Genomic DNA, 57,671 nt, shown 5'->3' on the forward strand with positions numbered 1-57,671 from the left:
GGTGAAATTCTGATATGGAGTTAATGGCATTCATAAACAAAATTAATCAATTAAGCCCATACTAAACTCGTCATAAGGTGCGCCCGTGTCCGTACCCAAAGGCACGATGCTTTCCAGTTGCGAAAGATCCGCTTCCGTCAGCTTAATGGTAGTTGCCGCAAGGTTTTGCTCGAGGTATTTTCTGCGTTTCGTTCCCGGGATCGGTAAAATCCCCTTGCTCATGATCCAGGCCAAAGCCAGCTGCGAAGGAGTAACGTTCTTTGCTTCAGCCATAGCTTCAATCGCCTTAACCAATTCGATATTCTTATTGAACATTTCGCCTTGGAAACGCGGGATCGCTCTGCGGAAATCGTTCTCCGGCAAGTCATTGATGCTTCTGATCTGTCCCGATAAAAACCCACGACCCAATGGTGAGTAAGCTACAAACCCGATACCCAGTTCATTTAACGTTGTTAACACCCCGCGTTCTTCCACCGTTCGTTCAAATAAAGAATACTCGCTTTGTACTGCGGTGATCGGATGTACGGCATGCGCCCGCTTAACTGTTTCAGACGATACTTCCGACAGACCGATATAGCCCACTTTCCCTTCTTTAACCAGCTCGGCCATGGCATTAACCGTTTCCTCGATCGGGGTATTTTTATCAAGTCGATGCAGGTAATACAGATCGATGTAGTCGGTATTGAGGTTCTTTAACGAACGCTCTAAAGATTTCTTTACATAGTCCTTTTTACCATTAATGGCCCAGGTCACTTTATTGTTGTCGTCGATCTCCCAGCCAAACTTGGTGGCCAAAATATACTGATCACGTTTACCGCTGATTGCTTTCGCAATGAGCTGCTCATTTTTCAGCGGCCCATACAAATCCGCAGTGTCCAGAAAATTACCGCCCAACTCGAGTGAGCGGTGAATCGTCGCGATAGCTTCCTGCTCATCCGCAGGGCCGTACATATGTGCTTCTTCAAAGCCTGTCATACCCATACAGCCCAACCCGATCATCGGCACAACCAATCCCTGGCTGCCCAATGCTATTTGTTTTATTTCCATGATCCAAAGATCGGTAAGCCAAGTCACGCGCATGTATGCAAACCCCTGAAGCTTGTAAGCAAATCAAGGAATGATTTTTAAAACGCTATAAACGTTTCGACTTATGCAAGAATCTCACTTACTATGAAATAGAGTTATTTCGATGTTTTGGTAATTGTCCGGCACGCTAAATGTTTGATCGATATTTAATCAGTTCTAATTATAATGAAGATGAAAAAGATATAGCTTAATATCACATGTGTGCCCAACATAGTGTCCAAACACGAATACAGGACCAATATAGCCTACCGTTAGAAACTGAACCTCCTCCATATACCGTTTATCGTACTACTAAAAAAATCGAGCCGCTTTGTAATACTTTCCCATTCCAAAGCTTGATCTTATATAATTACGTATTCTGCTTGCGCTTAACCGCGTTTCTTACATGAACGGCAATAGTAATTTTTACTCATTTTCTAAAAAGGAATAAGCCCAAAATGAGAAAATTGTCGGTTCTTTTCCTGGCAATTGACAAGCCATACTAAAGAATCGCCTTCGTGTTACTTTCATTAAAGTAACTTTGGGATATGTTTTCGCATAAACCCCTTAGTAAGATTTCGTATAGCATGATAAGCTTCGCAGGCTTAATGGTGTTGTTACTTTGTATCTCTTTTGCGATAGCGGTTTATAAACCTCTTAAAAGAAAAACAGTTATTGAAAGGGCAGCAGAAAAAGCAAAAGACTCAATACAAAAATTACCTGTTTTTAGATACGGAGGTAAAAAATAAGTATTGAATTAAGAATCGAACGTCAAAATCATTTATTCGTTGGTAGTTCCGTTACATAGCGTATGTTCCCCTTATGATCAACAACTTGCACCAGTAGTTTCTGAGGTGTAACAGAAAAGAGCATAAAGCCATAATCAGAAAGAGCAAACTTGCTAATGGGTAGCATCTTTACTGGAGTTCTTTCTGAGGCTGCACCGGAAATAAAATGATGAACTTTGTTTTCAGCGATCATGTGTTGCAAACTATGTTCGTGCCCGGCCACATACGCATCGACGTTATACTTTTCGAGTAGTGGTTGCAATACGCTTCTTATGGATCTTGTATCGTGCGATTCCGTTCTTCCTCCTCCTGTAAACATGGGATGATGCCCCACTACAATTTTCCATTTTATGTTTGGTGAAGTTGTAGAAAGTACTTTTTCAAGCCACAGCTTTTGTGCGGTACTGTCTTGGTCATGCACATGATGCCCGTTCCCATTATAGTATCCCTTAATCAAAGGTACTGTATCAATAAATGCAAAGAGTATTTGCTGCGTTGTGTCTCCGTTTATACTTATCTGCTTGCTGTAATAACGTGAAGGCATCCTCCATCTTCGGCTTATTTTCGAGTAGTTGACTTGCGCTTCAGGGTTAGCACCATAGTCATGGTTCCCTAGCACTGGATACCAATCCCATTGAAGAGAGAAGGCGGTATAAATGTCTTCAAACGAATACTTCCATAGTGGATCATATTCGCTTGCTACTCCTAGGGGATAGAAGTTGTCACCAGTGGCAATAATAAAGTCGACACTAGCCTCCGATGCTGTCTTCCCCATCTGTGCCGCTACTTGCTTTTGATGATCTTCACCATTCCGTCCCCAGTCTCCCATCACAATGAAGTTAACTGCCTGTGGATTTGTTTTAAGAGCTGTTCCTTTTCTTTCGGTCGTTTGTGCAGTTAGAATAATACTAATAAGACTTAGAGTTATAGCTACTGTAATTTTTAAAAGTGTCTTAGACATGTTTTTTTATTGATTAAACAGAAAACTAAAAAGCTATAGTAAACGATTTGGTTTACTATAGCTTAAACTATTTTAAAATATTAATAACCTTGATTTTGAACTAAATAGCCTGGGAATTGTGTAGCTGCGTCAATTACTTCCTGTGGAATAGGGAAAATTCTTTTCGTTTTGTCATTGTTAGATTTCTCCGTCCACGTGCCTTCGTATTTTCCAAAACGGATCATATCTGTCCTTCTATGCATCTCCCAGTAGAATTCAAATCCGCGCTCCCGATATAGAAAATCTAAATTCATCTCGCTTAACGCTGGAGGTGGCGTTGTAGCTGTACGTGAAGCCCTTACAAAATTAACATCGGTAAGAGCGGCAGCCACATCGTTATTCTTCCGAAGCATCGCTTCTGCGCGCATCAAATAGATATCTGCAAGTCGAATAATACTAATGTCAGCATCACCTTTATTTCTTCCGTTATCTGATTTTTTACCAAATTCATATTTCAACACTCGATACCCGGTATTATGTTCACTTCCGGTAGGGGTGTAATCCACTTGTTTAGTAAAGTCAACAGGGAGATTGGGTTTATTTCTGGTAACATTGAACAGTTTACCTATTTTAAATGATCCATCCGGACAGGTAACAAACGCTCCCTTTTCTCGGATTAGTCCATATTGCTGACCTCGTAAAATGCCACGGTTCATCTTGTACTGAGCCGCAGTTGCGCATGTCAAATTAGGATCCATATTTTGCTGAAAGAATCTGGGATCCATAGTGGCCGGATCTGCAGGAGCATAGGCTTGTTCCCAGGTGTTATAATAATCCGGAGTTATAGCAGGACCATCCGTGCCATTTGCATTAGGAAAATTAGTGAGAGGGAATTGGTCACCGGAGAGAGAGAAGTAGGCTAAACGATTATGCCCATTTAAATCAGACCGCTGGTCAACAGCAAAAATCAACTCCTTGTTGGTATGATTATCATCATTAAAGATGGAGAAATAATCCGTTGACAATTGATAACTTCCCGAATTGATAATTTTGTTGCAGTACATAATTACCTTATCCATATCTTCGGATGTGAAATTGAAATTATCTGCGTAAGGATTACGGTAGACTGCAGCATTTAAATGGAGACGGGCCAACAAACCCCAAATAGCACCTTGCGTAATTCTTCCTGGTCCAACAGCATTATTTACTTCATTTTCAACTGCTAATAGTTCGCTTTCTATGTAAGTTACAGCCTCGTCGCCTCGTATAATTGTGGCACGCGGACCAGTTGGATTCTCTACATAAACAAGGCCAAACAGATCAAGCGTAAGCATAGAATAGAATGCTCTCATTGCTCTCGTTTCAGCTACATACGTTTTTACGTTAGGGTCATCGAGTAGGGGAAAAGCTTCAAGGGCAGTAAAAGATCTCGATATACTTTGCAGAATATGACTCCAAGTGCTTTTCAGGTTAGGGTCATATGTTGAAAAATTATGCTGGTGCAAGGCAATATAAATTCCGTTATCGCCCCAGTCCGTACCGCCCCGATAAGGAAGAATAGCTTCGTCAGTTGAAATTTCTTGCAGTGCAAAATAATTAGTGTGCCAGTAAATGTCAGGAAGTCTCCCATACACCGCCGCCATATATCCATCTGCAGCTTGCTTATTTGTTAGACTTTTTGGGGAGGTCTCATCTAATACTTCTTCTTCCAGGTCACTACATCCTATCGTGAGGATAAAGAAGACAACGAGTAATAAATATATCTTATTAAATTTCATACGAGCAGTAATTAAAAAGTAACATTTAAACCAAACACAAATGATCTTGCTTTAGGATAACTCAAGTAATCAATGCCATAAGAGTTTACTCCCTTTTCAGCTTTGTCAGTATTAACCTCGGGGTCATAGCCATCATACTTAGTGGTAACAAACAAGTTTTGTCCTGTAGCATAAACTCTTAATGCAGTTACCCATTCGCCAACTCCTAATGATGAAGGGTTAAAGTTGTAACCTAGAGTAAGATTGTTTAATCGCAAATAGGCACCATCTTTAAGGTAACGCGTGGAAAGGTCAGCCTTGTTATTGATGGACTCACTAGCGTATTCTACAGCTTCGGCAGTAGTGTTTAACCCTTTAGAAAGCCTTCCTTTATAAAAAGAGACAAGCGCAGTGTTATCAAAGATCTTATTTCCTGCAACGCCATTAAAGTTAGCTGAAAGGTCAAATCCTTTAAAGCCAACGCGCGCAAAGAAGTTGTACATAGTAGTTGGTAATGCAGTGCCTGCTGTAATCCGATCGTAGTCTGAGATGAATCCGTTTTTATCCTGATCAATAAAAATATTAAGACCATTTTCGTTAATACCGCCGAACTCTCTAAGAAAAAACGTACCTATTGGTTCTCCATTAATGTAACCATTCACTGTAGCAGAAGTAAGTCCTGAACCCGTTGCTGTACCTGAGGTTATAACAGAATAGGGTGAGTCTTCTACTTTGTTTCTTATAAAGGTTGTATTTCCTCCTATACCTAAAGTCAAACCATTGGTTGCTCTGTATTCGTAATTAAGGGATATTTCGAGACCACTATTGGATATGGTCATATCGTCAACGTTAGTCCAGTAATAGAACTCAGGCTGAGGATCTACAGAAGGTACTGACAACAGGATATTATTTGAGACTTTATTGAAAGCATCAATTGATCCTGATAGTGCACCATTAAGTAATCCAAAATCAATTCCAATGTTAGTTTGTGTTGATACTTCCCATTGAATATTAGGGTTTGCAAATCTACTATAGGCCAGCAATGAAGTATAAGCTCCTCCCAGAGGATAACTTGCTCCTGTGGTACCTGAAGACAACGTAGCTGTAAATAACTCCTGTGTAATCTTATTCGGTATCTCCTGATTTCCCGTTTGTCCCCAACCTGCTCTTAATTTTAAGTTGCTCAATGGAGTTGATTGCATAAATGCTTCTTCAGATATTCTCCATCCTAACGAGAACGATGGAAAAACACCATATTTATTATTTGCTCCAAACTTAGTTGATCCATCAGCACGTACCGTTGCAGTTAAAAGGTATTTGTCCCGGAAGGAGTAGTTCATTCTTCCAAAGAAAGATTGTAATTCATTACGTGTAGTTTCTCCGGTAGGTTTGTTGTTAACAAGAGTAAGATCTGTTCCTAGGCTAGGATTATTACGGGGCTCAACATCTGAAATCGGGAACTTGTTAATACTGAATGTTCTCTTTTGAATAAAGAATTTCTGGAATGAATGACCGGCTAATACACTAAAGTTATTATCGTCATTTAACTTGAAATCATAAGTAAGATAATTTTCTATCAGGCTATTGGTATTTTGCCCGAACGTACTTTTAAGGTTTCCATCTTTTAATGGTACCAGGCTCGGTAAGCTTTGTTCATCGCGAACAGAGTTAGCGTTGTCGATACCAAAGTTAAGCTTGTATACTAAACCTTTAATAATTTCAAGTGAGGGGGATATATTACCAATGATGCGATTGGTGGTAGTAATGTCTTTGTTTAAGGCATAAGTAATCAGCGGGTTGTCAGTTCCGGAAGGAAACAGAAACGGCTTGCCATCAGCACCATAAACAGGATACGTAGGATTGGCAGAGATTGCAGTCCCAATAACATTTTCAGCTGATGGTCTGTCATTAATAGTTTGTGTAGCGCTTAGATTAAGGTCGATTTTCAATTTGTCGTTCTGTAATGCCTTTTGAGTAAGGTTGATGCGTCCGCTATATCTCTTCAGGCTGCTATTATGCAAAATACCCTCCTGGTCTTGGAGCCCAAGTGATGCATAATACACTAGCTTGTCAGTGCCCCCACTTAAATTAACATTATGGTTCTGCGTATGCGCTGTTCTGGTAATTTCTTTTTGCCAGTTTGTTGATCCGCCTTGATCATCCAATATGCCACCTACCTCAACTACTTTTGCTCTGTATTCATCAGCATCAAACACAGGTAATTCTCGCGCAAGCGTCGAAATCCCATAGTCCACTGAATATGAAATTGATGACTTTCCCGCCTTTCCTTTTTTAGTTGTAATAAGGATAACACCGTTCGCTCCACGTGTTCCATAGATCGCAGTTGCAGATGCATCCTTCAATACATCAATCGATTCTATATCCTGAGGATTAAGAAAATTTAGTGGATTGGTTGCACCACCGGTGCTTGAGTTATCCAATGCTAAACCATCAACCACAAATAGGGGCGTGCTCCCTGTTCTTATACCTCCTGGCCCTCTTACATTAATGGATTGGTTACTGCCTGGTTCTCCGCTTGCAGACGTAATACTTACACCAGCTACTTTGCCTTGTAGTAGTTGTTCAGGTGAGTTGATGATGCCGCGGTTGAACTCTTCACTTTTTACGGTACCTACAGATCCGGTAACATCTTTTCTCTCTTGTGTGCCGTATCCTACAACTACAACTTCGCTTAAAGATTGTGCGTCTTCTTGTAATTGAATATTAATATTTGATTGATTTCCAACAACCACTTGTTGCGTCACAGTTCCTACGAAACTGAATATCAGTACTGATTGGGTCGATCTTGTTGATATGGTGTAATTTCCATCACTATCACTTACAGTTCCATTGTTCGTTCCTTTTTCAAGTACATTAACACCAGGAAGAGGACTCCCTGTTTGATCTGTCACGCGCCCATTCACAACAACACCTTGTATGGTATTTGCAATTGGATGTGCCGCGTAACTAACGGAAGATGTCACACCTTGAACTGTCAAGGTTAACAGTACAGCGCATTGAATAAAGAAATGCCTCGTACGCTTTTTAAGAAACGGTTCGTAAAATTTTTGCATGATGTCTAATATTTTAAGTGGTTAGGTCTGTTGATTTCGCGCAAAACAAAGATTTTTTTATAGTAAGAAATGAAACAGTCTGTTATCCTTTTATTAAGATATTTGAGAGAGGGTTAGTCAGATCAGGAACTAATGTATTTGATTACTAGGACCACGTTCTGATGAAGAAAGTAGTCATGATAGCCTGATTACATCGATTGTTTTTCGATGCGACTCGAATAGGAACAACAGCCAGACACCGCCGGATTAGAAATAGGAGTGTTAATTAAAGTTAAAAGTTTTGTGAAGTATTTATAATAGCAAAACCATATCTGCTAAGTCTAGGCACGCCTTGCAATAATACTGTTGCCCAGGCGCTAAATGTCGCTAATCATCATTACCCTGCTTCAATTTTAATGATCTCTCATTAATCACTGTTTGAACTTCAAATCAGGGCATTAAGTAAAAGCAATTCACCTACTGTAGCTTACAGCAAAATTCAACGACCTTAGATTAAGGATAGACAGTATAAAGGAGGTTAAAATGATCATTGAACGAAACAAATTACCATTTATAAATATCTTCGTTAAAAAGCGGTAAGAATGTCCTAACTTTCGCGAAAATTCCCACTTGTTGATGAGTAAGCTGTTGTTCGTTAGCCTGGTCTTTTTCACTACTCTTTGTTACGGCCAGGAATGCAGTGATGTTATCAATGCCATTAAGTCAAGAGAGGTTGAACAACTTCTCGAGCGGTTAAGTAAAAAAACACCGCAGGTCGGCGAGCGACTCTTTAATTCCTGCTTATCAGATGATGACCTGCCACTGTGCGAGCGCGTTACCATTACACGGATATACAGTAACCTGCAATTAATTCATAAGCTTCCTATTTCTTCAATCGAAAAAGCAAAGCAAGCCCTTGATCTTAATAAACTTTGTAAATCTGCCGAAGAGGAGGTTGAAATAAACTTGTTATTAGGCGAGATTTATAAATCACAAGGAGAACTTGAAACCTCACTGCAATATTATCTTACAGCTCGGTGGCTTTCAGAAAACTTGGAAACTTCGTACACTACTTTTCTCATTCATAACAATGCGGCACTGCTTCAATTCCAGGCTGGTAACTATACAGAGGCTATCGGATTACTGAGAACAGCACATCACATCTTTGAAATGCATCCGCAACTATTTGATACCAAAAAGAAGAAGTTTACCGTGATGGACAGCTATAACACACTTGCACTTAGTTATAGAAATATTTCTGAATACGATTTTTCAATTAAATACTTTAAGAAAGCCCATGCAATAGCTGTCGCGATTGGAGATGAATTTTGGCAAGCACTGACACACGGAAATATAGGAACTGTGTACTTTAAACAATCCCGGTATGATTCTGCCAAATACTATATACAGATAGATGCAAAGATAAGCCGAAAACATAAGGAATGGGCAAGTCTTATTAATTCTTACGATATCCTTGGAACAATTGCTGAATACGAGAATGATAACGCAAAAGCTGAACGTTACTATGATAGCATAGGTAATTTGCTTCTCGCTTTTCCTACCACCAATTATCCCAGATATTATAGGAAATTGTCAGAAATAAATTATAGAAGGAAAGACTATAAAAGAGCCAATGACTACTTTAAAATATATCACAACCAAACAGACTCAATAGGTAAACTCGAAGCTTCTAAGAATCTTTCTTTAATACAGCAGAAATATGATTTTGATAAGAAGCTGGCAGAGCTTGAGTTGATTAAGAAAGATAATCAGCTAAAAGAAAAAGAAATATCGGTTCAGCGTGGTCTTCTCTTTGGTACTATTTCAACCGTACTTCTGTTATTTGTTCTCATCTACCTTGTTGTTAGAAGATATAATCAGAAGAGAAGAATAGAAAAGCTCCTGCAGCAACAAATTGAAGAGAGAACAAGGGAACTTACAGAGCTTAACCTCGAACTCGATACTTTTCTTTACCGTGCTTCTCACGATTTTCGTGGACCGCTATCAACAATAATGGGCCTTAATCACCTTGGCCTTATGACAATTAAAGACCCTGATGGACATGAGATCATTAAAAGGGTGGGAGAGGTAGCACGTATCATGGACAAGATGTTAGGTAAGATTGCATCAATACACATCATTAATAGGGAGGTGGGCAGTATTTCAGAGATTCCTTTGTTTTTTCATTTTCAAGATATCATTGAGAATTTAAATTTAAGCGATGAATTGAATTCTATTCAAAACGCTGTCGCACATGATCTGGTAATAAGAACGGATTACAGGCTTTTAAAGATAGCGTTAGAGAATATATTGGAAAACGCAGTTAAGTTCAGAAATTATGGTTCAGATCTTCATGTAAATATCACCGCAAGCTTAGTCGCTACTAATAAAGTGCTGATACAAATATCAGATAATGGTAAGGGTATCGATGCCACATTCCTCCAAAATATATTTCAACCCTTTTACAAAGGGGAACATGCACAAGGAAATGGTTTGGGGCTGTTTCTCGTTAAGAAGTGTATTGAAAAAATAAAAGGAGACATTACAATTGAATCTAAAGTAAGAGTAGGTACCACAGTTAAAATTTGGGTTCCTCATCTTCATTCTCCGGTGGAGAAAGCCCAGGCATTTCAAAAAGAATCGTATCTGCCGTTACTTAAACGAATTTATCAAAATAAATAACCAGTCCTCCTTTTTTGTTTACAAGCTCAAATCCAGTATTCTTACTGATCTTATTAGATTGACAAATTTTCTATATTCAGTTTTTGTTTACCTATGAACGGATCCACTGCGGTTACCGCAATCAATAATCCTAAGACAATCAGAGCCTGGTATATGTATGATTGGGCTAATTCAGTTTACTCCCTTGTTATTACTTCGGCTATTTTTCCTGTTTACTATAAGGCAGTAGCAAAAACAAACGGATCTGATGATGTAAGTTTCTTTGGTATCATTATTAAGAACTCTTCTCTATACTCCTATGCCTTATCCTTTTCTTTCCTCATCGTAGCATTGATACTGCCATTATTATCAGGAATGGCCGACTACACCGGAAATAAAAAGGCATATATGAAAATGTTTATGTGGCTTGGCTCACTTTCTTGTATGGGCCTTTATTTCTTTAACGATGTTTCCATGTTAGAATGGGGAATCCTTTGTTCCGTTCTTGCAAGTATAGGTTACTCCGGTAGCCTGGTGTTTTACGATGCTTTTCTACCAGAAATTGTTACGGAAGACAGATATGATACCACCAGTGCCAGAGGTTTTTCAATGGGATATTACGGCAGTATTGTCCTTATGGTCGTATGTCTGATCCTTATTCTTAACCATGGATCCTTTGGTTTTGAGGACGAAGGAGCTGCTACCCGGTTTTCATTTCTGCTTGTTGGCACATGGTGGATTGGCTTTTCATTCATCCCCTTTAGCCTGCTACCCAATAATCCTTATAATCGAAGGCCAGCTGGAAGAGTGTTTACAAAAGGGTATGAAGAGATAAGAAAGGTCTGGATCAGTTTGCGTGAACAACAGGACTTAAAGCGATATCTCATTGCTTTCTTCTTCTATAACATGGGCGTACAAACTGTCATGTATTTGGCTGCCCTTTTTGGTACTGACGTACTCTTCCTTGAAAGCAGTAAGCTCATACAGACAGTATTGCTGATTCAGCTTGTAGGATCGATAGGTGCATGGCTTTTCGCAAGTGTATCAAAATCAAAAGGAAATATGTTTGCGCTTTATATAATGATTTCTATCTGGATTATCATTTGTGTGGCAGCGTATTTTGTTACTAATGAATATCACTTCTATGCCCTAGCATTTGTTGTGGGAATGGTAATGGGAGGCATTCAGGCATTATCACGAGCCACTTATGCTAAGCTTATTCCGTCGAATACAATTGATCATGCTTCGTATTTCAGCTTTTACGATGTAACGTTTAACCTATCTATCGTGTTCGGAACATTTTCTTATGGTTTTATAGATCAGATTACCCACAGTATGCGATACAGTGCCTTAGCACTTGGAGTTTACTTTATCGTAGGTGGGATTATACTATCAACAGTAAAAGCCAGACAAATCAGAGAAGCTAACAGTATAAGATAACGAAAGCACTCAGGGAATAATTAATACCTGAGATGCTTTACAGTTAGTCCCTGATTGATAAGTTGTTTTAGAGAATCAATGCCAATTCTAAGATGCCGCTCAACATACGTCTGTGTTACAGTAAGGTCACTGGCTTCGGTTTTAACACCTTCTGGCACCATTGGCTGATCAGAAACAAGTAATAATGCACCTGTAGGAATTTTGTTGTGAAACGCTGTCGAGAATATCGTAGCAGTTTCCATGTCAATAGCTTGCGCGCGAATCTTTTTCAGATATTCTTTGAAGTCTTCATCCCATTCCCAAACCCGACGATTCGTTGTGTAGACAGTGCCTGTCCAATAGTCCTGGTTATAATCACGAATAGTTGTAGAAATGGCTTTCTGAAGTGCAAAGGCTGGAAGTGCTGGTACTTCCGGAGGAAAGTAATCGTTAGAAGTTCCCTCGCCACGAATAGCAGCAATAGGAAGAATAAGATCGCCTAAATGATTTTTCTTTAGACCCCCGCATTTGCCAAGAAACAGTGCAGCCTTAGGGGCAATAGCACTGAGGCAATCCATAATTGTAGCTGCATTGGGGCTGCCCATACCAAAATTAATGATGGTAATGCCTTCTGCCGTAGCACTTCGCATAGCTCTGTCTAATCCATTAACAGGAACGTTATGCCATTCAGCAAATGCCTTTACGTAGTTATCGAAGTTTGTTAATAAAATATATTGTCCAAAGTTCTTTAAAGGTTGGCCTGTGTATCGTGGGAGCCAATTTTCAACAATTTCCTGTTTCGTTTTCATAGTTTCGGTAATTTGTAACCGTAATGTATAAGCTCAATCTTCCTCAATACGAGTATAATGTTAAAAAAGCTGATGGCAAAGTATGGATTTTTGATGTGATCAGAAAAAAATACATTGTTCTTACCCCGGAGGAGTGGGTTAGGCAACACTTTGTTCATTATCTTATTCAACACCTCCACTACCCAAAATCTTTGATAAAGGTAGAAGGTGGCCTCAGTTATAATCAGCTTAAGAAGCGCTCAGATATCGTTGTCTTTGATCGTGAAGGGCAACCATGGATGGTTGTAGAATGTAAATCACCGGAAATCAAAATCACGGCAGCTAGTTCACATCAGGCATCTGTCTATAATGCTTCCTTAAAAGCAAAGTACATAACAGTCAGCAATGGATTGGTCCACTTCTGTTCCCTTGTAGACTGGCAACAAGGTAAAACCGAGTTACTAACTACCATACCTTCTTATGGTAGTTAGTAATTTAAGTAAGATTATAAATACTTTTTAACGTCTGTATATGGAAGATTAAAAGCATCTGCTACTGCTTTATAAACAATATCTCCATTAACAACATTCAAACCATTTCTTAGTTCAGCACTTTCACTACATGCTTTTTTCCATCCCTTATTAGCTAGTCGTACAGCATAAGGTAGGGTTGCGTTAGTAAGGGCTAACGTAGAAGTGTAAGGAACGGCTCCTGGCATGTTAGCAACGCAATAATGAACTACATCATCAATAATAAATGTAGGATCTTCATGTGTAGTAGGTTTGCATGTTTCAATACATCCTCCCTGGTCAACAGCAACATCAACCAGCACCGTTCCTGGTCTCATTGTTTTAAGCATGTCGCGCGTAATTAACTTAGGTGCTTTCGCTCCAGGAATTAGAACACCGCCAATAATCAAATCATGATCTTTAACAAGCTCACGCACATTATAATCATTGGAGATCATGGTGTGCACGTTCTTTGGCATCACATCATCCAAATACCGCAACCTGTCAAGGTTAATATCCATTATGGTTACATCTGCTCCCATACCGGCGGCAATTTTTGCAGCGTTGGTTCCAACTACTCCACCACCAAGAACAAGTACTTTTGCGGGCTTAACTCCAGGAACACCTCCAAGGAGAATACCTCTTCCTTTTAAAGGCTTCTCAAGATATTTTGCTCCTTCCTGTATTGACATTCTTCCTGCTACCTCAGACATAGGAATAAGCAATGGCAAACTTCTGTCACTTCTTTCTACGGTTTCATAAGCAAGGCAAGTAGCACCGCTTTCAACCATAGCGTTCGTTAAAGGTTCATAAGAAGCAAAATGGAAATAAGTGAAGATAAGTTGATCTTTTCTGATTAGTTTATATTCTTGCTCAATTGGCTCTTTTACCTTAATGATCATTTCTGCTTTCGCAAAAACTTCTGCTGCATTATTAATGATTTGTGCTCCGGCAAGCGTATACTGTTCATCGGAAAAACCACTGCCTGCACCTGCCATTGATTGAACAAAAACTGTATGTCCGTTTTTCACGAGCTCTTGCGTACCTGCAGGTGTAAGTGCTACGCGGTTTTCATTATTCTTTATTTCTTTAGGAACACCAATGATCATAATAACAAGCGTTTTAGTGGCCGCAAATATAGGATTTTGCATCTACGTTTGTTAGCGGCTTTTAAGAACTTATTATATTCAAAATAATAAAGTGTGTTTGTGTTTTACAGTTCAAAAAAATTCCGGAAGCCAGCGGTATGGTATATTAATATTTGGATGGTAAATTGGTTTTTGAAAGCAGACACGTAATGTCTATTTTTGAAGTGGTGTAAACGTTTTAAATCTTAAATAGCTCATAGTGATAAAAGAAGCCAAAACGAAGTTTTCTCAAGCGAAAGTTAAAGAAATACTTAACGATTACCGACTAGCTGTCGAAAGTCGTGAAGCAAGTCTTTTAGGTAGGAAAGAAGTATTTATGGGAAAAGCCAAGTTTGGCATTTTTGGTGACGGTAAGGAACTAGCTCAGATAGCCATGGCCAAAGTGTTTCGTCCGGGAGATTTTAGATCAGGTTATTACAGAGATCAAACTTTTATGTTTGCTATTGGCGAACTTACTGTTCAGCAATACTTCGCACAACTATATGCACATACCAATGTTGAAGCAGATCCTGCTTCAGCAGGTCGTCTTATGACAGGCCACTATGCAACGCGCATGCTTGATGAGAATGGAAAGTTTAAAAGACTTTCTGAGTTGAAGAATAGTAGTGCCGATATCTCGCCTACTGCAGGACAAATGCCTCGGCTTCTTGGATTAGCTTATGCTTCAAAATTATTTCGTGAAAATCCTTCTCTTCATAGTTATAGCGATCTCTCTGTAAAGGGTAGTGAGGTTGCCTTCGGTACCATTGGTAATGCATCTACTTCAGAAGGCATGTTCTTCGAAGCTTTAAATGCGGCAGGAGTTCTTCAGGTACCTATGCTCATGTCAGTTTGGGATGATGGCTATGGCATTTCAGTGCCGCAGGAATATCACACTACCAAGTCAAGTATATCAAAAGCCTTGGCTGGCATGCAACGTACTGCTACAGAAAAGGGCATTGAAATAATTATCGCGAAGGGATGGGATTATCCTGAGCTGATAGATGCGTATCAACGTGCAGAAAAAATATGTCGCGAGGAACATGTGCCTGTACTTTTGCATGTTGTTGAAATGACACAGCCTCAAGGGCATTCGACCTCTGGTTCTCATGAAAGGTATAAATCAAAAGAACGCCTTGAATGGGAAGCTGAATTTGATCCTATTCGTAAAATGAGAGAATGGATCGTTAATGAAGTGATGATTTTGCCAGAGGAAGTTGATAGCATAGAGAAGGAAGCAAAGCTTGCTGCAAAGCAGGCGAAAGATCGGGCGTGGAAGGCATTTACTGAAGATATTAAGAAGGATCAGAACTATGTGATTAAGCTGCTTACACAGGCAGAAAAAGAATCTCAACACGGTGCCTCCATTGAAGAGGTACTCGTAGATCTTATAAAGGCAATTAATCCAACCCGTTTAGAAACTATGCGGGCTGCAAAAAGGGCCTTGCGTATACTTCGTGAAGAAAATCTTGATGCAAAAGCTAAACTTATTGAGTGGGTTAAGAATGCCGAATCAGATAATCATAATCGTTACAGCTCACATCTATATAGCGAAAGTGATGAGTCCGCATTAAAGGTAGAACGTATCGACCCGGTATATTCTGATGACTCTTCTATTGTTGATGGGAGAGAAGTATTACAACAATGTTTTGATGCTGCTTTATCAAGAGATCCACGGGTGCTTGCCTTTGGTGAGGATGTGGGAAAGATCGGAGACGTTAATCAAGGCTTTGCAGGATTGCAGCAGAAACATGGCGAATACAGGGTCACTGATACAAGTATCCGTGAATGTACAATTGCAGGACAGGGCATAGGGCTCGCTCTGCGCGGCTTAAGACCTATTGCAGAAATTCAGTATTTGGATTACTTCATCTATGCACTGCAAACTTTATCTGATGACCTCGCTACGCTTCATTATCGTACTAAAGGAGGACAAAAGGCTCCCTTGATTATCAGAACACGCGGACATCGGTTAGAAGGTGTTTGGCATGCTGGTTCTCCAATTGGAATGATACTCCATAGTCTTCGGGGTATTTATCTCCTGGTGCCCCGTAATATGACTCAGGCTGCTGGGTTTTATAATACTATGCTTAAGTCTGATGATCCGGCCATTATTATAGAATGCTTGAATGGATACCGATTAAAAGAAAGACTTCCTGATAACATTGGTGAATTTACTGTTCCTCTTGGTGTTCCTGAAATATTGCGGGAGGGAACCGATGTTACGATAGTTACTTACGGCTCTATGTGTAGGGTTGTAATGGAAGCTGCTGAGGTACTGGAACAGGCTGGCATCTTGGCGGAGGTAATTGATGTACAAACACTCTTGCCTTTTGATATTCATCATATTATTCTTGACTCTTTAAAGAAGACAAACCGTATTGTGTTTGCTGATGAAGATGTGCCAGGAGGAGCAACGTCATACATGATGCAGCAGGTTTTGGAAAATCAAAATGGTTATCAGTATTTGGACTCAAAACCTGTTACTATAACCGCAAAGGAACATCGCCCAGCCTATGCTTCCGATGGTGATTATTTCTCTAAACCAAACGTTGAAGAAGTATTTGAAAAGGTGTATGACCTTTTGAGAGAAGCTTATCCTGATAAATTTCCTTCAATATATTAAGAAAAAATAGAGGAATTCGATCCCATTCCTCTATCTATTTCTATTATTAGCCAATAGTAATTTATCTATTCTAACAGCCCCGTCCTCGAATACTCTCGAGGGTAAACTCAGGTGTTTCTATAACATTACTTCGGTTCAAATCCCGGTCTTTAACTTGAATTCTCAGTTTAAGTACTCTTATACTAAACTTTACCTGAAACCCTTGAGAATACATGCCATAACGTAAAGTGCCTTCAAGCGCTGAGGTTTTATCAGATAGAACAGGAAAACGTCCGTCGAATGTTGTACAGTTCTCTTTCCACCAATCATATTCAACAAAACCCTGTGTATCGGCATTCGGGTTACCCGGATCTTTATAAAGGAAATCTACTTCAATATTGTAGTGATCCGGATTTCTTTCAAAATAGACCTCATCAGAGATTACATACACAGGTGGAAAGTTAGGATTACGCATAGTATCGACAACTCTGTAACTTTCATCTATTATACCTTTATGTTCCTCGCTTAAATAAAGTTGGCTTTGTGTGTAGTAAGTACAAGAGGAGGCTGGTAGATTTCCAAAACCTGGTTTTTCTCTTGTTCTAGAAGTTACGAGCTTTCCGGTTCCTGTTGGCTCAAGAAACGCGGGCAGATCCGTATATCGTTTTCTGGTACCTATTTTTACCAGCTGCCCGTTGGCTCCTTCCTGGAAATAAAATGCTTCATTAAAAGGGGCTTCGACACCTTCAGCTGTTTCAGCTAATCCTAAATTTCCATCACCATCCTTAAAATTAAGATAGATTATTAATGAATCAGTGTCTTGACCCGTATAAAACCCTATACATTCATATTCAATGCTCGGTATTACAGGATATTCGGGTGGGTCAAAACATGATCCAAACAGAATGGAGAAAAAAGATAATAAGATTAAGCTCTTAACTAGCTTCATGTTGCTATTTTAACGTCAAATTAAGTAACGCTTGGATACTTTCGAAAGTTTTAGGGCAGAATTATACGATCATAACGATCTCGCTTTTGAAAATATTGCGCTAACGCTGTTTAGGTTTCAGGCTTCGTCCAATACAATTTACAAAGCTTATATTGATAACCTAGGTGTATCAGTTAATCAGATAACTTCTGTTAACGAAATACCCTTTATGCCTATTTCTTTCTTTAAGAATCATACTATAAAAACCGGTACCTGGAATGATGCAGCAATATTTACAAGCAGTGGTACTACCGGTAGTACAACAAGTATCCACCATATTCAAGATCTTGACTTTTACCTTAATCATGCTGAACAATGTTTTATCAAGGCTTTTGGAGAGCTCTCTGATTATCATTTTTTAGCCTTGCTGCCTTCATATCTGGAGCGTTCTAACTCCTCCCTGGTAGCGATGTTGCAGCATTTTATCAAAAAGAGTGCTTCTCCTTATTCCGGATTTTATCTCCATGATAAAGAAAAACTGCTGCGTGATATTAATACGTTGAAGACTGACTCCAGAAAAACTATTCTTTGGGGAGTAACTTTTGCGTTACTCGATCTAGCGGAACATGAGCAACCTGACTTAAGTAATTGCTTGATATTTGAAACAGGAGGTATGAAGGGTAGAAGGAAAGAGATTACGCGGCAGGAACTTCATAAAACGCTTAGAAATGGTCTTAATGCTAATAAAATATACTCTGAATATGGAATGACTGAATTGCTCTCTCAGGCATATTCTGACGGCTCAGAACGATTCTATTGTAATCCATGGATAAGAATTATTGGTCGTGAAATAACAGATCCTTTTCATAAAGGAATATTAGATCAGACTTCCGCCATTAACGTCGTAGATTTGGCTAATGTGCATTCTATCGCCTTTATTGAAACAGAAGATTTAGGTAAGGTTTATGAAGATGGATCTTTTGAAATTTTAGGAAGAATGGATAATAGTGACGTACGAGGGTGCAATTTAATGGTAGGATGACCAAAAACCGCCATTTAACCGGGCATAGAGATTGCTGCTTAACTTGTTTAGTAAAATAAAGAATTATATTTTTGTTATAATCAAAGCCAACTCCATGAAAAAGGTTCTATTATTTATCGCCATTGCGGGCTTTTTATCAGCTTGTAGCCAGTATACTTGCCCTACTTATAGTAAGAAAGAAGCCCCTAAAAGAGAGGCTTCTGAAAGAAGGATCTAATATCACAGGTACTTTTCAACATCTTGTGGCGTAATTTCCTCGCCACTCATAATCACAAGACGTTCTACTACGTTTCGCAACTCGCGGATGTTACCCGTCCAGTTGTGATCTTTTAGAGCGTTCAGCGCTTTTTCATTTATCGACTTCTTCTTCGAACCATGTTCCTCTGCGATATCATCCAGAAATTTGTCTACAAGAAGGGGAATGTCTTCTTTGCGATCATTTAAAGACGGCACTTTTACAACGATTACCCCGAGTCGGTGATATAAATCTTCCCTGAATCGGTTTTCTTCAATCTCCTTCTTTAAGTTCTTATTAGTAGCAGCAAGTACCCTCACATTAACGGGTATCTCCTTATCACCACCCACCCGGGTAATCTTATTCTCCTGAAGAGCCCTCAGTACTTTTGCTTGTGCTGAAAGACTCATATCTCCAATTTCGTCGAGAAACAAAGTTCCACCTTCTGCCAGTTCAAATTTGCCAAGGCGTTGTTTGATTGCTGAAGTAAATGAGCCTTTCTCATGACCGAAGAGTTCACTTTCAATTAATTCAGAAGGAATGGCAGCACAATTTACTTCCACCAGAGGTCCATTAAAGCGTTTACTTTTTTCATGAATTGCCTTCGCAACGAGCTCCTTTCCTGATCCGTTAGGACCGATTATCAGAACACGCGCATCAGTAGGTCCTACCTTCCCTATCATTTCTTTCATCTGAAGCATAGGCTCGGATTCTCCAACCATTTCAAATTTTCTCGAAACCTTTTTTCGAAGGCTCTTCGTTTCCTTGATCAAGGTTGTTTTATCTAAAGCATTCCTTAGCGTTATTTCTAATCTTCCCAGATCAAAAGGTTTTTGTAAAAAGTCAAACGCTCCTTTTTTAACCGCTTCTACAGCTATATCAATATTGCCGTGAGCAGATATAATAATAAAATTGGTTGAGATCCCCTCTTCTTTTGCTTTGTCTAGAACCTCAAGACCATCCATTTTTGGCATCTTAATATCACAAATGCATAAATCATAGATTCCTTGTTCCAGTTTTTTATATCCCTCTACACCATCTGCGGCTTCGTCAACATCGTGATTTTTATCCTGCAAAATCTCTTTTAGAATCGCACGGATTTTATTGTCATCTTCAATTACAAGTATCTTTGACATCTTATGATAATTAATAAAGCGTAAAATAGAAAAACCTTTCACGTTTTCAGAGCATGAAAGGTTTGATTAATAAATAAAAGTAAGTTTATAAGCCGGGTTCTGTTTCTCTTCTAATGAAGAGCTCTTATCATTTATCTGGTCCTGGTTTCGCAACGAGGATCAATCAGTCTACCCGCTCCGGTATACTGCAAGCAGTATCTGAACGAGCAATCCATTAACCGGAGCCTATTTGACCTTTCAACTCGTAAGGTTTACCATGCCCCTGATATTACTACCAGGGCGGTGAGCTCTTACCTCACCTTTTCACCTTTTCCTCCTTCGAACAAGTCAAAGCAGGTAGTTTGTTTTCTGCGGCACTTTCTGTTCCTGACTAAACAGGACCTTCCCGTTAGGAAGTACGACGCTCTGTGTTGCCCGGACTTTCCTCCCTCTGAGTTCTCAAAGGGCGATAAGACAACTTACTGCATACAAAACTAAGTTAAATTGGCCACTTATCTATCTGTCTGACTTCCGTATTTCCTCAATATCCCTTTGGAAGACTGAAATCGTTTCGAGATTACACGTTGGACAATAACTAAAAGTATAGGGCACGAAATGTTGTTCCGTTGTTTGAAAAGGAAAATGCGGGAGCCGGAAGTTTAATGATATTGGCGAAAAAGAGGAGCGTGTTAACAACTTTTGATTTTGATTTAATAGACTTCAAATCAAAATCCAGCGATAAGTAGTATTGTCTGTAAGCACGATAGCCTTGCAGCCTGTTTTGAAGATCACGGGCATATACCATTCCTTCAGCTCCATAACCAGCAGCAAGGTTTAGCCACTTGGGAAATTGTATGAATTTATCGATGTCAAAAGAAAGCCAGTATGTTTGTCCATTGTAATCTTTAAGAACCTGGCTTAAATAGCTATCCCCCAATGTATTGGGGCGGATAGAAGCATACCTTGTAGTGTGAAAAGAGAATTTTGGGAAGATCCTTGGTTCATTCCATAACTTCTTCTGTCCGAGGTATAATAAAGAACCACCTGCATCAGCAATTAAATCGCCAGTAGAGGCGCCATATGCTTCTGAGAAACCATCAAAAATCTCAATAGGTACAAGCAAAAGAAAACCAAGGGAAGCACCTACAAGATCGCATTTTTTTTCCGGCATTTGGGTCCATTGCAATGCTTTCGATGCCCCATAGCTTAAGTAAAATGAACTTAATGCATGGCCTATTTTATCGATCTGCTTCCATTCCCGATTGTCGTTAAAAAAACGGAATGACTGTTGTTCAGAATCCTTGTACCATAAGTGGTAAAGGCCCGCCATGGATACGGTGTAAGTAGACGTTGAAACCCATGCTAAGGTACTAAGCCGTTTTTTTGGAATAGCAGGAGAGGCAGTAGAATAAGTAGAATCAGGTACTTGTCCGTATATAGGAATATAAGGTAATAGTGTTAATAGTAGAATTGACAGTATAGATGCTTTCATTTTTATTCAGTACCGTCATCTTCTTCCTTAATTGCTTCCTGGTTAACATCATCAACATCACTCTCTTCTTCTCGCCTTTTCCTTGAGGTTTTCCAAAGGTCGCGCAACCTATTAAAGGTTTGTGTATGAAGTAAACTGACACCAGTGGTAACAGAGTTTTGTGAACCCAACGTGGTGTATATAGGATTAAGATTAGCTCTGTTATACGCTTTAACTTTTAACTTACCATCGGGAGTAAGGAGATAATCAACAGTCCAATCGCCTGCTAATGTTGCCGCATTATTTTGCGGAACATAAGTAGGGTTGGCGGGTGTAGTCTGTTCGCTTTGGTTACTATAGAAAGTTCCGTCGCGTGTAATGCGCAACCTCCCGTTCATAAAGGTATATGAAAGCCTTAATTGAAAAGTGTTAAACGCCTCTTGATCAAAGGAACTTAAGTCAATATCTATTTCGAGGTTTTCATCCACTTGACTGGCCCAGCTACTCAGCTGATTTGAAAGAAATTCACTCACACTACTTGTTACATCCGATCCACTCGTATTAAACGACTCAGGGGCGGAAAATCTTCTGAGAACAATTAAACTAAAAACCTGACGAGTCAATTCCTGTTCATCAATTCTGTTCTTGAAAGCGTTAAATTCAAAATCAAGCCTTACCGGGGGCCTACCTCCGCTTACAGGTATACTGGTAGGTAAATTCCCAGCTACAATATCAAATTTAATATTGGGAGAGAGCATTGCTCCTTCTAGCTGAAGGAGTACCATTACCGGATATTTTCGTCTCAATTGTGGTTCCGTGCTTAGTTCCTGTTCAATAAGAATAGGGGCAAAGGACGCTAATTGATTATAAGTAGCAGAGATGTTTAATATGCCTTCATATGGATCACCATACCAGTTAATTCTGCTTCCTCGCTTAATTTCAAATTCCTTGTTAACTATGTCGTATAGCGTGAAGTTATACCCTCCCTCTGTAAATTCAAACGGCCCGAACATTGAGAACTCACCCTTAGTATCAAATTGAAGTTGTAACTCGCCGTTGCCTCTGCCCCGGATAATATCTCCGGCTTTTAAGTCAAGAATAATTTCGCAATAAGCATCTGGTGTTACGTCCAGGTTAAAGTCCATGGTAATACCAGTAAGATCGATTTTATTATTGATTTCTGTTTCTAGTGCGTTTTGGAAAGTAGAGTCAGTAAGGCTTACAAACTTGATAAACTCTTTCTTTTCAACTTCACTTTCTCCCCCAATAGGTATAAATATTCTTGTGTTTCTATCTGTACGGGCGTTGGCTGTTATTTTAAGATGAGCAATAGGGCCAAAAAGATTAAGATCGCCTGTCGCATAGCCTTGACCATAAAACAAGGTATTATCTTTTGCAGTAGTATTAAGCACCTGGAAATTTTCAAAAGAAGCATCAATATTAATATGCATGCTGTAAAAATTGTTGTGCGTTATAGTGCCGCTTAACCTTCCTTTGTTGTTAAAGAGATCGGTTAGTTGAATGTTCTTGAAGTAAATTGATTTGGGAGTAAGGCCTACAATACCTGTAAACTGATAATTGGTTTTTAAGTAGTTGAGTGTAATCTGCCCGTTGTTAATTCTTCCTTCACCTTGAATAGCAGGAGCAGCAAGTACGCCGGTAATTTTGAAATCACCAGTTGCTGTTCCCCCTATATTGCTGAAGATTTCCTCAAGGAAGGGTTCTAGTATCTTTAGGTTAGCATCTTTAAGTTTTGCAGTTACATCAAGCGGACTTTCTTTATCTGCCGGAGTATACAAACCATCAACATCTATAATGCGTGTGTTATTTCTGTCAATAAAAAAGTTAAGAATAAAATTTCTCTGTAAGGTGTCCCACTCATTCTTGCCACTGATGTCTCCGACAAGAAACTTGTCTACGGTAAGGCTATCAATGGTAAGATTATTTTGAATAAAAGGATCGTGGTAAATATTCGAAACATCAAAAAACGCGTTTAGCGTTCCGGTAAGCTCCCTGCCAATAACCGGATTAAGAGATGAAAGATCAAAATCTTCTACTTGAAGGGACAGCTTTTTTTTAGTGTCAGGTGATACGCTTCCATTGACAGAAATAAATTGATTTTCATTTCGTAATGTCAATTGTTTTACCCGGTAATCTTTCCGCTGAATGGCAATAATATTCTGCGGGTCAAATTCCCAGACCTTATCAAGCACTTTCAATTTTGACGGTAGAATTTTAAGATAGGTAGTGTCTTTATCAAAATCTACTGCTCCTTTAAGCCTTAGATAATTTGCTTCTCCATCTTGATCGCCATCCAATCCAAATTCAATATGATTTTTATTCCATATTGCTTCAGCTACAAGGTTCTTAGTCCTGAATTTCGATGTGAATATTTGCTTTTCAGAATTAACAAAGGCCATGGCCAGTACGTTGGTGCTGTCAGCAATTTTAGAAGCAGTAAGTTCTATATCGGTACCTAAGAATAGTGTGTTGTTCACGGTTAGAGAGTCAGGTTTAGCAAATGCCTGAAGTATAGATGTATAACCGCTTGTAAATTTTCCGTCTACAGTTGTGTGTTTTGAAATCTGGAGATCAGTATCAAAAAGTTTGATAATAGGATCCGCATCATGAACATTTACTCTAAAGTTAGTCTGATATGTTTTAGGCCGATACGTTTTACTTCTGTAGTAGGAAGACAAAACTTCTTTGTCATTCTCAATATTCATTAAAATCTCGTCCACCAATGTGCTGATGTCTCTGGTGATATCTGACATCAGAAAGTCGCCATTCACCTGTGCGCCAACAAGATTAGTCTCGAACTCCAGACTTCTTCTATTTTCGTTTGTTTGGGAGTTAACGTGTATCTTTTCGAGTTCTAGCCATTTGTTGTTGTAAGATATCTTGAAGTCCTGAAGATCGGCTCTGCCTACAATGCTATCAATGTTGAGGCCTTTTACATCTATATCAATTTTAGAATGCAAGAAAATCGGTTTATCGATAAGCTTTAAGCGATCAAGGTAAGCAGTATCCAACTGCGCCTGCATTTTTATGGTATTGTGATCCTTCCTTAAATCCAGTGAGCCGCGTGCCGTAAATTGAAGGTTAGGATCATTGATTTTAAAGTAGCCGTTAAAGAGCTGAGACGCAAACCTGGCGTTGGTAGTTATATTTTTGTAATTGTATTTCCTTAACCCAATTGAACTTACTCTTCCGTTTAGCTTAAAGTCTGCCGTAGACAGTGTTAAGCCAGAGCCTGCCACATTGCCTGTTAAATTCACATACTGGAAGTTGGCCGTGTCTTTAAGGTATTTCCCCAGGTTAAAATCATATAAAGAGATCTTGCCACTATATGAAGATTTATCAAAGTCCTGTTCATTAACTTTAAAGTTTATGTCGGAAGTCAAACGCCCCAGATTTCCATTAAACTCTCCTTTGGCAACAAAGTCGGTCGGATAACCAAGAAATTCACCTTGAAGTGTCACTCTTCCCACGGGGACAAGCTGCTCCATTACTTCATCGTTAAAAAGGAAGGATAGATCATTGAAATCCAATTTTGAATCCTTTAGCCTAAGTATGATAAACGTTTCAGTAATGTCAGGAAGACCTTCCATGTCAAGCGACCCTCGTATGGAGGTGCGCCCGGTTCCAATTTCCATATTGGTAAACTTGAAATCATTTATGCGGCCGTTAAAAATTCCTGTCAAAGAAATAGGTGCAGTAAGTCTAGCAGCCTCAGGTGCAAACAGAGCCAAATCAGAAGGTTGAATAATCGTATTTATCAAACTCCCATGAATGTCAACTTCCGGAATAAAATCATTTAGCGCTCGCTGGTTATCAAATGTAAAGATGATAGTGTCAGAAATGGTACTTTGTCCGGCCTGCAGGTTAAGTCCTGAAAACTCCATTGACTTTTGGCATAACCTGAAAAAGGTAGAGAGATGACTAATGCTAAAATTGGTCTTCTTATCCTTTGCAAGAAGCGTATTAACATTAAATTGAGTGGTGTCTCCGAGGATAAGGAAGTTCTGTAACTGAGCCTCGTTGATATCAACACTAAACTGGTTATAGTTGAACCCGTTTTTAATTTCCGGCTTATCCTGGTCAATGTAAGAGAACTGGCTATTTGAGAGAATCGCCTCGCCAATATTTATCCGCGGATTTTTGCCGCCACCGTCTCCCGCGCCGCTATACTTTTCATTGATCCGGTCGACGAAAACATTGATATTAAGATTTCTGCTTGTATCCGACTCCTGTATGTTGGTAATGTATACCTCGGCTTCTTCTACTGAAACTCCATCAATGTTAACATCATTCTCCTCGAAGAGATGCGATAGTTTAAAATTAATCAGGATCTTCTTGGCAGAAATCATTTTATTCTGCTCCGGATCAAAGATTTTAACATTTTCGAGTTCAAGGCGGTCAAACCAAAGCAGTTGAAATCCCTCAATAGTAGACGTAAAACCAGTAACGTTAGAAAAGTCTCCCAGATACCGTTGAACAAGCTTTTCCTGGATTGAAGGGATCTGAAGTACTAGAAAAAGGGTTATTATCAGGAAGACAATTCCTGAGAAGGTATAGATTAATGCTTTTCGAAGTCTATTTTTAATAACTTGCGCGTTCATTTTGTCGACATGCAGCCCATCATCCTTGCTATTGAATCTTCCTGCGATGAAACTTCTGCTTCCGTTATCAGCAACGGCAAGGTACTCAATAATATTATTGCCTCACAGGCGGTTCATCAAAAATACGGTGGAGTGGTACCAGAATTGGCATCTCGCGCCCATCAGCAAAACATTGTTTCTGTTATTGAAGAAGCAATTCAGTTGGCTGGAGTTTCTAAAACCCAATTAGATGCAATTGCGTTCACGCGCGGTCCAGGTTTAATCGGGTCATTACTTGTCGGTGTAGCTTTTGCCAAGGGTATGGCCCTTGCTCTTGACTTGCCGCTAATAGAGGTAAATCATATGCAAGCACATGTGCTGGCTCATTTTATTTCTGAGAACGGAAAAGAAAAACGGAAACCATCTTTCCCGTTTCTTTGTCTTACAGTAAGCGGCGGGCATACGCAGATAGTATTGGTACGAGATTATCTTGATATGGAGATAGTGGGGCAAACGCAGGATGATGCAGTAGGCGAGGCCTTTGATAAGGCTGCTAAAATTATGAACCTTCCTTATCCCGGAGGTCCATTGATTGATAAATACGCGAAATTAGGGAACCCTGATAAATTCAGATTTTCAGAAACTGTGATGCCCAACCTCGATTTTTCGTTTAGCGGTATAAAGACAAACTTTCTGTACTTTCTGCGAAATGAAGTGAAGAAAAACCCGGATTTTATTGCTGATAATCTTCATGATATTTGTGCAAGCCTTCAAAAACATCTTGTCAATATGCTTTTAACAAGAGTAATACAGGCAAGTGAGCGTTTTAAGATAAAGGAGGTTGCAATAGCAGGTGGTGTTTCTGCAAACTCCGGTTTACGGGATGGCTTACAAATCCTTGGAAATAAAAAAGGATGGAATGTGTATATCCCTGAGTTTCAATATTGCACAGATAATGCTGCAATGATTGCAATGGTGGCGCATTTCAAATATTTAAAGGGAGAGTTTTGTCCTCTTGATACCGTACCTCTTGCAAGAATGCCTTTATAAGGCTGCTTAAAGTCGGACTTTCAATTTTGAATAATTAAAATATTTAGATTTCTTTCAGTAAATGAGTAAGCAACGTTTCTCCAACGATATTAACATACGTAACAGGCAGGCTTCTTTCGAGTACGAACTACTCGATAAATATGTCTCAGGAATTGTTTTAACTGGCACCGAAATAAAGTCCATCAGAGAAGGAAAGGTAAATCTGCAGGATGGCTATTGTTACTTCAGTGCAGCTGGAGAACTTTTTATTAAAAATGTAAATATTACTCCTTATGCTCAGGGCACACATTATAATCATGAGGCAACCCGGGAAAGAAAACTTCTATTAAAGAGGGTTGAGCTGAAAAAGCTTCAGAGCAAAATAGAAGAAAAAGGACTAACACTGGTACCTGTTAGACTATTTGTAAATGATCGAGGATTTGCGAAGATGGAGATTGCGCTTGCAAGGGGAAAGAAGACGCATGATAAACGTCAAAGCATAAAAGAGCGTGAAGCCAAACGTGAACTGAACCGAATAAAATTATAGTCACTTTCAGTGGTCCTCATAAAATTCTTCAGCTATGCAGATAATTGATTACGGCGTAAGCCGTTTAAGTGTCATTCCTGTGAGAAAAGAAACAGCAGATCAATCCGAACAGGTAACGCAGCTATTGTTTGGAGATGATTACGAGGTGCTCGAACAGACTAAAGACAGAAAATGGCTTAGGATAAGAATTAATTTCGACCAGTATGAAGGTTGGATTGATGCACGGCAACACCATTCTATTTCACGTGAACACTTTGAATATATTAGCAGAGCTGAATTTAAAATTTCTCTTGATCTCTCGTCTAGCTTGCTATATAACAAAACACCACTACCTATTTTGATAGGAAGTATAATTCCTATTACAGGCGCTGAGCTATTTAAGATGGAGGAGCAATTCGCTTTCAATGGTGATTCAAAAAGCCTGGGACAGAAGAGAGAATTTGATTTTTTAAGATCCATTGCCACTAAGTATATTAATGCCCCTTACCTCTGGGGAGGAAAAAGTCCATTTGGAATTGACTGCTCCGGATTTGTTCAGATGGTATTCAAAATCTGCGGATATAAACTGTTGCGAGATGCTTCGCAACAGGCAAACCAGGGAAAGTCTGTTAAGGCTTTTGAAGAAGCTGAGCCAGGTGATGTTACATTCTTCAGGAATAATGAAAATAAGATAGTGCACACCGGTATAATTCTGAATGACCATAGAATCATTCATGCATCAGGGCGTGTACGTATTGATCAATTAACAACAGAGGGTATCGTAAATTCCGAAACGAAGGCAGTATCACATCAGCTTTCACACATCCGGCGAATACTCGCTTCATAGAAATTTTATAAATCGAAACACATTTCCGGCTTTTTTTGTTAAAAGTTTGGTTTTATATTAACATCAGGAAATGTATGTCTGAGGCAGACTTCTGATCGGATTTATTTCGTCTCCTCGCAGCGATTCCAGCTTGCACTGATTTGGAGTAATTAACGTATATGAATAGTAGGGTATTGGTACTTAATCAGGATTATAGTCCGCTAATGGTTTGTTCAGTGGAACGAGCATTTATTCTTGTTTACCTCAAGAAGAGTGAATTGGTGCGTTCATCTAACGGACATAAAATTCACTCCGTGACGCAGAGCTTTCCTATGCCATCCGTAATCAGGTTAAACCGATATGTCAACGCCCCTTATAAGGGCGTTAATCTTACCAGGCAAAACATATTTAAGCGCGACAACAATGAGTGTCAGTACTGTGGTACCAAGAAAGACCTTACAATAGACCATGTTATTCCAAGGGCCAGGGGAGGTAAGGATACCTGGATAAACCTAGTTACTGCTTGCAAAAGATGTAATGCAAAAAAAGGCGATTATACGCCTGAGGAAGCAAATATGACTTTAAGCCGGAAGCCGTATAAACCCTCTTATTCAATTTTTCTTAAAGATCATTTAAATGGACAAGCGGGAGAATGGGATGTATATTTGGGTGATAATCATCACTAAGTATACTTCATGTTTTCTCTCAATTCTAAAATAGCAATTATTACGGGCGCAGGAAGTGGTATCGGAAAATCAATTGCCGAACTTTTTGCTAAACAAGGTGCCGTAGTGCATCTTCTTGATCTTAATAAATCAGCCGCGGACGCAACTTTAGAAGTTGTTAAAGATAATCAAGGAAAAGGTTTCAGTTATGAAAGTAATGTAGCAGACCAGCAACAGCTTCAGACAATAGTTCGGAAAATATTAGAAACATCAGAACGTATTGATATACTTGTCAATTGTGCTGGTATTGCCCATGTGGGTAAACTTCATACCACTGCAGAAAAAGACTTCGACAGAATCTATAGTGTAAACGTTAAGGGCGTTTACAATACAATGTATTCTGTGATAGAGCATATGCAAAAACAAAAAAATGGAGTTATTTTAAACATGTCCTCTATCGCTTCTTCTGTTGGCATTCCTGACCGATTTGCTTACTCTATGAGTAAAGGCGCTGTGTTGTCAATGACTTATTCTGTAGCGCGCGATTATGTTAGCGATGGGATAAGATGTAATTGTATTTCTCCTGCTAGGGTGCATACCTCTTTTGTTGACGGTTTTATAAAAGCGAATTATCCTGGGCAGGAACAGGAAATGTTTGATAAGCTTTCTAAAACACAACCCATTGGTCGCATGGGCACCCCGGAAGAAGTAGCTTCTCTTGCATTGTACCTGTGTTCAGATGAAGCATCATTTATTACAGGAACAGATTATCCAATTGATGGAGGGTTTTTAAAGATAAAAATTTAGTTCTATACTCACCGCTTCAAATTAAAAGTTTAAATAATGAGGTTGCTTCGTTTTGGTGATCCAGGAAAAGAAAAACCTGGTATTTTAGAAAACGACCAGATTTTGGACGTCTCGTCGTATGGTAAAGACTTCGGTGAACAATTTTTTGACGATGACGGATTGAATAAATTCCGTCAATGGGTAGAACAAAATAAAAGCAATCTTAAAGTTGTTGATAAGAATACGAGGTTTGGCGCTCCGTTTACCCGACCTTCCAAGATAATTTGCGTGGGATTGAATTATACAAAACATGCGCTTGAATCAAAGATGCCATTGCCGACAGAACCAATTATCTTTTTCAAGTCAACCACAGCACTTACAGGGCCAAACGATGATCTGATCATTCCGCGGGGAAGCGTTAAGACAGATTGGGAGGTAGAATTAGCCTTCGTAATTGGAAAGAAAGCTTCTTATGTAGAAGAAAACGATGCCCTTAGCTACATCGCGGGTTTCTGCCTTCACAATGACTACAGTGAGAGAGCATTTCAATTAGAGCGAAATGGTCAATGGGTAAAAGGAAAAAGCGCGGATACCTTTGCTCCAATGGGTCCATATCTTGTAACTATAGATGAATTACCTGACTATGATAAACTTCACATGTGGTCGAAGGTGAATGGTAAAATGATGCAGGATAACAACACCGATGATATGATTTTTGGAGTACCGAAGCTTCTGAGCTATATCAGCCAGTTTATGACGCTGCTTCCTGGTGATGTAATCTCTACGGGCACACCAGCAGGTGTAGGCATGGGTTTTAATCCACCAATCTATCTTAAGCCAGGGGATGTAGTTGAGCTTGGTATTGAAAAACTTGGAACGCAAAGACAGGTAGCAAAAGGTTATCAGGAATGAAATGATCATTGACGGACATCAGCATTTCTGGGATTACGATCCGCAAAGAGATTTGTGGATTACCGATGAGATGAAGGTGATCCAAAAAGACTTTCGTCCTCAAGACTTAGAAGTCATTCTTAAGAGGAATAATATAAGTGGATCGGTAGCTGTACAAGCAGGGCAGACCGAAGAAGAAACGCTCTTTTTATTGTCATGTGCAAAAGGGTTTGATTTTATTAAAGGCGTTGTTGGTTGGGTTGATCTAAAGAATTCTGCATTAGAACAACGCTTACTTTCATTTTCTCAGTACAAGAAGCTAAAAGGGTTTCGCCACATCGTACAGGCAGAACAAGAAGGTTTTCTTTCTGACCCTAGTTTTGTAGGGGGTGTTCAATTACTGGGTAAGTATAATTTTACCTATGATCTCCTGGTGTATCATTATCAATTAAAAGAAGCTTTTCATTTTGTTAAGAGTGTCCGTGAAGTAAAGATTGTAATTGATCACCTAGCTAAACCATCTATACGAAATGGTGAAAGATCACCATGGAAAGCCGATCTTAGAGCGTTGTCTGCCTATGAGAATGTTTATTGTAAACTTTCCGGTATGGTTACAGAGGCTTTATGGAACAATTGGAGAATTGAAGATTTTACTCCCTACCTTGATGATCTGTTTGAGATCTTCGGTACCGAGCGCGTTATATATGGCTCTGACTGGCCTGTTTGCCTGCTCGCTGCATCCTATGAAGAGCAGTTGAATATTGTTCTCGATTACATACATGCATTTTCTGAGCGTGAAAAGCTTAACATTTTAGGGAAAAATGCCGAAAGATTTTATAATCTTTAAGTATGGATCTCGGTTTAAAAGACAAAGTAATTATCGTTACCGGAGGAGCAAAAGGTATCGGTGAAGGTATCACAGAAGTACTTTCTCAGGAGGAAGCTATTCCTGTAATCATTGGAAGAAATGAAGCGGACAATAAAACAACACTGTCTAAAATAAATGGTAGAGGTTTTCAGGTAGTTGCTGAACTCACTCAGCCTGAAGAATGCAGGAAGGCCGTTGATCTTGTTCTTAAAGAATTTTCACGGATTGATGGACTTGTAAATAATGCAGGAGTTAATGATGGTGTAGGTCTTGAAAACGGTAGTTATGAAAGTTTTATATCATCCCTGCATAAGAACCTTGTACATTATTATTTGATGGCACAACATACGCTGCCTTCACTAATAAAATCGAAAGGTGCTATTGTAAACATTGGTTCAAAAACAGCTGAAACAGGACAGGGTAACACTTCGGCTTATGCAGCTTCTAACGGAGGGCGTAATGCCCTCACCCGTGAATGGGCAGTAGAATTACTTAAATATGGTATCCGGGTAAACGCAGTGATAGTTGCTGAGTGTTATACTCCTTTATATGAGCGTTGGATACAAACGCTGCCTGATCCCGATGATGCCTTAACACGAATTAATAAGAAAATTCCGTTAGGTAATAGAATGACCACCAAAGAAGAAATAGCAAACATGGTAGCATTTCTTCTTTCTGAACGATCGAGCCACACAACAGGTCAGCTTGTCTATGTTGATGGTGGATACGTTCATCTTGACAGGGCACTGACATGATACGATTTGAACTACTTAACCCAAAACCATATTCATGCCGATTGTAAATTCCGGTACGCCTTCTATGCCTGAATCAGCGGGGAGAAAAATGTATACTATTCCGTTTATGCTTGTAACCAGCCTCTTTTTTCTATGGGGTATTGTAAATAGTTTAAACGGAACTTTAATAAAACACTTTCAAACAGCGTTAAACTTAAACAGGGCACAGGCAGGAGTTGTTGACTCGGCATTTTATATAGGTTACTTTGTTATGTCGCTGCCTGCTGCATTTCTTATGAATCGAATAGGATATAAGAAAGCAATTTTAATAGGATTACTTTTATATGCTGTTGGTGCTTTCCTTTTTTATCCTGCAGCCGAGATCCGGGTGTATGGACTCTTTCTATTTGCGTTGTTTGTGATTGCTTGCGGACTCGCTTTTTTAGAAACTGCTGCAAATCCTTATGTCACTGTTCTTGGCAGCCCCTCAAGTGCTGAGAGCAGAATAAATTTTGCGCAGTCATTCAATGGTCTTAGCATTATCCTTGGTCCGGTTATCGGAAGCCTCTTTATTTTTTCTGATAAAGAATACACTAACGAAATGCTTAATGCAATGCCTGTAGGAGAAGCTGAAGCAATTAGAATAGCTGAAGCGCAATCTGTTCAAACTCCCTATTTGTTAATTAGTGGAGTTGTTTTGATTGTAGCATTACTTTTTACCATCACAAGAATGCCTGAAATATCAAGTGAAGGGGAAAAGCATGCATCTTTTAAAGGAATTCTAAAGCATCGACATTTAATATTTGGTGTGCTTGCTCAATTCTTTTACGTTGGTGCGCAGGCTTCACTTTGGGGCTACTATGTTGACTTAAAATTGCACTATGCATACGATACACACCTTGGCATAGTAGAAGCTATTTACAGGATATCCGCAGCCATGACACCAACTCAAATTGCTAGCTTCCATGCGTCATTTGCGTTCGCGCTTTTTATGATTGGCAGGTTTGTAGGTTCCTATCTGCTCACAAAATTTACAGCTAATAAACTACTTGCTGCATACGCTGCTGCTTGTGTTATTCTTATTTGTTATGCTATCATGGCATCTGGCATCTCAGCAGTTTTTGCTATTAGTCTTACTTATTTTTTTATGTCTATTATGTTTCCAACCATATTTGCGTTGTCAATAAAAGATCTTGGAGAACAGGTAAAGCTAGGGTCAGGGTTGGTTATTATGGCAATTGCGGGAGGCGCAGTTCTTCCTCCTATAACGGGCATCTTATCGCTCGCCGGTCTTGAAAATGCTCTGATAGTTCCACTTATTTCATTTCTCGTTATCTTTTTCTTTGGCTTGTCGGGTTACAGAATAAGAAAGATAGCGTAGTAAGATCTGAGATCAATCTACATTAAGTGCGAGTATGTGCCATAGTTTATCTTTTGGAGTTGCCACGCTTCTTTGCAAGCCATTGTAAACACTGAATGATGAACTGGTTCTGTTCCGTGCTGGAGAATGATGATGACAATTGTTTGTTTGTTCCGTTTTCATAATCCATATCATTATGCCCCATGTTGATATAGATCATACGGTATCTTTTGCTTCTCCAGGCTACCGGATAATAACCGTTGTGCCAGATTTCATGCTGTTTAGGGCCTGTGCCAAGAGGAAAGCTTTGTGGGTCTATTGAAAGAAGAATTTCGATATCGGGGTTGCTTTGCAGATCATTTGTCCAGCTGTACCATTCATTTGGACCGGATTTAAAAGAAGGCCAAAGATTCTTGACAAACGGATGGTTCTTTTTTTCTACTCGTAAAATAGCGGATGTTGGCCTCCATGTGTTACCCTTATACTCGCCTGATCCTAGAAAAGTATTGTGATACCAATCCCAGTTCTGGGGATACGTTGAGTTATTTAGGGCAAAGGCAGCAAAGTGAAACCCCATCCACGCCCCACCACTTTCCATGTATTTTCTAAACGCTGTTCGTTGTGATTCTTCTTCAGGCCGAGTGTCAAGAAAGAGTACAACATCATAATTCTTTAAAGCTTGCTCATTGAGATTATTCCAATCTTTAGTAGAGTCATATTCAAAATTATGCTCAATGGATTGCAAAGAGAACCATTGGTGTGCTTCGTTAACAAAGCTAATATGTGCTAAATCATGCTTTGCAGTATAAAATGCTATTACGCGAAAATTCTTCTTTACTGATTGCGAATGTGTTACTGAAAAGGAAGCAATAAAAAATATGTAAATTATAGTGCGCATTCAAAGGAAACGAGACTTGGTTACTTTTTTATGATTCAACTAATACACGCCTGATTTAGTTACTAACTTATAAATTTATTCCACTATGAAGACCCTTTTTCTTGCTTTACTATTAAGCAATGTGCTATTCCAACTGTCAGCACAGGATTATCTATCTACGCAAGGTACTACTTTACCCGGAACTGTTTACTTGACCGATGGCAAGACAGTTAGTGGAAAAGTTTCCTATAATTCAAGTACTGTCTTTATTCAACCAGAGGGAAGCCAGGTTGTTTCATACTCCGCTGCGGAAGTAACAGGATTTGGCCTTCAAAATGGAGGCGGAGAATTCCTTTCAATTGCTTCTGGTAAAAAAGGTCGTTATGCCTTTTATGAAACAGTTTCTTCAAAAAATCCAAAGTTTATGCTGGTGTCAAATGCTAACTCCATTGACAAACGAGGCAAGGAGAAAGATGAGAACGGAATTAAAATTGTAACGCGGTATTACTTCTACGCTTCTGATGAAAAGCAACTTGTTGACGCTGACCTAAAAGATGTAGCGGACTTCTTAAAAACGCGTTGTGAAGGGATATCAACAGCGATTACCGAGTATAAAGACAAGAATTATCATTACGGACCACTTGCCAGCAAAGATGAAATTAAAAGAAAACTTTTAAGAATTGTTGATGATTACGTTAACAACAGATGTACTTATGTGCCTAAGGATTACTAGTTGTACTTGATTTGTATTGCTTATCGATTATTTCAATTCTTCAACATAGAACTTTGCAAAATGACTTTGCAAAAATGAAGGGTACCACATAGTACCCTTCATTTTTACTTATAATATACCGTGAAGGTATACTTCTTCATTTATTAGTCTTTATCTTTCTCTTCTTTCAAACTCCATCCAATACTACCCAATAATACAAGTAATACAAGCCATGATGATGCCATCGTTACTTTATTCCCAACTGTATATACATCCGGTTGAAACTTAAATTCTATTGCGTGTTCACCTGCTGGAATCTGAATTGCTCTTAGAATGTAGTTGGCGCCGTAGATGTTTGTCTCCTTTCCATCAACCGTTGCAATCCATCCTTTGGGATAATATATTTCAGAGAATACAGCCAACCCTCCGGTGGATGAGTTGCTTTCGTACTTAAGGTAGTTCGGTTTATACGCTGTAAGTTTAATAATACCCGTACTATCTGTAGCTACATTCTCAAGCTTAAATCTGGAAACATCAATAACAGCGGTTGTTTTTGTATTGATGTCACAAGTTTGTTTTAATTCTTCCGCAGCCGAATTTACTTTAACAACATCGTTTACAAACCATGCATTGCCATTTGCTGAATGGTTAACCAGAACGGCTTCTCGTTCTGTTCCATAAGGGAGGTACTTTACATTCAGCATATTAAAACCATGTAGATTGTCGAAGTTGTAATTCTGTTGCTGTGCCTGTGCAAAGAATTTCTGGATTTCCTTGTAAAAGCACGAGTCCAGATATTCCTGGTAGCGTCTCAACTTGGCTCCATGATAGCCACCAATGGAGTTATGGTGGTAAGAAGTTTTCGCTTCATTAAATGCATCGAAAGGGTTACGCGGGTTGAGCTGATAAACCCTGTAATAGGACTTGTCTTTCAGAATTTCCTGATCGGCAGGTGTCATAGCAAAAAAGTTTGCACTTTCTCTTTTGCGTTTAAATTGATCGTTAGAGAAGTATCTTTTGTCAACAATAGCCAGATCAATGGTTATGATAAGGATCAGGAATGCGTAAAGTCCTGCCGTTGATATTTTCTTTCCCAGATCAAAATAAAGAATAACAAACACAATGGTGATAAACGCAAGTGATCTGAAAGCATCAGAACGAAGTAATGAAAGACGGTCTTCAGCAAGTGCATTAGCGAACCATGCTGGCAGTTGTGCTTCCTGTTCTCTCGTAAAAGAAAGCATACCGCCAAAAATCAGGAAGAAGAGACAAATTCCTCCCGTTGAAGCAAAGGCAATAAGAAGTTTTCGCTTTGATTCTTTATCGATACCTCGCTGCCATAGTTTTTCTAATCCCAATAAACCCAGTAGTGGCATTGCAAAAAGAATAATCACTAGCGTAAAGGTTACAGACCTGAACTTATTATAGCCCGGCAGATAGTCAAACAGCAGGTAATTAAAAGCAGCAAAGTTGCTACCCCAGCTCAGTACGATACTTAATACGGCGAGGGCTCCCAGCCACCACACATATTTCTTCTCGGCAAACGCAATACCTACAGCAAACAGAAATACGATGATCGCCCCGGCATAATAAGGTGCTGACAGGCGTTGTTCTCCCCAATATCCAGTAGTAAAATTAACGAGTTGGTTGGCGAGTTGTTGGTCACCAGAGTTTACAAGTGCTCTATAAGTTGCACTTTTTTCATCTTGTAAAAACGAAATACCGCTGCTACCGCCAAATATATTGGGAATTAATAAAGTGAGTGGTTCAAGAATGCCATTGCTAAATTCGAAAGCATAAGATTTACTCATTCCCAAAGCGTCAGCAGTTTGCTGTTGTGGTGTTGAACCAGCAAGGTCTGATTTCCCCCTGATACTGTATTTAGCATATTCACTAATTGACCAGAATTGACCAAAGTAAGAGCCTGCTGCAAGTAGTAAGGCTACTAACAGTACACCAATAGTCTTGAAAAAATAACTGAGGTTCTTTTCACGCACTGCTTCTATGAATCGTATAAGACCATATACAAAAACAACTATAACCAGGTAATAGGTAATCTGAATATGGTTTTCGCGCAATTGCAATGCAAGCCCGGCAGCGGTTACTCCTAAACCAAGAAGTCGTTTACCAGAAAACACTAGGTGTATACCTGCAACTACCAGTGGCATAAGTGCTATTGCCCCAATACGCGCATTATGACCTGCGCTTAGTCCTATTATAACATAAGAAGAAAGTCCGAAAGCGATAGCTCCAGCAATAGCAAGATAGGGCCTTACCTTAAAGGCAAGAAGCATGATGTAGTAGCATAAGAAAGCTATAAAAATGTTATTGATGGGATGAGGCATACCAACCGAAATAATTTTCTTAAGGAAAGTAATTGTTTGGTTGCCCCAAATAACACTAACCATATAAGCAGGCATACCGCCAAACATTGAGTTGGTCCATAATGCTTCTTCACCTGTTTGTTGTCTGTAATCCTGAATGGATTTAGCGGCTCCCTGAAACATTTGTATATCGTGTTGTTCAAGGGTACGGTTATCAAAGAAGACAGGGTTGAAAAAGAATACAGTTACCAGTAGAAATACAGCAATGGCAACTATATGAGGCAGAACATGTTCAGCAAATCTTATTTTCTTCATGAGCTATATTAACGAACCGCAAAATAGGAAGGATTAGTGATTATTGTATCACTTAAAAATATCTTCACGCTAATTCCTGAGCAGAATATACTAAAGATGGTCTTTCAGTATGTTTATTCCGGCAATCAGTATGAGGATGGAAGTTACACGCTTTATATGTACCTGGTTGAACTTGTGTATCCCAAGTCTTGATCCTAACTGCCCGCCAGCTAAAACAGCTACAGCAAGTGGTAATATGAATGGCCATCGCATATCTTGAATTTTGGTTATTTGTCCGGCTAAACCACTTACCGAATTTACAAGTATAAACAAACTGGCGAGGGCAGATATTCTTTTGGCATCATCCCATTTTAGCAGATGCAAAATAGGAGATAGAAAGATGCCCCCACCTATACCAACAAGTCCTGATAAGAGGCCGATGGCTCCCCCGATGGATGAATTAAATACGATGTTGCCTGACTTTACATTTTCAACTTTACCAGGTTGAATCCACAATAATATAGAAGCTAAGATGAGACAAAGCCCCAATAGTAGAAAGAAAGTGTCTTGCTCTAGTTTCCATATTCCACCAATAAATGATAGCGGTATACTTATCGCAATAAAAGGCCAGCATTTTTTAAGATCAAGTTTTCCTTCTTTGTAAAAAATGTAGGTCCCTCCGGTTACAACTACGATATTGCACAGTAAGGCAGTAGGACGTATTACATCAAATTGTACACCTGTTACTGCAAGCAGAGCAAGGTAGCTAGATCCACCACCAAAGCCAACAGATGCATAAATAAGTGCTATTGCAAAAAAACTAACGATCAACAGAATTTGTATGCTATCCATTCAATGACACCGTGTTGAGCGTAGAAGAACTGCTGAATTGAACGAGAGTAAGTTATCCTCCAATGGTTGACATCGATTCATGTACAGGAGTATGATTTTTTCTTCTTTCCTCAGCAATAAATCCATTAGCAGGTCTCTGACTAAAGGCTTTCATCAACTGATTTTTAATTTCATCATCATTGGCGCCTGAGCGCAGTAGTGTTCTAATGTCTAAAACGCCGTCATCATACAGGCATGTTTTAAGTATTCCCTGGGCAGTAAGCCGAATGCGATTACATGAACCGCAAAAAGTGCGGCTAAAGGCAGCAATTATTCCAATACTCCCACTATAACCAGGAATTTTGTAATTGTAAGACGTAGAGTTTGCATGGTCATGGATCTTTTCCAGGTCAGGATAATTTAGCTTCAGGTATTCGTATATTTTTCGGTAAGACCAGGTAAAGCTTTTATAGTGAGAACCTGCACCGTTAAACGGCATCTCTTCAATAAAGCGAACAGACACATTCTTATTGCGTGTCATCTCTGTCATAGCAATAAGATCTTCAATGTTCTTTCCTTCCATCACTACCGCATTAATCTTCACCGCAATATCATTGTCTAATAAGGCTTGCAGTGTTGCGAGACAGGATGAAAACTCATCGCGCCGTGTAATTTGTTTAAACCGCTCTCTGTCTAAAGTATCGAGACTAAGATTAACAGAAGCAACACCTAGTTTTTTCAATTCCTTTATGTGGGGAGCAGTAAGAATTCCATTGGTTGTTATATGCCATTCCTTTACTCCGGGTATCTCAACAATATTCCTGATCAGTTTCATCAAATCATTTCTTACAAAGGGCTCGCCGCCTGTTAATCTGATTTTCGAAATACCCATCGAAGCCGTCAGGCTGATAAGCCGTATGATCTCTTCAAAAGTAAGTAGCTCTTTTTTAGGAAGATATGTAATGCCTTGTTCAGGCATGCAATAAAAACAACGCAGGTTGCACCTATCGGTTACCGCCAACCGAAGGTAATTTATTGGTCGACCATGATTATCATATAACGTTTCCACCTGAATGCTGCTCCGTTGTTTGCTTGTTGTTCGTTAAATATAGGAATCCTATTTTAGAACCCATGGGAAGATACAAAATTAAGGCTTTCGGGATAACAAAGGATATTGTTGGTGGGCGGGAAACCGTTGTTGAGGTGGAGGGAAACACCGTTTCTGAGCTAAGGCTGAGCTTACAAGGGAAGTATCCGGGGCTTACTACACTTAAATCGTTGTTTATCGCTGTTAACAATGCTTACGCAGATGAGCAAACTGCTATAAAAGAAACAGATGAAATAGCTATGATACCGCCGGTAAGCGGGGGATAGTGCGGGTACCGTATAGCACCCATCATCCATCGTTCATCCTTGTGTCATCCTTCTGTCATCCTTCTATCAACCTTCTCAAAAAGGCATTTTTGATGAATGATTACTGATTTTTCAGTGAATTATCACAGAATCAGTACTGATCCCAGAAGGAAGATTGATGGATCGCGAATGGATGGTAATCGAAGTATTTGAGAAGAGCCGGAGGAGAGTAAATAATCGGTAAAAAGGGCTGTTTTATTGTAGACGGGCCTAAAGTTAACTTCTGCCAGATCAAACCCAAAACACCTTTATGGGAAAGTGAGCTTAACTTTGCGTTTAAATTGTATTGTAAGTTTAGCATGATTCAAATCACGGAACATAATATCAATATTGAGGAAATCGTGAAGGCGGCCTCGAGGCATGAAGCTGGAGCGGTTAATGTATTTATTGGCACGGTTCGCAATCATACAAAAGGAAGAAATGTGCTGCGTCTTGAATATGAGGCATACGAGGCTATGGCAATCTCGGAAATCAAAAAGATAGTAGATGAAGCCATACTGCGATGGTCATTATTAGGATGTGCTATATCGCACAGGGTAGGGGTATTAACGCCAGGTGAAGTAGCCGTTGTGGTTGCAGTATCTACTCCGCATCGTGCTGATTCTTTTACGGCATGTCAATTCATTATTGATACCCTTAAACAACAGGTTCCGATATGGAAAAAAGAAGTATTTGAAGGTGGGGAAGAATGGATATCTGCCACGCCCTAAACTGCTTTACATACGAACACTAAATATTAGCTGAACAATATAATAGTTGCTGTTACCAGAAAAATCGCAGCTATTAATGTTGTAACAAAAATAAAGATAAGATTACGGTTAATGGGATTGGCAAAAATTTCAGGAATGAAACTTCTTGCAATAGATTTCATATTACGTTTTCAGGTTAAGCGGTGCGAAGATAATTAAAGAAGCATCGGTAGAGTCGAATCTTTAATAAATAATTTCTGCAATTTTTTTCGCAAATGTATGCACTAACATTACTTCTGTTATTGAACGGTAAAATTTACTTTTTGAAGAAATAATTGTAAAGCAAGTTCATTTCCTTATTCTCCTAGGTAGAACAATTTTCTGGAGGGGAATGGAGTTTGAGACAGAAGAATGTTAAGTAAGCAAAATTCACATTTGTTATAAATTCCTCATGTGCGAAAGGATGTTACATATCCAGTTCTTCACCACAATGTGGGCAATGTTTAAATTTCTTTTTATTGCTTTTATATAGATGTTCTGTTAATCCGGAAGAGAAAATCCCGGCGGGTAAGGCGAACAGGCCTATTCCCAGAATGGATATCATGCCTCCTAATATTTTGCCATAAGTTGTAATAGGGACAAGATCGCCGTAGCCTACGGTGGTTAAGGTTTCAATTCCCCACCACATGGTTGCAGGTATACTTGAAAACTTTGTTGGCTGTGCTTCATTTTCAGCATAGAACATCAATGTTGATACTACCAGTAATAAAAACAAGATGAACATAATGCTTACAAAGATTTGTTCTTTTCTTTCGCGAAGCACGGCCTGCATAATATTCAATGCTTTAAGATAGCGTGCAATCTTTAATACTCTGAACAATCTGAATAACCTGATTATTCTCAGGAAAAGGAGATCGATAGGAACAAATCCGACAACAAGTTCAAGATAAAAGGGAAGAATAGACAGGAAATCAATTACTGCCATTCCTGAAAAGATGTAATATCTTTTTTTGAATCTGTACTTGGGGTTTTCCGCGCTCGTCCAGATTCTTAAAATATATTCGATCGTGAAAATCAATACGGAAACGTTCTCCAGTAATTTAAATACATGGTGATATTCTGCATTGACGTCCTTAACAGACTCCAGTACAATAGCTAAGATGTTCAGGAAAATGAGAGTGATAAGGAGAAGTTCGATAACGCGTGATGCTCTTGAATTAGAGACAGAGGGTTCCAATAAATTGTAAACCCTTTTTCTTAGTGGGGCCATTCTTATTTTTAATTGCGTTTGAAATCATTTTTTCCACCGCTCTTCTCCATTAGCTTTACTTCTTTAATTACAATATCATGAGATAAAGCTTTGCACATGTCATAAATAGTAAGTGCCGCAATTGTTGCAGCGGTAAGTGCTTCCATTTCCACGCCGGTTTTCCCCGTAATCCTTGCGGATGTGTTAATGATAATATGATTTTCCTGAGTAGAGATTCTAACCTGGCAGTCTTCAACAGGAAGGGGATGGCATAATGGGATAAGGTCGGCGGTCTTCTTGGCTCCCATAACTCCGGCAATAATTGCGGTTTGAAAAACAGGGCCTTTTTTAGTTACTAGCTCGTTACCATTAATCTGTTTCATTATTTCAGGACTCACTTCAATGATAGCCTGGGCCCTTGCTTCGCGCAGCGAGTTGTTTTTACCAGATACATCAACCATTGATGGATTACCGGAATTATCTACATGCGAGAATTTATTGTTTTTCATCTATTTTAGGCGCGAGCTTATGTTGAGAAGCCTTACCCAACCAAAAGTAAAAAAGAAATGGTAACAGTTCAGGAAGCTACCACTATCGTATTGAAAAATTCTTTGAAGAAGCTCTCACCCGAGCCAGTTTCAATTACAGAAGCTGTAGGTAGAATTCTTTCAGAAGAAATACGGGCCGATCGAGATTTCCCTCCTTTTGATAGGGTTTCTATGGATGGAATTGCTATTAACTTCGATGAATGGGATCGGGGAAGAAGAGAGTTTTATGTAGAAGAAACACAGGCCGCTGGGGAAGATAGAAAGGCATTAAGAAAAGAAGAAAATGCAATGGAAGCGATGACTGGGGCAATGCTTCCTGAAGGTACGGACACCGTTATCCGTTATGAAGACATAGAGATAAAGGAAAATATTGCCAGGGTGCTTGTTAAAGATATCGCAAAAGGGCAAAACATTCATTTCCAGGGCAGCGATGCAAAACGAAACGAAGTTCTTCTTGAACCTGGTCGTATCATATCTCCCGCTGAGGTGGCATTATTCGCTACAGTGGGGTTAAGTCATGTTGATGTTTTAGCGTATCCAAAAATTGCTATTATTTCAAGTGGCAACGAACTTGTAGAGATTGAAGAGAGTCCTGAGCCATACCAGATCCGAAGGTCAAACACTTACGCAATACATGCGGCATTGCGGCAACTTAATTGCAGTGCCAGTTTGTTTCATTTGCCCGACAATAAGGACTTTCAAAGAGATTCACTACAGACAATAGTTGCTTCTCATGACGTCTTGATTCTTACGGGAGGTATTTCGAAAGGTAAGTATGATTATATACCACAGGTGCTTGAAGAGATTGGTATTGAAAAGAAAGTACACCAGGTAAGTCAAAGGCCTGGTAAGCCGTTTTGGTTTGGGGTCTCCAAAAAAGGAAAAGTAGTTTTTGCATTACCTGGAAACCCTGTTTCTACCTTTCTGTGTTTTAATCGTTACGTAAAACCATGGCTTCTGGAAACACTTGGATTACCCATTCCTGCATTTAAAGCAGTATTGGGAGAAGATTTTACTTTTGAACCAGCATTAACTTATTTTCTTCAGGTACAAGTAGTTAACGAAATGGGAAGGTTGGTTGCTTATCCCAAAGCGGGTGGTGGCTCGGGAGATTTTGCCAATTTGAAAGAAGTAGATGCATTCCTTGAATTACCAATAGAAAAAACTGTTTTTAAGAAAGGGGAGGTGTATCCGCTAATACCTTTCCGCTGATTGATATTTTAATTTAAATTTGAACTTCTAAAAGGAATTAATAATGTTCGATAATTTAAGTCTTAAGCTGGAGAAAGCCTTTCAAACCTTGAAAGGTCAGGGACAGATTACAGAAATAAACGTAGCCTCAACTGTTAAAGAGATACGTAAAGCCTTAATTGATGCTGACGTAAATTTTAAAGTAGCCAAGGAGGTTACAGATGATATAAAAGAAAAAGCACTAGGACAAAATGTATTAACATCCATATCGCCTGGTCAGTTGCTCATTAAAATTACCAACGATGAGTTAACCGATTTGATGGGCGGTGTTAGTGAGGATATTAACATACAGGGTAACCCTGCAATTATATTAATTGCTGGTTTGCAAGGTTCTGGTAAAACAACATTTTCAGGAAAACTTGCAAGCTATCTGAAAAGGCAGGGTAGAAGTGTATTGCTTGTTGCATGTGATATCTACCGTCCTGCTGCGATTGATCAATTGAAAGTTCTAGGACAACAAGTAGGCGTTGAAGTATTTGCACAGCCAGAAAACAAAGATGCAGTAAAGATTGCAAAGGCAGCTTTGGAGCATGCAAAGACAATTAACAGCAAAATCATAATTGTGGATACGGCAGGCCGTCTTGCTGTTGATGAGGAAATGATGGATGAAATTGCGCGTTTAAAAGAGGCACTTAATCCGTCAGAGACATTATTTGTCGTAGACTCAATGACGGGTCAGGATGCAGTAAATACAGCAAAAGCATTCAATGACAGACTGAACTTCAATGGTGTTGTACTTACCAAACTTGACGGCGATTCTCGTGGTGGTGCCGCATTATCAATAAGAAGAGTTGTAGAAAAGCCTATCAAGTTCATTAGCACGGGAGAGAAGATGGAGGCGCTTGACCGCTTCTATCCTGATCGTATGGCGAGCCGTATATTAGGCATGGGGGACGTGGTGAGCTTGGTAGAACGTGCGCAACAAGCTTACGACGAAGATGAAGCCAAACGTCTCAGTAAAAAGATTCGTAAGAATCAATTTGATTTTAATGACTTTCTGCAACAGCTTGAGCAGATCAAGAAGATGGGTAACATGAAAGATCTTCTTGGTATGATTCCGGGTATGGGAAAAGCAATGAAGGGGATCGATATTGATGACAATTCATTTAAACCAATAGAAGCTATTATCCGCTCCATGACAATGGAGGAGAGACAAAATCCGGATATTATCAATGGCGGACGCAAAAACCGAATTGCAAAAGGTAGCGGAAGAACGATACAAGAAGTAAATAACCTATTGAAGCAATTTGCAGATATGCGCAAGTTGATGAAGACCATGAATAAGATGGGGGGTGGTAAACGGGCTCTTTCAGCATTAAATCCTTTCGGTAGGTAAGATGAACAGTTAATTATTTGTTAATAATCAAACCTTTACTTGTGATGTTTCGTTTTATCATTAGTTTACAGGTAAATTCATAAATAATAAATTGCCCTTCCTGATGTTATAATCAGGAGGGGCTTTTTTAATACTAACCCAAAACTCAATTTAATCTTATGAAAAAAATCACAACAATTTTGATGGGAGCAATGATTATGCTTCTAACGCTTTCGGTTACTGCACAGGATAAACCTTCTAGTCCTAAATCTGAAGTAAATGGTACAGTAGGAAATGCAAAAGTTAAAATTAATTATTGCCAGCCCTCTGCACGTGGGCGTAAGATAATGGGAGGTTTGGTGCCGTACGGTGAAGTTTGGAGAACAGGAGCTAATGAAGCTACAACCATTGAGTTTGATAAAGCAGTAAAGGTAGAAGGTAAAGATCTACCTGCAGGAAAATATGCGTTGTTTACAATTCCATCGGAAAATGAATGGACTATTATCTTCAATAAAGATAACAAGCAATGGGGCGCTTACAAGTATAAACAAACTGATGATGTGTTGAGAGTAAATGTGAAACCAACAAAGACCGACCAATTTGTGGAAACTTTTACGATAACACCAGAAAAAAATCAGGTGTCATTAAAATGGGAGAATACAGCTGTAGCTTTTAAAGTGAAATAAGTTCAACATCTGTAGTTAAAAGAAGCCTTGCAGTAGCAGGGCTTTTTTATTTTATGCATATTGGTATTAAACAAATGATATGAACGTTCTTGGTCGCTATGATCGTGTAGATCTTCCGGAATTTGGACTTAAAAACATCCATGCAAAAATAGATACAGGTGCTTGGACCTGCAGCTTGCACTGTCATAAAGCCGAAGTAATTGATGGTGAGTTAGAATTCATATTATTTGATGAAGAACATCCGGAATTTACCGGATTAAAATTTAGATGTAAAGATTTTGAAAATCGTGAGATTAAGAATTCCTTTGGCGAAGTAGAAAGACGTTTCATCATACAAACGTCTATTAAAATATATGATGAAGATATTCTGGCAGAATTCTCTTTAAGCAATAGGGGATCTCTGAAATTTCCAATTTTAATTGGGCGTAAAATTTTAAGAGATCGCTTTCTAATTGATGTAAAAAAGATCAATCTATCTTATAAGGAAAAGCGGGCGAAAAAACGCAAAGTCAGGCAATCAAAATTTAATTAATCCTTTTTATGAATATTGCTATCCTGTCGCGCGACCCTAAATTGTATTCAACAAGACGCTTAAAAGAAGCGGGGGAGAAGCGAGGCCACCGTGTGGAAATAATTGACCACATGAAATGTGTTTTGTTTATTGAGAAGAAGAATCCGATGGTATTGTATCAGGGTAGACGTCTCGATTATTTTGATGCTATTATACCGCGTATAGGAGCCTCTGTAACGTTTTATGGTGCTGCTGTGGTGAGACAGTTTGAAATGATGCAGGTTTTTACTGCCGTAGATTCACAAGCACTGATTCGCTCGCGTGATAAACTGAGGAGCTTACAAATACTTTCACGTGCAGGACTTGGTTTGCCTAAAACCATCTTCATGGATTATTCACGTGAAGTTGAAGGTGTAATTGAAGCGGTAGGAGGAGCTCCTGTAATAATTAAGCTTCTTGAAGGCACCCAGGGGCTCGGGGTAGTGCTCGCAGAAAATCAGAAAGCTGCGAAGTCTGTGATAGAAGCTTTCCATGGAATACATGCACGCATCATTGTTCAGGAATTTATCAAGGAGGCGAAGGGGGCAGATATCCGGGCTTTTGTAGTAAATGGTGAGGTGGTTGGAGCAATGAAACGTCAAGCGAAAGAAGGCGAGTTTCGTTCTAACTTACATCGGGGAGGAACTGCACAAGTTGTTAAACTCGACAGACAAGAAAAACATGCTGCCATTACAGCAGCAAAAAGAATGGGACTTGGCGTTGCAGGTGTAGATATGCTGCCATCCAGCCGCGGACCTTTAATTCTTGAAGTGAACTCGTCTCCTGGTCTTGAAGGAATAGAATCTGCGACAAATATTGACATTGCTGGTAAAATTTTTCAGTTTATTGAAAAGCAGGCAGGGAAAAAGAAAGCTCTTACAGACGTAATTAATGCCTAATCACTAAGGTATTTCGAGTGGTAATAGAGGGCAGTAGCCTTAATTTAATAAGTATTCTGAAAATCGTAACTTTACGGGGTTAAACACCTAACCTCATTAAGATTTGAGAAGAGTAATTATTGCCGGACAGGAAATACTACCAGGAGAATTCAGAGAGATTAACATTAACATTGCGAGGCTCCCGTCGCATACTCAAATTGATACACCAATCTACGTTGCCCGCTCTAAAGAAGACGGTCCTACCCTTGCACTAATTGCCGGCATGCATGGCGATGAAATCAATGGGATGGAGATCGTGAGAAGGATTATTGATCAGGGATATAACATGGTTCAACGGGGAACAGTGGTGTGTATGCCTGTTATTAACGTTTATGGTTTTCTCAATTATTCGCGCGAAGTGCCCGATGGAAAAGATGTTAACCGATCTTTTCCCGGGAGTAAGAACGGGTCGTTAGCGAGCAGGGTAGCTTACCATCTCATGAATGACGTTATACCTTTTATTGATTGTGGTATTGATTTCCATACCGGTGGTGCAATGCGTAGTAACTATCCACAGGTGCGTGCTGTACTGAGAGAGCCACACATTGTAGAACTGGCTGAAGCCTTTTGTGCGCCTTTTACAATAGATGCTCCATTCCGACCTAATTCATTAAGAAAAGAGGCTTCACGAAAAGGCAAGAACATTATTGTTTTTGAAGGAGGAGAATCTTTACGATTTGATTTGCAGGCAATAGAAGAAGGTGTGGCAGGAACGCTTCGCCTCATGAAGCATTTGGGGATGATAGACTCAGCTCCTGCTCCAAGGGAATCAAATCGTGTAATATGGAATACATCATGGATACGAGCAAAACATGCAGGCCTTTTTCAACCCAATGTACAGGCAGGACAACTTGTTCATCGTGGTGATTGGGTGGGCACGATAACAGATCCGTTTGGTGAATTTAAAGAAGAGGTAAAAGCTACTGAGACAGGTTATATCATTGGTTTGAACAATAGTCCGGTAATTAATGCGGGAGATGCCTTGATGCATTTAGGAATGGATAATTTTTGCAGGCTCGATAACTTAAAGGAGGATTAGAATGGAGGAGTTCTTGGATAACTACCGTTATTTTGCACTTACTGTAGGAACATTTTTCGAAGGAGAAACTGCCATTCTTCTTGCGTCCTCTCTGATTCATAAAGGTTTTTTTTTCTGTACCCTATACCATCTTCTTTTCATTCCTGGGGTCGTTTGTCAGTGACTGGTTGTATTACATCATTGGCAGGCTAAACGGAAAATTATTTATAGAAAAACGTCCTAAGCTAAGATCGAAAATTGAACCTGTTATTAAGTTCTTTCAAAAGAACAAAATACAAATACTCTTTACATATCGATTCCTCTACGGCTTTAGGGTAATAATTCCACTCATAATAGGGATGAGCAATATAAGGCCTTTGCAATTTCTAGGATATAGTATAATAGCCGGGTTGCTGTGGTCCTCTCTGGTAACTTTAATGGGATACTTTGTAGGACGAATCTTTGGAGTATCCATAGAATCGTTTGAAAATAATCTGGTGCTTATACTTGTTGGCTTTGCATCCTTCGGCCTTCTCATTGGATACACCGTTCAGTTATTTGCGAAAAGGCAAATGAATTTACGCGCTAATCAGTGAATCTCATTATGTAACGATGCGGCCTGATCAGACAACGCTGTTACTGGCCCTGTTGATAATTTAGATTCTGCCTCAAATCCTAGCTTGGTATGTCGTCCACCTTCTTTGTTGTCGGGAAGGAAAAGATTAGTAATTGCCAGAACAGAATTTACAAGTGAGGGAGCAATTCCTTTTACAGCAGTAGCAATTTTCGCAGAGGTTGTAAGGATAGCTTCCGAATCACCATACTGTAACGCTTTGATAATGCTTTTTGCAGCTACTTCAACTTGTTGAGATAACAATGGCGATGAATCTGAAATTTTAAACCATGCATATTCAGCTTCATGGTCTCCTTTTACAGAAATATTTCTAGGGCTGCCAGTACGCATCAGGTTAGGAATAACCGTTGTGACATGAATATTATACTTCTTCAATTCTGCATGTAAACCTTCGGAGAGCCCGGTTAAAGCAAATTTACTAGCAGAGTACGGTAGTAAATGTGGCATTGCAACTTTGCCACCAATCGATGAAATATTTACTATTCTCCCGCTCTTCCTTTCCATAAAATGTGGAAGCACAGCTTTTATTGTATACAGGGCTGCCCAGAAGTTTGTTTTCATTGCTTGCTCATAATCTTCAATTGACATTGATTCTACTGGGCCTACCTGAACAATGCCAGCGTTATTTATAATAACGTCTATTCTTCCGTAATACTTTATCACCTCATTAATCATTGAGCTTACCTGCATCTGATCAGTGACATCTGCAGTAATACTAAGAATGCTATTTGCTGTTAACCTCTCAAGGTCAAACTTTGCCTGATTTAATTGATCAGAAGAACGTGCGCATATTGCAATGCGTGCTCCCATTAGTGTAAGCTCTCTTGCAAGCACTAATCCAAGACCTCTTGATCCTCCTGTGATCAGAACTACCTTTCCGTTAAGGTTGTACTTATTTATCTCGCGATAAACAGTATTGGCAGCGAGATACAATCCAAATCCTGCAGCGGCCCATGCGAGTGATTTAGAAATAGAAGAAGATTTAGTTGGATTTTGCATAGTAAGAGATAAAAAAAGGAGTGTGTTAGGAATAAAAAACCAGAGATAATAATTATCTCTGGTCTGTTAGGTTTGTATCACCTTCTGAATATGCTGGCTCCAAACAAAATCGCAATAACAAAGAGAGCCAGAAAAATAAAGAATAAGATCTTGGCAATGTCAGCAGCGCCTTCTGCTATCCCACCAAATCCAAATATTGCTGCTATTATAGCAATAACAAAGAAAATTACTGACCAACGTAACATATAAGTCTCATTAAGTTTAACATGATTTTAAATTAGGGTTCTTTGTTATAGAACTCCTTTTTTTGTCTATCAAATCTTTATGCCAACAATACCTCAATTGTTTCTTTTTCTGTTTTTTCCTTTTTTATCATCAAGATTTTTTAGACGTCTACCTTCGCGGTCGAAGCGGTAAATCTTTTCCTGTTCGTTATCTCTCATTTCTATAATGAACACACTGTGTTGTTTATCCCGGTACACAACTGATTTTTCCCACCCAGAAGGCTCAAGTTCCTGCAGACTTTGCAAAACGGGTTGAGGCAATTCATCAGCAGCGATACGTTCTCTTTCATCCACGTATTGAATATCTGCCGGTTGTTGTTTTGGCTCAGGATCAATCTGTTTAATTGGGTTTTTTAATGTGTCAGGATCAGGAGATGGTTGTTGTGCAAATGCTATAAATGAACCTGCACTGAGTAATGATGCTATTACTAATTTTTTCATAAGTATATCGAAGTTTAAAACCACTGTTGGTAATAATCTTATGCCCATAAATTGTAAAAGCTGGATGGTATGGTTTTGTGAATTGCATGGCCAACAATAAGAACTGATTATGGCACTTAGTGAACATCTTGAAACGAAACTTAAAAAGCGCTATGAACCCTCTTCTATGGTTTCTATGAAATACAAAGGCAACGACCTTGCTTTTAAAACTGATGACGAAGGCAATGCTATTCTTCTTTTTATTGGTAAGAAGGATAGTGAGGGGCATATAAAAGGTGAGCGTTATGCGAGAAGGCTAAAAAAGGATGATGAAGGGAAAGTAATTAAAGATCACTGGGAGCTGAAAGGAAAGGCAACGTGAGTTTACGCTTGATTAGTGTAAACTTATAGATCTTCCTTTAACCACTTTAGTGCATCCTCTTGGTTAGTAAACAAGCGTGTAGGCACTGCGGGGTGATTAAACTTTAGAAAGAAGTTGCCTACCATTTTGTCAATACTCGAAGTCGTTACGATTGCTAGTTTTTTCATAAATCTCGTTCCTTCTTCCGTAGAAAAATACTCTCTTGCTTCTTTGGATAAATTCTGAAGACCTTGTGTAGTTCCAAGAAAAGGGTACGCAATGTTTTTGCAAAGTTTTATTCTGTCTGAAACAACTTTTTGGGCTGCAGTTAAATCAATAGTAACATCTTCTTTGTATTCGCCGAACATTATTCCGTCTTCTATCCAGAGTTTCGTGTACTCATTTTCAACTATAAACTTCTCAATTAAATTTTGATTCATCGGTTACAAGTCGCTTTGTTGATTCATAAATTAGCAAGCGGCCAAATATCATCTCATTTCTAACCCTTGAAATACGCAATATGGCGAAGATAAGACATAATAAATTTCTAGACACAGTAGACGAGATATTTAGTGATGCAAAAAATAAGGGAGTGTTTCACCTCTATACAGAAGATGAGGCATATACGGGTAGAAAGGTAAGGATAAAAGGTAAAGATCTCTTTCATTTTGGAACGACCGGCTATTTGGGTTTAGAACAAGACCCAAGACTTAAAAAGTCTGCAATAGAGGCAATTCTGCGATATGGTACACAATTTCCGCTATCCAAAACGTATGTATCATTCGTACTTTACAGTGACTTGGAAGAGCATCTTCACAGGATGTATCAGAACCCCGTGCTCGTAGCTAAAAATAGTACCTTGTGTCATTTGGCTGTTATTCCGAGCGTTGTAAGAGATGAAGATGTTGTTATTCTCGATCATCAGGTGCATAATAGCGTGCAAAGTGCCTGCACCATGCTAAAACCGCGCGGGATTCCCGTTGACATGATCAAGCATAGCAACCTCAATATGCTTGAAGATAAGATCAAAGAGTATGGCAATAAGTACCGTAAAGTATGGTACATGATCGATGGAGTTTACTCCATGTTTGGTGATGTTGCACCCATCGAAGAACTAACTTATCTGCTTAAGAAATATCCGCTTTTCAATCTTTATGTAGATGATGTGCATGGAATGAGCTGGGCGGGTAAACATGGAACAGGGTACGTTTTAAGTAAGCTGGGGAAGTTGCCCGATAAAGTAATACTTGTATCCACTCTTAGTAAATCTTTTGGCGCAAGCGGGGCAACAATGATATGTGCTGATAAAGAGATATCAAGATATGTTAAGAATTTTGGAGGTCCGTTGTCATTCTCTGCGCAGCTTGAGCCTCCATCGGTTGCTGCCGCACTTGCCTCTGCCCAGATCCACCTCTCAGACGAGATATATGAGATGCAGAACGAGTTGAAGGATAAGATAACGTACTGTAATGCCTTGTTAAAAAATACTACGCTTCCGCTGATTGATGAGAACTTGTGCCCGGTGTTTTTTATTGGTACGGGACTTCCCGCTATTGGATTCAATCTTGCCAATAGATTAATGAATGAAGGGTATTATGTTAATCTTGGTGTGTTTCCTGCTGTGCCAGTTAAAAATACAGGAATACGGTTTACCATTTCAAGACATAATAAAAAAGAAGACATAAAGGGATTGATTGATGCAATGGTATATCATCATCCAAAGGCGCTTGAGGAGGCTAACTACTCTCCAAATCGAATCAGGAGATCATTTAACCTGCCTCTGATGGGAGAGGATAGGGAAGGTGTTAAAATTCCTTCATCACTGGTACTTGAACATGCGGCCACCATTGATAACGTTGACCCCGTTGCGTGGGATAATTCCCTTGGTAAGAATTCTTCATTTGACCGACGTGGTTTAAAATTTTTTGAAGACGTATTTGCAAACAATGACAAGCCGGAAGATAACTGGAGTTTCGATTACTTTATCGTAAAAGATACATCTGCTAAAGTTATTCTGGCTACCTATTTCACTACCTCTTTATGGAAAGACGATATGCTTTCGCCTGCATCTGTTTCCATAGACATAGAGTTAAAAAGAACAACAGATTCGTATTACCTTACCTCGAGGGTAACTGGCATGGGATCGTTGATTTCGGAAGGTGATCACCTTTATATCGATAAGAATAGTCCGCAATGGAAAGAAGCACTTGTCTTGCTTCTTAATGCAGTTTATAAAATTCAGGAGAAGAATAATGCCACCATGGTTGTATTGAGAGATTTTGAAGAGGATGATCAGGAAATAAAAGACTTTTTTCAAAGCCAGGGTTTTATAAAGATACACTTACCAGAGTCTTGTGTAATTGAAGATTTAAACTGGGAATCCAAAGAAGAGTTTTTGCAGACACTTTCCGCCAACTCAAGAGCGAAAATTAAAAAAGATGTTTTTAAGTATGAACACTTCTTTGACGTCGAAATAAAACATGTAGTTTCAGAAGAGGAGCTAGCATATTACTACCAGTTATTTTCTAATGTCAAGTCCAGAAACTTTGATCTGAACTCTTTCACTTATCCGAAGAAGTTATTTTCTAACATGCGGAATTACTCAGGATGGGAGTTTATGGTTTTAAAAATTAAGCCTGAATTTGACGACCGCGCGGTTAAGAAACCTGTAGCGGTAGCTTTTAACTATTTCAATGACACAAAAATCTATAACGCCGTATTGATAGGATTGGATTATGAGATGTCTGAGCAATTTCAGGTATATAGGCAGGCATTTTTCGTTCTGCTCAAGAATGCGAAAAAGCTAGGCGCGAAAAGAGTAAATCTTGGTTTTTCTGCATCAATTGAAAAACGAAAGTTCGGTGCGCGTATTATCCCCAAAGTTGCTTATGTGCAGGCAAAAGATAATTTCAATTTAGAACTAATTGAGTCAATGTCTATAAAACCACATTCTAAATAATGATTCAGCTAATGTTCATGCGGAGTACTTCAATGGCATAGTATTTTTTCTATCCTTTCCAAATTGGAGGAGTTATGAAAAATAAAAGCAATAAACCATCAGATAACTTCCGTAATGACAGGGAGCGAAATGACGCATTGAATAAGTCGAAAGAGGAAAGAGGCGAAAATCTCCCAGGTGATTATCCTGCAAGTGAAGATATTATGAACCGACAGAACATGCAGCGGGTTGGAATTGATGTAGAGAATTTTTCGCGTGCTGTCGGAATTGAAAATTACAATTCAGACAGAGAACCTTTGGTTTCCGATCCTAATGCAATAGTTGATGGACCAGACCTCACATCGATTGATGAGGCAGAGCAGCCACCAGCCAGAGAAATGGAAAGACCAGTTCCAAAAGATATAGATCTTGATGACGATAACATTAAATTCGCTACAGGCAACGAATCTGATGTTACAGAAGAAGATTTACAGGCCCTTGGCCCAAAGGACTTGAGTCTTGACATGGGAGAGGATGAGCAGCTTTTAAAAAACAGGGTGTGGCCAGTAGACATGGCAGCAGAGGATCTTGACGTTCCAGGTTCTGAAGGAGCAGGAAGGGTAGAAGACCAGGGTATTGGTCCTGCTGATGAAGAGAATGATTTTTATAGTCTCGGAGGTGATCGCCACGAGGATAATTTGGAAGGTAAATAGATGGTCTGGTATTACTTCAATGTCCCAGTTAGGACATGTACGTGTAACAACCTTAAGTAATAAATTAAATCTACGTTAGAGAAGACCTCCTTCAGAGGTCTTTTTCTTTTAATAAGTTATACTTTATGGATTTAGAATTAATCGAATTATTTTTTTTAAACTTCGCGCTTTAAATGCCTTTGATACAAATAATTAATGATTACAAAGTCCAGAACACGGTAAATAAGGTTCCTAAATTATTTTATAGTTAAAGATTATCACTCGAATAAATTCCGTAACGTCCTTTTATAATACTCCAAATCCTAATGTGTAAATAATTAGGAGTAATAAACATTGTATCGCACTTTTGCCGATTAATAGCAAGATTACTTGTACTAAAATTATGATTCGTTATCTGTTAATCGCTTTAATGTTTATTACGTCTGTAGGCCATGCGCAATTCGAAGGGCAAAAGACCTACTGTAATCCAATGGATATAAACTATCGGTATAATTTTGAGCAGCTCAATGATAGTATTTCGTACCGCTCGGGAGCTGATCCTGTAATTGTAAACCATAAGGGAGAGTATTTTCTCTTCGTTACTATTTCAGGAGGTTACTGGCACTCAAAGGATTTGATAAATTGGAGGTTTATAACACCTAGCAGGTGGCCATTTGAAGATATGTGTGCACCTGCGGCATTGTCTTACAAAGACACGCTACTGTTATTTCAATCTACTTTTGATAAACGCCCAATACTTTATAGTACAACTCCCGAAACGGGGAAGTTGGAGTTCTATAACCGATGGATGCCTCAATTACCACCGTTAATCGGGCCTTGGGATCCTGCACTTTTTTATGATGAAGAGTTAGATAAATGGTATATGTATTGGGGATCATCAAACACGTACCCGTTGTTTGGAGCAGAACTTGACAAACGCAAGCGTTTAGCCTATAAGGGAGCATACAAAGAACTATTACGTCTTCATCCCGAGATACATGGTTGGGAACGGTTTGGTCCTGATCATACCTCTGAGATTGTGCCTTTTACGGAAGGAGCATGGATGACAAAACACAATGGTAAATATTATTTTCAGTATGGTGCACCAGGCACTGAATACAACGTTTACGCCAATGGAACGTATGTAGGAGATCACCCATTAGGTCCTTTTACATATGCACCGTATAATCCCGTTTCATATAAGCCGGGTGGTTTTGTGACCGGAGCAGGACATGGAAATACATTTCAGGACAATTATGGTAATTACTGGAATACCGGTACACCATGGGTTGCAGTAAACTGGAATTTCGAACGGCGCATAGCAATGTTTCCTGCTGGCTTTGATAAGGATGATCAAATGTTTTCAAATACAAGATTTGGAGACTTCCCTCACTATTTGCCAACAAAAAAATGGGAGAACAAAGACGAGTTATTCACCGGTTGGATGTTATTATCATATAAAAAACCTGCTCTGGCATCTTCACAAAAAGATACTTTTGATGTAGCAAGAATTACAGATGAGAATCCAAGAACATATTGGGTTGCTAAAGAGAACAAGCCAGGAGAGTGGGTAGTCGTAGATTTAAAAAAGGAACAACAGGTTAATGCCGTACAGATTAATTATACTGATTACAAATCTAACATCTACGACCCGTTTGATCCTAAAATCTATACACAATTCAGGTTGTATTACTCATCTGACGCAAAGAACTGGATCAAGTTTGCTGATTTATCGGATGAGAAAAAAGATCGCCCGAATGCTTATATTGAACTCAAGGAAGGGGTGAAAGCGAGATATATTAAGTATGAACACATATACGTTGCATCACCTAACCTTGCTGTAAGCGATATAAGGGTGTTTGGAGATGGCTTAGGCAAGCGTCCAAAGACACCAGCAAAATTTACTGCCAGACGCGATACAGACCCAAGGAATGCATTTATTAGCTGGGAGAAGGTTAACGGAGCAGTAGGATATAACATCTTATGGGGAATAGATAAAGACAAGTTATATCAAACGTATCAGATTTTTGCTGATAAACCTTCTGTAAAAGAAATCAGAGGATTGACTAAAGATGTTAGTTATTACTTTGCGATAGAAGCGTTTAACGAAAGTGGTGTGTCCGAAAGAAGTGAAGCGGTGTTTGTTAAGTGAGCAATTGAAAAGTAAATTACTAAGGGTATAGTAATATCGACCCGTTCTATACCCTTAGTGTTTTGTGTGTATTCAGATATAATAAGAAGCTGAATTTTGTAAAGGTTATTTGTTTATGAGGTACTCGTATACTTTTGGGCTTATCTCGAAATCATACTGTTCAATAAAATTGTCTCTATGATTTACAGCTTTTTGTACCTGAAGTTTAACAGTCTCATTGTATACAGTAGCAGTCTCCTTATATTCCTTAATTTGTTTTATAAGTTCATTATATTCTTTCAACGCTTCCATGTCTTTAGAAATAAAGTCGGATTCGGATAAATAGGTTAATGTACCTTCACTTTTTTCGTCTTCAGATTTTAGTATGCCGAAGTTGGGTTTGAAATCAACATGAAGCAAAATAAGCTCTTCGGAATCAGGATAATAATTATTTTCCCGTGCGCCGATTAGCCTGTTGTCGTTAAAGTAATAAGTATGATTGCCACTCGTACCTTCCGAACTCCAGAATACAGTGCAATACCTAAGATTAAGGAGAGAGTCGTAGTAGTAATGCGCATCAACTCCGTTTTTGAAACCATTCAACGTGGCTCTCAATTTGTAATGCATATGGGACTCTATTTCTTCAGATAAATTTTGTAAGGCTTCTTCAATTAAAAGCTGGAGCGAGTCAGTATTCGTATCGTCCTGATAACTATCTTCCAGGTCTT

At 39.2% G+C, this 57,671-nt stretch carries 49 protein-coding genes and 1 other RNA gene (1 of these 50 running past the window's edge); 28 read left to right on the forward strand and 22 right to left on the reverse strand.

Going from position 1 to position 57,671, the window contains the following annotated elements; all coding sequences use genetic code 11:
- Window positions 1–42: 42 nt before the first annotated feature.
- The 4 genes from KK060_RS09320 to KK060_RS09335 form a co-directional block, all read right to left on the reverse strand.
- Window positions 43–1,047, reverse strand: a complete 1,005-nt coding sequence (locus KK060_RS09320; RefSeq protein ID WP_302180043.1) for an aldo/keto reductase — start codon at window positions 1,045–1,047, stop codon at window positions 43–45.
- A gap of 795 nt (window positions 1,048–1,842) precedes the next feature.
- Window positions 1,843–2,814 carry a purple acid phosphatase family protein gene (locus KK060_RS09325; protein WP_254153448.1) on the reverse strand — a complete coding sequence of 324 codons (972 nt, stop codon included), beginning with the start codon at window positions 2,812–2,814 and terminating at the stop codon, window positions 1,843–1,845.
- Window positions 2,815–2,894: 80 nt separating this feature from the next.
- Entirely contained in the window at window positions 2,895–4,571 is a 1,677-nt protein-coding gene (locus KK060_RS09330) for a RagB/SusD family nutrient uptake outer membrane protein (RefSeq protein ID WP_254153449.1), read from the reverse strand.
- Window positions 4,572–4,582: 11 nt separating this feature from the next.
- Complete coding sequence (locus KK060_RS09335; RefSeq protein WP_254153450.1) at window positions 4,583–7,624, reverse strand: SusC/RagA family TonB-linked outer membrane protein; 3,042 nt, start codon at window positions 7,622–7,624, stop codon at window positions 4,583–4,585.
- 615 nt (window positions 7,625–8,239) lie between these two features.
- On the opposite strand from KK060_RS09335, the gene KK060_RS09340 reads away from it, so the two are divergent.
- A complete protein-coding gene (locus tag KK060_RS09340; RefSeq protein ID WP_254153451.1) occupies window positions 8,240–10,285 on the forward strand; it encodes a tetratricopeptide repeat-containing sensor histidine kinase in 2,046 nt (681 codons plus the stop codon).
- A gap of 93 nt (window positions 10,286–10,378) precedes the next feature.
- The gene (locus KK060_RS09345; RefSeq protein ID WP_254153452.1) at window positions 10,379–11,704 is read left to right on the forward strand and encodes an MFS transporter; all 1,326 of its coding nucleotides are present in this window, start codon (window positions 10,379–10,381) and stop codon (window positions 11,702–11,704) included.
- Between the two features lie 20 nt (window positions 11,705–11,724).
- On the opposite strand, the gene KK060_RS09350 is transcribed toward KK060_RS09345, so the two are convergent.
- A complete protein-coding gene (locus KK060_RS09350) occupies window positions 11,725–12,492 on the reverse strand; it encodes an AMP nucleosidase (RefSeq protein WP_254153453.1) in 768 nt (255 codons plus the stop codon).
- Window positions 12,493–12,515: 23 nt separating this feature from the next.
- Between KK060_RS09350 and KK060_RS09355 the strand changes: the two genes are divergently transcribed.
- The gene (locus KK060_RS09355) at window positions 12,516–12,962 is read left to right on the forward strand and encodes a type I restriction enzyme HsdR N-terminal domain-containing protein (protein ID WP_254153454.1); all 447 of its coding nucleotides are present in this window, start codon (window positions 12,516–12,518) and stop codon (window positions 12,960–12,962) included.
- Between the two features lie 14 nt (window positions 12,963–12,976).
- Here the strand turns inward: KK060_RS09355 and ald are convergent, their stop codons facing one another.
- Entirely contained in the window at window positions 12,977–14,089 is a 1,113-nt protein-coding gene (ald, locus tag KK060_RS09360; RefSeq protein WP_254153524.1) for an alanine dehydrogenase, read from the reverse strand.
- 241 nt (window positions 14,090–14,330) lie between these two features.
- Between ald and KK060_RS09365 the strand changes: the two genes are divergently transcribed.
- On the forward strand, window positions 14,331–16,733 hold the full coding sequence (locus KK060_RS09365; RefSeq protein ID WP_437124575.1) for an alpha-ketoacid dehydrogenase subunit alpha/beta: 2,403 nt from the start codon (window positions 14,331–14,333) through the stop codon (window positions 16,731–16,733).
- A 70-nt stretch (window positions 16,734–16,803) separates the two neighbouring features.
- Here the strand turns inward: KK060_RS09365 and KK060_RS09370 are convergent, their stop codons facing one another.
- Complete coding sequence (locus KK060_RS09370) at window positions 16,804–17,661, reverse strand: hypothetical protein (protein ID WP_254153456.1); 858 nt, start codon at window positions 17,659–17,661, stop codon at window positions 16,804–16,806.
- Between the two features lie 31 nt (window positions 17,662–17,692).
- Here KK060_RS09370 and KK060_RS09375 point away from each other — a divergent pair, with 31 nt between their 5' ends.
- Window positions 17,693–18,682, forward strand: coding sequence for an acyl transferase (locus KK060_RS09375; protein WP_254153457.1), 990 nt, complete (start codon window positions 17,693–17,695; stop codon window positions 18,680–18,682).
- Window positions 18,683–18,901: 219 nt separating this feature from the next.
- Here the strand turns inward: KK060_RS09375 and KK060_RS09380 are convergent, their stop codons facing one another.
- The 4 genes from KK060_RS09380 to KK060_RS09395 form a co-directional block, all read right to left on the reverse strand.
- Window positions 18,902–20,053: a sigma-54-dependent transcriptional regulator gene (locus tag KK060_RS09380; RefSeq protein WP_254153458.1), complete on the reverse strand. Its 1,152-nt coding sequence runs from the start codon at window positions 20,051–20,053 to the stop codon at window positions 18,902–18,904.
- Between the two features lie 72 nt (window positions 20,054–20,125).
- An RNA gene (rnpB, locus tag KK060_RS09385) (RNase P RNA component class A) lies at window positions 20,126–20,518 on the reverse strand.
- A 109-nt stretch (window positions 20,519–20,627) separates the two neighbouring features.
- On the reverse strand, window positions 20,628–21,524 hold the full coding sequence (locus KK060_RS09390) for a DUF2279 domain-containing protein (RefSeq protein WP_254153459.1): 897 nt from the start codon (window positions 21,522–21,524) through the stop codon (window positions 20,628–20,630).
- Between the two features lie 2 nt (window positions 21,525–21,526).
- Window positions 21,527–26,125: a translocation/assembly module TamB domain-containing protein gene (locus KK060_RS09395; protein WP_254153460.1), complete on the reverse strand. Its 4,599-nt coding sequence runs from the start codon at window positions 26,123–26,125 to the stop codon at window positions 21,527–21,529.
- 9 nt (window positions 26,126–26,134) lie between these two features.
- Here KK060_RS09395 and tsaD point away from each other — a divergent pair, with 9 nt between their 5' ends.
- The 9 genes from tsaD (at window position 26,135) to fucP (ending at window position 33,810) form a co-directional block, all read left to right on the forward strand.
- Window positions 26,135–27,154: a tRNA (adenosine(37)-N6)-threonylcarbamoyltransferase complex transferase subunit TsaD gene (gene tsaD, locus KK060_RS09400; protein ID WP_254153461.1), complete on the forward strand. Its 1,020-nt coding sequence runs from the start codon at window positions 26,135–26,137 to the stop codon at window positions 27,152–27,154.
- 61 nt (window positions 27,155–27,215) lie between these two features.
- Window positions 27,216–27,680, forward strand: a complete 465-nt coding sequence (gene smpB / locus KK060_RS09405) for an SsrA-binding protein SmpB (RefSeq protein WP_254153462.1) — start codon at window positions 27,216–27,218, stop codon at window positions 27,678–27,680.
- A 34-nt stretch (window positions 27,681–27,714) separates the two neighbouring features.
- On the forward strand, window positions 27,715–28,506 hold the full coding sequence (locus KK060_RS09410; protein WP_254153463.1) for a C40 family peptidase: 792 nt from the start codon (window positions 27,715–27,717) through the stop codon (window positions 28,504–28,506).
- A 158-nt stretch (window positions 28,507–28,664) separates the two neighbouring features.
- Complete coding sequence (locus tag KK060_RS09415; protein ID WP_254153464.1) at window positions 28,665–29,171, forward strand: HNH endonuclease; 507 nt, start codon at window positions 28,665–28,667, stop codon at window positions 29,169–29,171.
- Between the two features lie 9 nt (window positions 29,172–29,180).
- The gene (locus tag KK060_RS09420) at window positions 29,181–29,957 is read left to right on the forward strand and encodes an SDR family NAD(P)-dependent oxidoreductase (protein WP_254153465.1); all 777 of its coding nucleotides are present in this window, start codon (window positions 29,181–29,183) and stop codon (window positions 29,955–29,957) included.
- Between the two features lie 36 nt (window positions 29,958–29,993).
- Window positions 29,994–30,848 (forward strand): fumarylacetoacetate hydrolase family protein, encoded by an 855-nt coding sequence (locus KK060_RS09425; RefSeq protein WP_254153466.1) that lies wholly within the window; start codon window positions 29,994–29,996, stop codon window positions 30,846–30,848.
- A gap of 1 nt (window position 30,849) precedes the next feature.
- Window positions 30,850–31,674 (forward strand): amidohydrolase family protein, encoded by an 825-nt coding sequence (locus tag KK060_RS09430; protein ID WP_254153467.1) that lies wholly within the window; start codon window positions 30,850–30,852, stop codon window positions 31,672–31,674.
- A gap of 2 nt (window positions 31,675–31,676) precedes the next feature.
- Window positions 31,677–32,450: an L-fucose dehydrogenase gene (locus KK060_RS09435; RefSeq protein ID WP_254153468.1), complete on the forward strand. Its 774-nt coding sequence runs from the start codon at window positions 31,677–31,679 to the stop codon at window positions 32,448–32,450.
- 34 nt (window positions 32,451–32,484) lie between these two features.
- Window positions 32,485–33,810 carry an L-fucose:H+ symporter permease gene (gene fucP, locus KK060_RS09440; RefSeq protein WP_254153469.1) on the forward strand — a complete coding sequence of 442 codons (1,326 nt, stop codon included), beginning with the start codon at window positions 32,485–32,487 and terminating at the stop codon, window positions 33,808–33,810.
- Window positions 33,811–33,856: 46 nt separating this feature from the next.
- Here fucP and KK060_RS09445 read toward each other — a convergent pair whose 3' ends face one another.
- Window positions 33,857–34,687, reverse strand: coding sequence for a ThuA domain-containing protein (locus tag KK060_RS09445; protein ID WP_254153470.1), 831 nt, complete (start codon window positions 34,685–34,687; stop codon window positions 33,857–33,859).
- A gap of 85 nt (window positions 34,688–34,772) precedes the next feature.
- Here KK060_RS09445 and KK060_RS09450 point away from each other — a divergent pair, with 85 nt between their 5' ends.
- Window positions 34,773–35,399: a hypothetical protein gene (locus KK060_RS09450; protein WP_254153471.1), complete on the forward strand. Its 627-nt coding sequence runs from the start codon at window positions 34,773–34,775 to the stop codon at window positions 35,397–35,399.
- A gap of 143 nt (window positions 35,400–35,542) precedes the next feature.
- On the opposite strand, the gene KK060_RS09455 is transcribed toward KK060_RS09450, so the two are convergent.
- From KK060_RS09455 to moaA, 3 genes are all read right to left on the reverse strand, one after another.
- Window positions 35,543–38,017, reverse strand: coding sequence for a YfhO family protein (locus KK060_RS09455; RefSeq protein WP_254153472.1), 2,475 nt, complete (start codon window positions 38,015–38,017; stop codon window positions 35,543–35,545).
- Between the two features lie 90 nt (window positions 38,018–38,107).
- A complete protein-coding gene (locus tag KK060_RS09460; RefSeq protein WP_254153473.1) occupies window positions 38,108–38,848 on the reverse strand; it encodes a sulfite exporter TauE/SafE family protein in 741 nt (246 codons plus the stop codon).
- A gap of 52 nt (window positions 38,849–38,900) precedes the next feature.
- Window positions 38,901–39,896: a GTP 3',8-cyclase MoaA gene (gene moaA / locus KK060_RS09465; RefSeq protein ID WP_254153474.1), complete on the reverse strand. Its 996-nt coding sequence runs from the start codon at window positions 39,894–39,896 to the stop codon at window positions 38,901–38,903.
- Between the two features lie 62 nt (window positions 39,897–39,958).
- Between moaA and KK060_RS09470 the strand changes: the two genes are divergently transcribed.
- A complete protein-coding gene (locus KK060_RS09470; protein ID WP_254153475.1) occupies window positions 39,959–40,201 on the forward strand; it encodes a MoaD/ThiS family protein in 243 nt (80 codons plus the stop codon).
- A gap of 338 nt (window positions 40,202–40,539) precedes the next feature.
- Complete coding sequence (locus tag KK060_RS09475; protein WP_254153476.1) at window positions 40,540–40,950, forward strand: molybdenum cofactor biosynthesis protein MoaE; 411 nt, start codon at window positions 40,540–40,542, stop codon at window positions 40,948–40,950.
- 445 nt (window positions 40,951–41,395) lie between these two features.
- Here KK060_RS09475 and KK060_RS09480 read toward each other — a convergent pair whose 3' ends face one another.
- Together KK060_RS09480 and moaC are read right to left on the reverse strand one after the other, a co-directional pair.
- Complete coding sequence (locus tag KK060_RS09480) at window positions 41,396–42,199, reverse strand: ion transporter (protein WP_254153477.1); 804 nt, start codon at window positions 42,197–42,199, stop codon at window positions 41,396–41,398.
- A gap of 8 nt (window positions 42,200–42,207) precedes the next feature.
- A complete protein-coding gene (gene moaC / locus KK060_RS09485) occupies window positions 42,208–42,687 on the reverse strand; it encodes a cyclic pyranopterin monophosphate synthase MoaC (RefSeq protein ID WP_254153478.1) in 480 nt (159 codons plus the stop codon).
- A 57-nt stretch (window positions 42,688–42,744) separates the two neighbouring features.
- Between moaC and KK060_RS09490 the strand changes: the two genes are divergently transcribed.
- From KK060_RS09490 to KK060_RS09520, 7 genes are all read left to right on the forward strand, one after another.
- Window positions 42,745–43,938 carry a molybdopterin molybdotransferase MoeA gene (locus KK060_RS09490; RefSeq protein WP_254153479.1) on the forward strand — a complete coding sequence of 398 codons (1,194 nt, stop codon included), beginning with the start codon at window positions 42,745–42,747 and terminating at the stop codon, window positions 43,936–43,938.
- 43 nt (window positions 43,939–43,981) lie between these two features.
- Window positions 43,982–45,313 carry a signal recognition particle protein gene (gene ffh, locus KK060_RS09495; RefSeq protein WP_254153480.1) on the forward strand — a complete coding sequence of 444 codons (1,332 nt, stop codon included), beginning with the start codon at window positions 43,982–43,984 and terminating at the stop codon, window positions 45,311–45,313.
- Window positions 45,314–45,471: 158 nt separating this feature from the next.
- Complete coding sequence (locus tag KK060_RS09500; RefSeq protein WP_254153481.1) at window positions 45,472–45,978, forward strand: DUF2911 domain-containing protein; 507 nt, start codon at window positions 45,472–45,474, stop codon at window positions 45,976–45,978.
- 79 nt (window positions 45,979–46,057) lie between these two features.
- Entirely contained in the window at window positions 46,058–46,510 is a 453-nt protein-coding gene (locus KK060_RS09505) for an ATP-dependent zinc protease family protein (RefSeq protein WP_254153482.1), read from the forward strand.
- Between the two features lie 8 nt (window positions 46,511–46,518).
- Complete coding sequence (gene rimK / locus KK060_RS09510; RefSeq protein ID WP_254153483.1) at window positions 46,519–47,427, forward strand: 30S ribosomal protein S6--L-glutamate ligase; 909 nt, start codon at window positions 46,519–46,521, stop codon at window positions 47,425–47,427.
- A gap of 103 nt (window positions 47,428–47,530) precedes the next feature.
- Entirely contained in the window at window positions 47,531–48,505 is a 975-nt protein-coding gene (locus KK060_RS09515; protein ID WP_254153484.1) for a succinylglutamate desuccinylase/aspartoacylase family protein, read from the forward strand.
- A 98-nt stretch (window positions 48,506–48,603) separates the two neighbouring features.
- Window positions 48,604–49,080 carry a DedA family protein gene (locus tag KK060_RS09520; protein WP_367397476.1) on the forward strand — a complete coding sequence of 159 codons (477 nt, stop codon included), beginning with the start codon at window positions 48,604–48,606 and terminating at the stop codon, window positions 49,078–49,080.
- Here the strand turns inward: KK060_RS09520 and KK060_RS09525 are convergent.
- From KK060_RS09525 to KK060_RS09535, 3 genes are all read right to left on the reverse strand, one after another.
- Window positions 49,074–50,117: an SDR family NAD(P)-dependent oxidoreductase gene (locus KK060_RS09525; RefSeq protein ID WP_254153485.1), complete on the reverse strand. Its 1,044-nt coding sequence runs from the start codon at window positions 50,115–50,117 to the stop codon at window positions 49,074–49,076. The genes KK060_RS09520 and KK060_RS09525 overlap by 7 nt on opposite strands.
- A gap of 77 nt (window positions 50,118–50,194) precedes the next feature.
- Window positions 50,195–50,362, reverse strand: coding sequence for a DUF1328 domain-containing protein (locus tag KK060_RS09530; protein WP_254153486.1), 168 nt, complete (start codon window positions 50,360–50,362; stop codon window positions 50,195–50,197).
- Between the two features lie 93 nt (window positions 50,363–50,455).
- On the reverse strand, window positions 50,456–50,842 hold the full coding sequence (locus KK060_RS09535) for a hypothetical protein (RefSeq protein ID WP_254153487.1): 387 nt from the start codon (window positions 50,840–50,842) through the stop codon (window positions 50,456–50,458).
- A gap of 109 nt (window positions 50,843–50,951) precedes the next feature.
- On the opposite strand from KK060_RS09535, the gene KK060_RS09540 reads away from it, so the two are divergent.
- Complete coding sequence (locus KK060_RS09540) at window positions 50,952–51,203, forward strand: hypothetical protein (RefSeq protein ID WP_254153488.1); 252 nt, start codon at window positions 50,952–50,954, stop codon at window positions 51,201–51,203.
- A gap of 23 nt (window positions 51,204–51,226) precedes the next feature.
- Here the strand turns inward: KK060_RS09540 and KK060_RS09545 are convergent, their stop codons facing one another.
- On the reverse strand, window positions 51,227–51,622 hold the full coding sequence (locus KK060_RS09545; protein ID WP_254153489.1) for a DUF7793 family protein: 396 nt from the start codon (window positions 51,620–51,622) through the stop codon (window positions 51,227–51,229).
- A gap of 80 nt (window positions 51,623–51,702) precedes the next feature.
- Here KK060_RS09545 and KK060_RS09550 point away from each other — a divergent pair, with 80 nt between their 5' ends.
- The 3 genes from KK060_RS09550 to KK060_RS09560 all read left to right on the forward strand — a co-directional run bounded on the left by KK060_RS09550 (window position 51,703) and on the right by KK060_RS09560 (window position 56,964).
- On the forward strand, window positions 51,703–54,141 hold the full coding sequence (locus KK060_RS09550; protein ID WP_254153490.1) for an aminotransferase class I/II-fold pyridoxal phosphate-dependent enzyme: 2,439 nt from the start codon (window positions 51,703–51,705) through the stop codon (window positions 54,139–54,141).
- A 74-nt stretch (window positions 54,142–54,215) separates the two neighbouring features.
- On the forward strand, window positions 54,216–54,833 hold the full coding sequence (locus KK060_RS09555) for a hypothetical protein (protein WP_254153491.1): 618 nt from the start codon (window positions 54,216–54,218) through the stop codon (window positions 54,831–54,833).
- 382 nt (window positions 54,834–55,215) lie between these two features.
- Window positions 55,216–56,964 carry a family 43 glycosylhydrolase gene (locus KK060_RS09560; protein ID WP_254153492.1) on the forward strand — a complete coding sequence of 583 codons (1,749 nt, stop codon included), beginning with the start codon at window positions 55,216–55,218 and terminating at the stop codon, window positions 56,962–56,964.
- Window positions 56,965–57,069: 105 nt separating this feature from the next.
- On the opposite strand, the gene KK060_RS09565 is transcribed toward KK060_RS09560, so the two are convergent.
- A protein-coding gene (locus KK060_RS09565; protein WP_254153493.1) for a hypothetical protein crosses the window boundary here: on the reverse strand, window positions 57,070–57,671 show its 3' portion. Its footprint extends 142 nt past the window's final position; 602 of the gene's 744 nt are visible here — the last part of the coding sequence; the start codon falls outside the window, past its right edge — the gene reads right to left on this strand; it ends in the stop codon at window positions 57,070–57,072.

Source organism: Chryseosolibacter indicum (assembly GCF_018598585.1).
Lineage (GTDB): Bacteria > Bacteroidota > Bacteroidia > Cytophagales > Cyclobacteriaceae > Chryseosolibacter > Chryseosolibacter indicus.

What these genes read in the sequence shown, in the direction of transcription:
- KK060_RS09320 (WP_302180043.1), bottom strand. Translation starts at nt 1,047, where the DNA reads ATGGAAATAAAACAAATAGCATTGGGCAGCCAGGGATTGGTTGTGCCG.
- KK060_RS09325 (WP_254153448.1), bottom strand. Translation starts at nt 2,814, where the DNA reads ATGTCTAAGACACTTTTAAAAATTACAGTAGCTATAACTCTAAGTCTT.
- KK060_RS09330 (WP_254153449.1), bottom strand. Translation starts at nt 4,571, where the DNA reads ATGAAATTTAATAAGATATATTTATTACTCGTTGTCTTCTTTATCCTC.
- KK060_RS09335 (WP_254153450.1), bottom strand. Translation starts at nt 7,624, where the DNA reads ATGCAAAAATTTTACGAACCGTTTCTTAAAAAGCGTACGAGGCATTTC.
- KK060_RS09340 (WP_254153451.1), top strand. Translation starts at nt 8,240, where the DNA reads ATGAGTAAGCTGTTGTTCGTTAGCCTGGTCTTTTTCACTACTCTTTGT.
- KK060_RS09345 (WP_254153452.1), top strand. Translation starts at nt 10,379, where the DNA reads ATGAACGGATCCACTGCGGTTACCGCAATCAATAATCCTAAGACAATC.
- KK060_RS09350 (WP_254153453.1), bottom strand. Translation starts at nt 12,492, where the DNA reads ATGAAAACGAAACAGGAAATTGTTGAAAATTGGCTCCCACGATACACA.
- KK060_RS09355 (WP_254153454.1), top strand. Translation starts at nt 12,516, where the DNA reads ATGTATAAGCTCAATCTTCCTCAATACGAGTATAATGTTAAAAAAGCT.
- ald (WP_254153524.1), bottom strand. Translation starts at nt 14,089, where the DNA reads ATGATCATTGGTGTTCCTAAAGAAATAAAGAATAATGAAAACCGCGTA.
- KK060_RS09370 (WP_254153456.1), bottom strand. Translation starts at nt 17,661, where the DNA reads ATGAAGCTAGTTAAGAGCTTAATCTTATTATCTTTTTTCTCCATTCTG.
- KK060_RS09380 (WP_254153458.1), bottom strand. Translation starts at nt 20,053, where the DNA reads ATGTCAAAGATACTTGTAATTGAAGATGACAATAAAATCCGTGCGATT.
- KK060_RS09390 (WP_254153459.1), bottom strand. Translation starts at nt 21,524, where the DNA reads ATGAAAGCATCTATACTGTCAATTCTACTATTAACACTATTACCTTAT.
- KK060_RS09395 (WP_254153460.1), bottom strand. Translation starts at nt 26,125, where the DNA reads ATGAACGCGCAAGTTATTAAAAATAGACTTCGAAAAGCATTAATCTAT.
- tsaD (WP_254153461.1), top strand. Translation starts at nt 26,135, where the DNA reads ATGCAGCCCATCATCCTTGCTATTGAATCTTCCTGCGATGAAACTTCT.
- smpB (WP_254153462.1), top strand. Translation starts at nt 27,216, where the DNA reads ATGAGTAAGCAACGTTTCTCCAACGATATTAACATACGTAACAGGCAG.
- KK060_RS09410 (WP_254153463.1), top strand. Translation starts at nt 27,715, where the DNA reads ATGCAGATAATTGATTACGGCGTAAGCCGTTTAAGTGTCATTCCTGTG.
- KK060_RS09415 (WP_254153464.1), top strand. Translation starts at nt 28,665, where the DNA reads ATGAATAGTAGGGTATTGGTACTTAATCAGGATTATAGTCCGCTAATG.
- KK060_RS09420 (WP_254153465.1), top strand. Translation starts at nt 29,181, where the DNA reads ATGTTTTCTCTCAATTCTAAAATAGCAATTATTACGGGCGCAGGAAGT.
- KK060_RS09425 (WP_254153466.1), top strand. Translation starts at nt 29,994, where the DNA reads ATGAGGTTGCTTCGTTTTGGTGATCCAGGAAAAGAAAAACCTGGTATT.
- KK060_RS09430 (WP_254153467.1), top strand. Translation starts at nt 30,850, where the DNA reads ATGATCATTGACGGACATCAGCATTTCTGGGATTACGATCCGCAAAGA.
- KK060_RS09435 (WP_254153468.1), top strand. Translation starts at nt 31,677, where the DNA reads ATGGATCTCGGTTTAAAAGACAAAGTAATTATCGTTACCGGAGGAGCA.
- fucP (WP_254153469.1), top strand. Translation starts at nt 32,485, where the DNA reads ATGCCGATTGTAAATTCCGGTACGCCTTCTATGCCTGAATCAGCGGGG.
- KK060_RS09445 (WP_254153470.1), bottom strand. Translation starts at nt 34,687, where the DNA reads ATGCGCACTATAATTTACATATTTTTTATTGCTTCCTTTTCAGTAACA.
- KK060_RS09450 (WP_254153471.1), top strand. Translation starts at nt 34,773, where the DNA reads ATGAAGACCCTTTTTCTTGCTTTACTATTAAGCAATGTGCTATTCCAA.
- KK060_RS09455 (WP_254153472.1), bottom strand. Translation starts at nt 38,017, where the DNA reads ATGAAGAAAATAAGATTTGCTGAACATGTTCTGCCTCATATAGTTGCC.
- KK060_RS09460 (WP_254153473.1), bottom strand. Translation starts at nt 38,848, where the DNA reads ATGGATAGCATACAAATTCTGTTGATCGTTAGTTTTTTTGCAATAGCA.
- KK060_RS09470 (WP_254153475.1), top strand. Translation starts at nt 39,959, where the DNA reads ATGGGAAGATACAAAATTAAGGCTTTCGGGATAACAAAGGATATTGTT.
- KK060_RS09475 (WP_254153476.1), top strand. Translation starts at nt 40,540, where the DNA reads ATGATTCAAATCACGGAACATAATATCAATATTGAGGAAATCGTGAAG.
- KK060_RS09480 (WP_254153477.1), bottom strand. Translation starts at nt 42,199, where the DNA reads ATGGCCCCACTAAGAAAAAGGGTTTACAATTTATTGGAACCCTCTGTC.
- moaC (WP_254153478.1), bottom strand. Translation starts at nt 42,687, where the DNA reads ATGAAAAACAATAAATTCTCGCATGTAGATAATTCCGGTAATCCATCA.
- KK060_RS09490 (WP_254153479.1), top strand. Translation starts at nt 42,745, where the DNA reads ATGGTAACAGTTCAGGAAGCTACCACTATCGTATTGAAAAATTCTTTG.
- ffh (WP_254153480.1), top strand. Translation starts at nt 43,982, where the DNA reads ATGTTCGATAATTTAAGTCTTAAGCTGGAGAAAGCCTTTCAAACCTTG.
- KK060_RS09500 (WP_254153481.1), top strand. Translation starts at nt 45,472, where the DNA reads ATGAAAAAAATCACAACAATTTTGATGGGAGCAATGATTATGCTTCTA.
- KK060_RS09505 (WP_254153482.1), top strand. Translation starts at nt 46,058, where the DNA reads ATGAACGTTCTTGGTCGCTATGATCGTGTAGATCTTCCGGAATTTGGA.
- rimK (WP_254153483.1), top strand. Translation starts at nt 46,519, where the DNA reads ATGAATATTGCTATCCTGTCGCGCGACCCTAAATTGTATTCAACAAGA.
- KK060_RS09525 (WP_254153485.1), bottom strand. Translation starts at nt 50,117, where the DNA reads ATGCAAAATCCAACTAAATCTTCTTCTATTTCTAAATCACTCGCATGG.
- KK060_RS09530 (WP_254153486.1), bottom strand. Translation starts at nt 50,362, where the DNA reads ATGTTACGTTGGTCAGTAATTTTCTTTGTTATTGCTATAATAGCAGCA.
- KK060_RS09535 (WP_254153487.1), bottom strand. Translation starts at nt 50,842, where the DNA reads ATGAAAAAATTAGTAATAGCATCATTACTCAGTGCAGGTTCATTTATA.
- KK060_RS09540 (WP_254153488.1), top strand. Translation starts at nt 50,952, where the DNA reads ATGGCACTTAGTGAACATCTTGAAACGAAACTTAAAAAGCGCTATGAA.
- KK060_RS09545 (WP_254153489.1), bottom strand. Translation starts at nt 51,622, where the DNA reads ATGAATCAAAATTTAATTGAGAAGTTTATAGTTGAAAATGAGTACACG.
- KK060_RS09550 (WP_254153490.1), top strand. Translation starts at nt 51,703, where the DNA reads ATGGCGAAGATAAGACATAATAAATTTCTAGACACAGTAGACGAGATA.
- KK060_RS09555 (WP_254153491.1), top strand. Translation starts at nt 54,216, where the DNA reads ATGAAAAATAAAAGCAATAAACCATCAGATAACTTCCGTAATGACAGG.
- KK060_RS09560 (WP_254153492.1), top strand. Translation starts at nt 55,216, where the DNA reads ATGATTCGTTATCTGTTAATCGCTTTAATGTTTATTACGTCTGTAGGC.